General features: G+C 59.7%; 49 protein-coding genes (1 of these 49 running past the window's edge). 28 read left to right on the top strand and 21 right to left on the bottom strand.

Translation table 11 applies throughout. The annotated features are described in order from the left end of the window. Window positions 1–693, top strand: a 693-nt coding sequence (locus tag HDF15_RS10445) for a cupin-like domain-containing protein (RefSeq protein WP_184255259.1), incomplete at its 5' end; no start/stop codon positions are given. 1851 nt (window positions 694–2544) lie between these two features. On the opposite strand, the gene HDF15_RS10440 is transcribed toward HDF15_RS10445, so the two are convergent. Continuing rightward, complete coding sequence (locus HDF15_RS10440) at window positions 2545–2682, bottom strand: VOC family protein (protein ID WP_184255257.1); 138 nt, start codon at window positions 2680–2682, stop codon at window positions 2545–2547. A gap of 88 nt (window positions 2683–2770) precedes the next feature. Between HDF15_RS10440 and HDF15_RS25880 the strand changes: the two genes are divergently transcribed. The 3 genes from HDF15_RS25880 to HDF15_RS10425 all read left to right on the top strand — a co-directional run bounded on the left by HDF15_RS25880 (window position 2771) and on the right by HDF15_RS10425 (window position 4712). After that, complete coding sequence (locus tag HDF15_RS25880) at window positions 2771–3070, top strand: L-rhamnose mutarotase (RefSeq protein WP_311733077.1); 300 nt, start codon at window positions 2771–2773, stop codon at window positions 3068–3070. After that, window positions 2952–3719, top strand: a complete 768-nt coding sequence (locus HDF15_RS10430) for a biopolymer transporter Tol (RefSeq protein WP_184255255.1) — start codon at window positions 2952–2954, stop codon at window positions 3717–3719. The genes HDF15_RS25880 and HDF15_RS10430 overlap by 119 nt, the downstream gene beginning before the upstream one ends. A 111-nt stretch (window positions 3720–3830) precedes the next feature. Continuing rightward, window positions 3831–4712: a hypothetical protein gene (locus HDF15_RS10425; RefSeq protein ID WP_260330990.1), complete on the top strand. Its 882-nt coding sequence runs from the start codon at window positions 3831–3833 to the stop codon at window positions 4710–4712. A gap of 126 nt (window positions 4713–4838) precedes the next feature. Here HDF15_RS10425 and HDF15_RS10420 read toward each other — a convergent pair whose 3' ends face one another. Beyond that, on the bottom strand, window positions 4839–6731 hold the full coding sequence (locus HDF15_RS10420) for a winged helix-turn-helix domain-containing protein (protein ID WP_184255251.1): 1893 nt from the start codon (window positions 6729–6731) through the stop codon (window positions 4839–4841). A gap of 188 nt (window positions 6732–6919) precedes the next feature. Between HDF15_RS10420 and HDF15_RS10415 the strand changes: the two genes are divergently transcribed. Next, complete coding sequence (locus HDF15_RS10415) at window positions 6920–7519, top strand: hypothetical protein (protein WP_184255249.1); 600 nt, start codon at window positions 6920–6922, stop codon at window positions 7517–7519. A 64-nt stretch (window positions 7520–7583) separates the two neighbouring features. On the opposite strand, the gene HDF15_RS10410 is transcribed toward HDF15_RS10415, so the two are convergent. The 3 genes from HDF15_RS10410 to HDF15_RS26235 form a co-directional block, all read right to left on the bottom strand. Continuing rightward, on the bottom strand, window positions 7584–7949 hold the full coding sequence (locus HDF15_RS10410) for a VOC family protein (protein WP_014264325.1): 366 nt from the start codon (window positions 7947–7949) through the stop codon (window positions 7584–7586). 87 nt (window positions 7950–8036) lie between these two features. Then, window positions 8037–8588, bottom strand: a complete 552-nt coding sequence (locus HDF15_RS10405) for a DUF4199 domain-containing protein (RefSeq protein ID WP_184255247.1) — start codon at window positions 8586–8588, stop codon at window positions 8037–8039. 120 nt (window positions 8589–8708) lie between these two features. Continuing rightward, window positions 8709–9179, bottom strand: coding sequence for a LuxR C-terminal-related transcriptional regulator (locus HDF15_RS26235; RefSeq protein WP_184255245.1), 471 nt, complete (start codon window positions 9177–9179; stop codon window positions 8709–8711). A gap of 653 nt (window positions 9180–9832) precedes the next feature. Between HDF15_RS26235 and HDF15_RS10395 the strand changes: the two genes are divergently transcribed. From HDF15_RS10395 to HDF15_RS10375, 5 genes are all read left to right on the top strand, one after another. After that, window positions 9833–10525: a DUF305 domain-containing protein gene (locus tag HDF15_RS10395; RefSeq protein ID WP_184255243.1), complete on the top strand. Its 693-nt coding sequence runs from the start codon at window positions 9833–9835 to the stop codon at window positions 10523–10525. Next, complete coding sequence (locus tag HDF15_RS10390) at window positions 10522–12543, top strand: LVIVD repeat-containing protein (RefSeq protein ID WP_184255241.1); 2022 nt, start codon at window positions 10522–10524, stop codon at window positions 12541–12543. Before HDF15_RS10395 ends, HDF15_RS10390 begins: the two co-directional genes overlap by 4 nt. Window positions 12544–13179: 636 nt before the next feature. Further along, window positions 13180–13506: a helix-turn-helix transcriptional regulator gene (locus HDF15_RS10385; RefSeq protein WP_184255239.1), complete on the top strand. Its 327-nt coding sequence runs from the start codon at window positions 13180–13182 to the stop codon at window positions 13504–13506. Beyond that, entirely contained in the window at window positions 13503–13931 is a 429-nt protein-coding gene (locus HDF15_RS10380) for an SRPBCC domain-containing protein (protein ID WP_184255237.1), read from the top strand. The genes HDF15_RS10385 and HDF15_RS10380 overlap by 4 nt, the downstream gene beginning before the upstream one ends. Then, window positions 13928–14314: a DoxX family protein gene (locus HDF15_RS10375; RefSeq protein ID WP_184255235.1), complete on the top strand. Its 387-nt coding sequence runs from the start codon at window positions 13928–13930 to the stop codon at window positions 14312–14314. Before HDF15_RS10380 ends, HDF15_RS10375 begins: the two co-directional genes overlap by 4 nt. Window positions 14315–14408: 94 nt before the next feature. On the opposite strand, the gene HDF15_RS25515 is transcribed toward HDF15_RS10375, so the two are convergent. From HDF15_RS25515 to HDF15_RS10350, 5 genes are all read right to left on the bottom strand, one after another. Further along, window positions 14409–14597: a TMEM175 family protein gene (locus HDF15_RS25515; protein ID WP_311733075.1), complete on the bottom strand. Its 189-nt coding sequence runs from the start codon at window positions 14595–14597 to the stop codon at window positions 14409–14411. Window positions 14598–14655: 58 nt separating this feature from the next. Beyond that, complete coding sequence (locus tag HDF15_RS10365) at window positions 14656–15354, bottom strand: alpha/beta hydrolase (protein WP_184255233.1); 699 nt, start codon at window positions 15352–15354, stop codon at window positions 14656–14658. A 59-nt stretch (window positions 15355–15413) separates the two neighbouring features. Then, window positions 15414–16319 carry a haloalkane dehalogenase gene (locus HDF15_RS10360; RefSeq protein ID WP_184255231.1) on the bottom strand — a complete coding sequence of 302 codons (906 nt, stop codon included), beginning with the start codon at window positions 16317–16319 and terminating at the stop codon, window positions 15414–15416. 102 nt (window positions 16320–16421) lie between these two features. Beyond that, window positions 16422–17270, bottom strand: coding sequence for an AraC family transcriptional regulator (locus HDF15_RS26230; protein ID WP_184255229.1), 849 nt, complete (start codon window positions 17268–17270; stop codon window positions 16422–16424). A gap of 323 nt (window positions 17271–17593) precedes the next feature. Then, the gene (locus tag HDF15_RS10350) at window positions 17594–22471 is read right to left on the bottom strand and encodes a DEAD/DEAH box helicase (RefSeq protein ID WP_184255227.1); all 4878 of its coding nucleotides are present in this window, start codon (window positions 22469–22471) and stop codon (window positions 17594–17596) included. A gap of 77 nt (window positions 22472–22548) precedes the next feature. Here HDF15_RS10350 and HDF15_RS10345 point away from each other — a divergent pair, with 77 nt between their 5' ends. The 3 genes from HDF15_RS10345 to HDF15_RS10335 all read left to right on the top strand — a co-directional run bounded on the left by HDF15_RS10345 (window position 22549) and on the right by HDF15_RS10335 (window position 25701). After that, window positions 22549–23694: a type IV pilus twitching motility protein PilT gene (locus HDF15_RS10345; protein WP_184255225.1), complete on the top strand. Its 1146-nt coding sequence runs from the start codon at window positions 22549–22551 to the stop codon at window positions 23692–23694. A gap of 48 nt (window positions 23695–23742) precedes the next feature. After that, window positions 23743–24204 carry a cytidine deaminase gene (locus HDF15_RS10340; protein ID WP_184255223.1) on the top strand — a complete coding sequence of 154 codons (462 nt, stop codon included), beginning with the start codon at window positions 23743–23745 and terminating at the stop codon, window positions 24202–24204. A gap of 84 nt (window positions 24205–24288) precedes the next feature. After that, on the top strand, window positions 24289–25701 hold the full coding sequence (locus HDF15_RS10335; RefSeq protein ID WP_184255221.1) for a thymidine phosphorylase: 1413 nt from the start codon (window positions 24289–24291) through the stop codon (window positions 25699–25701). A gap of 331 nt (window positions 25702–26032) precedes the next feature. Here HDF15_RS10335 and HDF15_RS10330 read toward each other — a convergent pair whose 3' ends face one another. Continuing rightward, window positions 26033–26452: a hypothetical protein gene (locus HDF15_RS10330; protein WP_014264311.1), complete on the bottom strand. Its 420-nt coding sequence runs from the start codon at window positions 26450–26452 to the stop codon at window positions 26033–26035. Between the two features lie 143 nt (window positions 26453–26595). After that, window positions 26596–26796 carry a cold-shock protein gene (locus tag HDF15_RS10325; protein ID WP_014264310.1) on the bottom strand — a complete coding sequence of 67 codons (201 nt, stop codon included), beginning with the start codon at window positions 26794–26796 and terminating at the stop codon, window positions 26596–26598. A 260-nt stretch (window positions 26797–27056) separates the two neighbouring features. Here HDF15_RS10325 and HDF15_RS10320 point away from each other — a divergent pair, with 260 nt between their 5' ends. The 5 genes from HDF15_RS10320 (at window position 27057) to udk (ending at window position 30763) form a co-directional block, all read left to right on the top strand. Beyond that, window positions 27057–28313: a NupC/NupG family nucleoside CNT transporter gene (locus tag HDF15_RS10320; protein ID WP_184255219.1), complete on the top strand. Its 1257-nt coding sequence runs from the start codon at window positions 27057–27059 to the stop codon at window positions 28311–28313. A gap of 35 nt (window positions 28314–28348) precedes the next feature. Continuing rightward, window positions 28349–28591 (top strand): hypothetical protein, encoded by a 243-nt coding sequence (locus HDF15_RS10315; RefSeq protein ID WP_184255218.1) that lies wholly within the window; start codon window positions 28349–28351, stop codon window positions 28589–28591. Then, window positions 28591–28905: a type II toxin-antitoxin system RelE/ParE family toxin gene (locus tag HDF15_RS10310; protein ID WP_184255217.1), complete on the top strand. Its 315-nt coding sequence runs from the start codon at window positions 28591–28593 to the stop codon at window positions 28903–28905. Before HDF15_RS10315 ends, HDF15_RS10310 begins: the two co-directional genes overlap by 1 nt. Continuing rightward, on the top strand, window positions 28902–29756 hold the full coding sequence (locus tag HDF15_RS10305) for a purine-nucleoside phosphorylase (RefSeq protein WP_184255216.1): 855 nt from the start codon (window positions 28902–28904) through the stop codon (window positions 29754–29756). Before HDF15_RS10310 ends, HDF15_RS10305 begins: the two co-directional genes overlap by 4 nt. 287 nt (window positions 29757–30043) lie before the next feature. Beyond that, window positions 30044–30763, top strand: coding sequence for a uridine kinase (gene udk / locus HDF15_RS10300; RefSeq protein ID WP_184255215.1), 720 nt, complete (start codon window positions 30044–30046; stop codon window positions 30761–30763). Window positions 30764–31011: 248 nt separating this feature from the next. On the opposite strand, the gene HDF15_RS10295 is transcribed toward udk, so the two are convergent. The 6 genes from HDF15_RS10295 to HDF15_RS10270 all read right to left on the bottom strand — a co-directional run bounded on the left by HDF15_RS10295 (window position 31012) and on the right by HDF15_RS10270 (window position 36133). After that, on the bottom strand, window positions 31012–32019 hold the full coding sequence (locus HDF15_RS10295; protein WP_184255214.1) for a hypothetical protein: 1008 nt from the start codon (window positions 32017–32019) through the stop codon (window positions 31012–31014). Between the two features lie 619 nt (window positions 32020–32638). Then, complete coding sequence (locus HDF15_RS10290) at window positions 32639–33703, bottom strand: 1,9-bis(guanidino)-5-aza-nonane synthase (RefSeq protein ID WP_184255213.1); 1065 nt, start codon at window positions 33701–33703, stop codon at window positions 32639–32641. 637 nt (window positions 33704–34340) lie between these two features. After that, window positions 34341–35243 (bottom strand): alpha/beta fold hydrolase, encoded by a 903-nt coding sequence (locus tag HDF15_RS10285; RefSeq protein WP_184255212.1) that lies wholly within the window; start codon window positions 35241–35243, stop codon window positions 34341–34343. A gap of 34 nt (window positions 35244–35277) precedes the next feature. Continuing rightward, window positions 35278–35463 (bottom strand): hypothetical protein, encoded by a 186-nt coding sequence (locus HDF15_RS10280; RefSeq protein ID WP_184255211.1) that lies wholly within the window; start codon window positions 35461–35463, stop codon window positions 35278–35280. A gap of 75 nt (window positions 35464–35538) precedes the next feature. Beyond that, entirely contained in the window at window positions 35539–35733 is a 195-nt protein-coding gene (locus HDF15_RS10275) for a helix-turn-helix transcriptional regulator (protein WP_184255210.1), read from the bottom strand. Beyond that, window positions 35726–36133 (bottom strand): hypothetical protein, encoded by a 408-nt coding sequence (locus tag HDF15_RS10270; protein WP_184255208.1) that lies wholly within the window; start codon window positions 36131–36133, stop codon window positions 35726–35728. The genes HDF15_RS10275 and HDF15_RS10270 overlap by 8 nt, the downstream gene beginning before the upstream one ends. A 129-nt stretch (window positions 36134–36262) precedes the next feature. Here HDF15_RS10270 and pncB point away from each other — a divergent pair, with 129 nt between their 5' ends. The 3 genes from pncB to pgm all read left to right on the top strand — a co-directional run bounded on the left by pncB (window position 36263) and on the right by pgm (window position 40940). Then, the gene (gene pncB / locus HDF15_RS10265) at window positions 36263–37597 is read left to right on the top strand and encodes a nicotinate phosphoribosyltransferase (RefSeq protein ID WP_184255206.1); all 1335 of its coding nucleotides are present in this window, start codon (window positions 36263–36265) and stop codon (window positions 37595–37597) included. 313 nt (window positions 37598–37910) lie between these two features. Further along, complete coding sequence (locus tag HDF15_RS10260; RefSeq protein WP_184255204.1) at window positions 37911–38888, top strand: S1/P1 nuclease; 978 nt, start codon at window positions 37911–37913, stop codon at window positions 38886–38888. A gap of 402 nt (window positions 38889–39290) precedes the next feature. Continuing rightward, complete coding sequence (gene pgm, locus HDF15_RS10255) at window positions 39291–40940, top strand: phosphoglucomutase (alpha-D-glucose-1,6-bisphosphate-dependent) (RefSeq protein WP_184255202.1); 1650 nt, start codon at window positions 39291–39293, stop codon at window positions 40938–40940. A 306-nt stretch (window positions 40941–41246) separates the two neighbouring features. Here pgm and HDF15_RS10250 read toward each other — a convergent pair whose 3' ends face one another. Then, entirely contained in the window at window positions 41247–42773 is a 1527-nt protein-coding gene (locus HDF15_RS10250) for a GDSL-type esterase/lipase family protein (RefSeq protein ID WP_184255200.1), read from the bottom strand. 399 nt (window positions 42774–43172) lie between these two features. Here HDF15_RS10250 and HDF15_RS10245 point away from each other — a divergent pair, with 399 nt between their 5' ends. From HDF15_RS10245 to HDF15_RS10230, 4 genes are all read left to right on the top strand, one after another. Next, complete coding sequence (locus HDF15_RS10245) at window positions 43173–43310, top strand: hypothetical protein (protein ID WP_014264291.1); 138 nt, start codon at window positions 43173–43175, stop codon at window positions 43308–43310. Window positions 43311–43316: 6 nt separating this feature from the next. Continuing rightward, window positions 43317–44411 carry a YeiH family protein gene (locus HDF15_RS10240; protein ID WP_184255198.1) on the top strand — a complete coding sequence of 365 codons (1095 nt, stop codon included), beginning with the start codon at window positions 43317–43319 and terminating at the stop codon, window positions 44409–44411. Next, on the top strand, window positions 44408–44584 hold the full coding sequence (locus HDF15_RS10235; RefSeq protein WP_184255196.1) for a hypothetical protein: 177 nt from the start codon (window positions 44408–44410) through the stop codon (window positions 44582–44584). Before HDF15_RS10240 ends, HDF15_RS10235 begins: the two co-directional genes overlap by 4 nt. A gap of 97 nt (window positions 44585–44681) precedes the next feature. Continuing rightward, window positions 44682–47918 (top strand): carboxypeptidase-like regulatory domain-containing protein, encoded by a 3237-nt coding sequence (locus HDF15_RS10230; RefSeq protein ID WP_184255194.1) that lies wholly within the window; start codon window positions 44682–44684, stop codon window positions 47916–47918. Window positions 47919–48068: 150 nt separating this feature from the next. On the opposite strand, the gene HDF15_RS10225 is transcribed toward HDF15_RS10230, so the two are convergent. After that, window positions 48069–49709, bottom strand: a complete 1641-nt coding sequence (locus tag HDF15_RS10225) for an RNB domain-containing ribonuclease (RefSeq protein ID WP_184255192.1) — start codon at window positions 49707–49709, stop codon at window positions 48069–48071. A 980-nt stretch (window positions 49710–50689) separates the two neighbouring features. Here HDF15_RS10225 and HDF15_RS10220 point away from each other — a divergent pair. Together HDF15_RS10220 and HDF15_RS10215 are read left to right on the top strand one after the other, a co-directional pair. Then, window positions 50690–53209, top strand: a complete 2520-nt coding sequence (locus tag HDF15_RS10220; RefSeq protein ID WP_184255190.1) for a 2-oxoglutarate dehydrogenase E1 component — start codon at window positions 50690–50692, stop codon at window positions 53207–53209. A 263-nt stretch (window positions 53210–53472) separates the two neighbouring features. Then, window positions 53473–53757, top strand: a complete 285-nt coding sequence (locus HDF15_RS10215; protein WP_184255188.1) for a HigA family addiction module antitoxin — start codon at window positions 53473–53475, stop codon at window positions 53755–53757. A 29-nt stretch (window positions 53758–53786) separates the two neighbouring features. Here the strand turns inward: HDF15_RS10215 and HDF15_RS10210 are convergent, their stop codons facing one another. Further along, window positions 53787–55475, bottom strand: a complete 1689-nt coding sequence (locus HDF15_RS10210) for an MFS transporter (protein ID WP_184255186.1) — start codon at window positions 55473–55475, stop codon at window positions 53787–53789. Between the two features lie 76 nt (window positions 55476–55551). Between HDF15_RS10210 and HDF15_RS10205 the strand changes: the two genes are divergently transcribed. Beyond that, window positions 55552–56139: the 5' portion of a hypothetical protein gene (locus tag HDF15_RS10205; RefSeq protein WP_184255184.1), read on the top strand. 414 nt of this gene lie beyond the right edge of the window; 588 of the gene's 1002 nt are visible here — the first part of the coding sequence; the start codon lies at window positions 55552–55554; the stop codon falls past the right edge of the window.

The raw sequence follows: 56139 nt of genomic DNA, 5'->3' as shown, positions 1-56139 counted from the left end.
GCAGCGCGCTCCATGCCTTTTCTATTGCGGCTGGGTCCGTTAAAGTTCTCTGAAGCAGAGATCTTAGGTCTGCTGCAAGGGGCCTACGGCGATCAGAGCGTGAACGTTCGTTTCGGCAATATGGCAGATCCGGGTAGTTACCTGAATCGCCGCGAAGAAGAGATGCCCCTAAGAAATTTCATTGGGGAACACTTCATGCAGGTAAACGATGCCGGGACGGCCTATGCCGCCGGCACCGTGATACCCGTCGAGATGGCGCGCGATCTCGGGGTCCCTTTTCCGATGTTCTACCCTGAGTATTTTTTCAATGAGCCACGGATGTGGATGGGGAAGAAGGGAACGGTGACTGCCCTGCACAAGGACATCCCGGACAACTTCTCGTTCGCATACTTCGGTGCCAAAGAATGGCTCCTCTATCCGCCAGCCGATTTTCCTTATCTATACATGATTCATCCGAACCCGAATGCACTTCCAGACTTCGGGGTCAGCATGGTTAACGCAAAGTCTCCGGATGCGACGCGCTTCCCGGAGTTCTCGAAGGCTACACCGATCTCCATCACGCAGCGTGCGGGCGATCTGCTCTATGTGCCTGCGGGGTGGAGTCATTTCGTGGAGAACCACGAAGACTCTCTGATGATCAATTTCTGGCTAAGACGCGGAAGATCCCCTGCGGTGTTAGGCAGGGACCGATGACAGGGGTTCACTCCAGTATCCTGTCCCTGTTTCTTCGCATGTGCCAGGGTTAAATCTTATTTCTCGAGAAATCCACTTTCTTCATTTGGCGGTCGCTGGCGATAAGCCGACTTCCCGTTACCTATCCAACCTCGATGAGTGCATCGGCGATTTTGCGTCAACTGACGGTCCCGGGAGATTCATTGACAAGAGGTGTCTTGCTTTGGACTTGCTGTCCCGGGCTGTGGAACGCTTGTTCCCGTCGCAGGTCGTACAGCGTAGCGATGCCGAGCCGCTAAAGGTCTATAGGCGAAGAGTGTGCACTTGCCCCCTGACGGCGGCATAGGCGATTTCGAACACTTCGTCCGATTGGAGTCTCAAACCGCGCTCAGTTGGGATACTATGGCTGCACACCAGACATACGGGCCACTGTTCTTCAGAAACGAGGAGCAAAAATGCTGAATTGTGGCAACAAACGTTCCCGCCTTAATGCACTTTTATACCTACGTGCGGTGATCCTCATTGGGATGGCGGTAGTCGCCCTTTTTGGCGCGAGCGTTCGCGCTCAGGAAGACCCCAGCGCGATCATCAAAGAGCTCACAGACTTACAGCAACAGATGGCAGCGGCAGATGCCCCGTGTCCTTACCTGCCGAAGCTCAGAGCAATCGTCAATCGGATGGCTAACACGAGCCCCGAGGTCTATCAGGCCATGAAGCCGTCATTGGACGAAATGAACAAGACCGACGATGGATGCTCACCAAACAATAACTCGGCGCAAACAACTGTGCCGACGTCTTCCCCTACCCCTAATGCCGCCACACCGCCCCAGAGAGAGGGAGCCCCACCGCCTGGCGCAGAGATTTGCCCCAGCAGCGGACATATTGATGCAGGAGAGCAAGGAGAATTTCGGTGCAGGCCTGGCCAGCAAGTCACGGCCCTGCCCGCAATGCCCAGTACGCAGCCACAAAAGGCAAAACGCACGACGGGTAAAACTGCCAACGGCGAAGCCCAGACTAGGCAAGAGATCGCGAACAATAACAATGGAGCGGGGTGCGCGACCGATAATTCCGGTGCCAGCATGCCAATCGTTCCAGGGACTACGGCCCCCACATGCAATCTCTCTGTGTGCCGTGATGCGGGATTGGTTATCCACCTAGAAGCACAATGGAAGGACAAGGACCAGACTGAGGTAGTCGGATATTTTACAAACGACTCGATCTCAGACGTAACGTGCACATCGGCATTTCACAAGAATGGCGCGTGGACGGAATATGGGACGGGTGTAATCAAAGCGGGAGCAAGACACCAAGGTGGTGAGTTCGGCGGAATGTTCAGCATGGGAGTCGACAGCTCCGACATTCGTTATGTTTGCTATATGGGAAACTGGCCCGTAAACGAACATGGTCGCTATTGCAACATGGGAATAAAGTTCACGGGACCAACTATCGCCGGAAGTGACCACCAAAATAGGGCAGCCTCGGGCGCGGTGTCAGTGGAATAATCGGGCCCGTGAACTCTCAAGCCGCCTTCGTCTGATGCGATCCTGCAAGGATGCCAACCTTTCACGATTGTCAATCTGTCTCAGCAGTGCCGAGACGGTCCGCCCAGAATGCGTACATTTCGCACCCATTTCCAGCACCCAAAGTTAGAGGAAATGGGCAGATTTGAGGCAATACTTCTGCCTGGTCGCATTGTCTTTACCGACTTTTGGGCCTGGAAATCTCAGATAGCGATAACAACAGGCCAAGGCACTTACCGATGTCGGTTTACGCTCCCACACCTGGATAGGTAACGAGAAACGCGCTTGCCGTCAGCGACCGATCACTGACGACAAGCACGAGTTATGAGGACCACCCTGGATCGGCTCGGCGTCATTCAGCTGTGACAGGCTGCCAAAGCTCGACACGATTTCCTTCCGGGTCAGTGATCCAGCCGAACTTTCCGAAGTCATAGCTTTCGCGTTTGGGATCGACCGTGACGCCTTCCTCTATCAAACGGTCCGACACCATCCAGATCATCCACCTGCAGATTGATCATCGCTTTCTATGGCGGCGGAAAGTAGGCATTGTCCTGTTGAAAAAGGGCTAAGCCGAATACATTCGCTACCATACGGACGTCTGGCCCGGAGTACTTGAAAGAATTGCCGACTGCGGCATCCGCAACTACAGCATCTTTCTGCGCAGCGGCGTGCTGTTCGCCTACTTCGAGTACCACGGCACCGATTACGAAGCCGACATTCGTGGCAACTTCTCACCACCATCTGCTAGAGTGCTCTTCGATGAGAAAAAATGCTTTTCGTGCTGCATCTGCATTACTCCTTGGACCACTCAGCCTACTGTCCATCGCACAGCAGCCGCAGGTGCCGGACTGGGCGCTGCCCGGCTCGGCAACGCATAAGCAGATGCCTCCGCCTGCCGATTTTCATCGCCCCAGCCGGATTGACAATACGCCCCTGGGCCTCTTCGATGGGCAGGCAGACGTGGGCGGCGCGCTTGTGGCAGGCAACGGCCAATTTGATAAATCCAGCGGGCAATATACGGTGACCTCGGCCGGATACAACATCTGGTACCAGCGGGACGAGTTCCATTTTCTCTTCAAAAAGCTGTCCGGCGATGTGTCTCTTGCGGCGAGTACCAGTTTTCCGAAGACAGATGGTTACGGCGATCGCAAGGTCGTGCTGATGATCCGGCAGACACTTGAGGACGACTCGAAGGAAGCCATGCTGGGCATGCACGGCACCGGCATGATTCACCTGGCCGGCCGTCCGGAAAAAGGCGCGCAGATGAGCGACATGCAATATCGCTTCGGCGGTACGCTCAACGAAGTGATCGCGCAGCGGATCGGGATCGAGAAGAAGGGCGATGAGGTCACGATTTACGCGTCGATCAAGGGGGAGCCGATGCACCCGCTCGGTCCTCCGCTGACCATTCACTTTGACGCACCGTTTTATGTGGGCCTTGGCTTCTGCTCGCATCTCCCCACCACGCCTGACACGGGAGTCTTCTCTCAAGTGGTGCTCGTCAACAAAGCAGGCAAGGTCGAATAACTGGAATTCAACGAAAAGGATCTGATGATGATGAAGTTTGTCTCAAGGCTGGCGGCTACTGCCACATTTTCACTTGCTTTCGCTTCGATGGCTCATGGGGCGGAAGCACCTATGCGCAGCCGCATCTATGTCTACGACCTGCGCACGCACTCGTCGAAGCTCATCTTTACCGCCGACACGATCTGGGAGGCTCCCAACTGGTCTCCTGATGGCAGGTATCTGATCTCGAACTCGGGTGGCATGATTCATAAGCTGAACTTCAGGAATGACGGCATGGTAGAAGAGTCGGAGAAGTTGAAGATTCCCGAGGACTATCACTGCAACAATGACAAGGCTCTTTCGCCTGATGGCAAGTGGCTGGCCTTTTCGGCGTCGCAGGGCGAGGAGCATGGGTCGGAGGTATATCTCGCCCATGCCGATGGCAGTGAAGTGAAGCAGATGACGAAGGTGTCGCCGAGCTACTTCCATGGCTGGTCGCCTGACAGCAAGACCATCGCGTATGTGGCGCAACGGCCGGTGGGCGGCAAGCAGTACGATATCTACGGGCAGCCTGCGACGGGCGGTGACGAGACTCGGCTGACCTCAAGCCCCGGACAGGACGATGGCCCGGACTATTCTCCTGACGGCAAGTGGATTTACATCAACTCCAACAGGTCCGGCAAAGAAGAGGTCTGGCGCTTCCCGGCGACCGGAGCAGGAGAGAACGACGCGAAGGCCGAGAGGATCGTGAGCGACTCGATGCAGGACTGGTTCCCGCACATCTCGCCCGATGGCAAAAGGCTGGTTTACATTGCTTATCCGGCCGACGTGACGACTCACGACCCGCGCAATGTGCATATCGTCTTCAAGCTGGTGGACATCCACAACAATAAGGTCTCGAAGTCACAGAAGGTGCTGGTAGAAGCGTCGGGAGGACAGGGCAGCATGAATGTGAACTCATGGGCTCCCGACTCGATGCGCTTTGCGTATGTAACGTATGAGCCTTTGCAGTAGTACGTATTGCGAAGAGGATCTGAAGATCGCTTATCTTGAACAATTTCGGCGTAGCAATCGATAACCGTGTGCCAGATTGCGGGACTGGGGCCCGTTTACCGGCAGCAATCTCAAGGCGCGGTTCGTCTACTGATGCATGCGTGTCAGGAGAGCGGCATAGCGGGAATCGTGGCGGACGGAGTCGAATAGTGGGTCCACGCGGATGAGTGCCATGTAGAAGCAGTGGCTGTCGAGCGCATGTTGGAACGATTCGAAGGCATGGTCGAGTTGGTTGATGCGAAGATCATCGATGCCGATCTCGTAAGCGGTGCAAGAGTGGGCTGAGGTGGTGAGAAGACCGCGGGTGCGCGCGCGCCAATAGGACTGCCATCCGTACTGCTGATACACACCAAGAAGAGCGGCGATGTCGAGCTGTGGCTGTTCCTCGTGCAGCGCTGTCAGATCATGCTGCACGGCCTGGTCGTGATCGCCCTTCTGCTCGTAGATGAGACTTATGTAGTTGTCGATGGAGCCGGGCCGTTGTTCCATCTCGGCGGCGCGCTGTATTTGAGCGAGTGCGGCATCGTACTGGCGGGCAAGGTAGAGAGTTGCGCCCAACCGGCGGTTGACGAGGAAAGATAGCGGATCGAGCTGAAGAGCACGGCGCATGTGAGTGACGGCATCCTGCGGACGGCCTACGGCGTCGAGGTAAACAGCGTACTTGAACTCGGCAATCGAGTCGTTGGGATTGAGGGAGATGCCGCGGGTGAGGTTCTGTTCGGCTGCATTCCAGTCCCACTGGTAGATGGTTTGGACGCTACCGAGCGCCGTGTAGGCCTCGCCGTTCTGCGGGTCGAGCTGGATGGCGCGCTGGGCGGCGGCGATGGCTTTGGGCATGACCTGTTCGGGTGTACCGATGCCGAAGGTAGTGGCGGCATCGAGCGCTGAGGCGTAGCTGGCGTAGGCGGAGGCGTAGGTGGGGTCCAGGGCAATGGCCTGCTGAAACGACTCGAGGCTGTGAGAGAGGTCCTGTTTATTAAGGAAGTAGCGACCGCGGAGATAGGCGTCGTACGCGGCCGGGTTGACGGGCGTGCGCGGCGCGGGAGCGGCGAGGACAAAGCGGGCCTGGGTGGCGATCTGCTGGGCAACGCTGTCCTGGAGGGAAAGAACGTCGGAGGCAGGGCCTTCGAAGGACTGCGCCCAGAGGTGGCGGTCGGTGCGAGCGTCTATGAGCTGGGCGGTGATGCGGATGCGGTCCCCGGAGCGGACGATGGAGCCTTCGACAATGGCGTCGACGTCGAGTTGGCGGACGATGTCGGCAAGCGAGCGGTGGGAGTCCTTGCTGGCCATCACGGAGGTGCGGGAGACAACGCGAAGGTTGGGAATGCGGGCAAGCTCAGTGATGAGCTCGTCTGTCATGCCGTCGGCAAAGTACTCCTGGGAGGGGTCGCCGGAGAGGTTTTGGAGAGGCAGCACGGCAAGCGAGCCGATGGTGGAGCGACCTGGTCGATGGAGGAAGCGGGCAGCGAATGGATGAGGGCCGACGGTGAGTATCGCAATTGCGATGAGAACGAAGGCACACAAGACGGCGACCAGCCAGAATCTTTGCCGGGGTCGAACAGTCGACGGGATGGAGGGCGCAGCGAAGATCTCCGGCGGAGCAGGAGGCTCGATCGGAACATCAGGAGATTGGGTCGGCTCGGTGACCTCTGGCTCAACCGCCGTAACGGTTGCGATGAACCGGTAACCAGATCCGGAGATTGTCTGCACAAACTGCGGCAGGTCGGGGCCATCCCCAAGGGTCTGGCGAATTTTACGGATTGCCGTGTTGATTCCGTGTTCGATGTCGACGAAGACTTCCTGCTCCCACAGGCACTTGGCGATCTCATCACGGGTAACGATCTGGCCATGCTTGGTGACCAGGAGGACGAGGAGTTCGAGAGGTTTCCGCTCGAGTTTGAGCCTGCGACCTGCCTGGCTAAGCTCAAATCTGCCGCAATCAAGGCGGAATTCGCCGAACTGATAGACGGCAAAGGACACCTGCTTCCTCCAATGAGGCATGAAGTATAGCATTCATGCAAATCATCGGGAACAGTACCCATTTAGATTGAATTACTTAGGTCTTCACCTTTCTTCACCTCTGAATTCATCTTCCTCCATTGTTCCCGAAGTCGGACTCGCGTCTTATCTGACTCGAGCCGGCAGATTCCCCGGCAGAGGAGGAAGTGATGAAAGCAATAACTATGAAAATCGTGCCGGTGCTGAGCGCGCTGGCGTTTGCAACTGTGCTTGTTCCCTACGCACATGCCGGGTGCGGCCAGTATCGTCCCGCGTCATTCAATGCAAGTTCGCAGCATCAGTTCAGTTCGCCGTACCTCTTGCGGGCGTCGTTTCCCGATGAGGATGAAGCCACCACAATAGTCGGGACCTGGAAAGAGCATTGGATCTCCGAGGGCAGTAGTGGGATCCCGGACGGCACCGAGATTGACGCTGGCTACGCTCAGTGGCACAGTGACGGCACCGAGATCAACGTCTCTGGTCTGCGCTCGCCCCTGACCGGCGACGTTTGCCTCGGCGAATGGAAAAAAACTGGCGCGCGGTCTTATCAGTTGAACCACTTTGGCGTCTCCTACGACTCCACAGGAGTCAACCTGGTCGGTCCCGCCCGCATTCAGCAATGGCTAACTCTTGATGAGAAAGGGAATGCCACCTCGGGAAAATTCACCATCGATCAGTGGGACGAGTCGGGCACCCTCCTCGCTCACATCCAGGGCACAGTCACCGGAACCAGAGTGACTATGGAAACCGGATTCGAGAAAGTTGAGTAAGTCGAATCCTGACTGGCAATCGCGGGTCTCGCTCAGCGGTGACTAGGTCGAGGCGAGATCCGCATCATTCAGTTGGGCTCGGCTGCCAAAGCTCGACACGATTTCCTTCCGGGTCGGTGATCCAGCCGAACTTTCCAAAGTCATAGCTTTCGCGTTTTGGATCGACCGTGACGCCTTCCTCGATCAAACGGTCCAGCACACCATCCAGGTCATCCACCTGCAGATTGATCATCGCCTTCTGTGGCGGAGGGAAGTAGGCATTGTCCTGTTTGAAAAAAGAGAAGACGACTTGAGGGTGTTGCGTCGGGGCGGGAAACCCGAAGGCTCCCTCGGACTTCACCAGGCCGAGATGCCGCTCGTACCATTGATACAGAGCCTTTGGATCGTCCGCTCGCAAAAAGATACCGCCAAAGCCAGTGATTGAAGCCATGCTGCCTCCAATGAGAACGATGTGTTTGGGGTGAAAGACGGAAGGTCGAGGCTTACACCCCGGCCTTTTGATTTCCCGTCATTTGATTTATGGGGTCATGACTGCGGAAGTGGCCGTGGGTTCGACAGGGGCTCTGCGGCGAAGGATCGCAGCGGAGAGGAGAGTGATGATAAGGCCGACGGGCAGGGGCTCCATCGCGGTGTAGGCCATGTTGACGAAGGGGTTCTGGTAGAGCTGCTGAGAGTGCTGGATGGCAGCGACCCGCGCAGCGGTGGTGGCGGGGTCAAGTCCGGAGGACTGGACCTTGTGAATCTGCGCGGCGAAGTAGCTGTCCATGAAGTGGGGCATGAAGTTGAAGTAGAGGACCTCCCACGTGGCGACGTAGCAGACGGTGGTGATCAGGGTGATCAGGATGCCGCAGGCGAAGGCGCGGCCGAACGAGATTTGGCCGGCGAGCGTGTTGTCGCGATAGCTGCGGATGCCGAAGTAGACCAGCAGGAACGACGCCACCATGTTGGCGTAGCCGAGAAGCAGGCTGTGGCCGGAGCCGATCTTGTCGGCAAGGAGAACCGAGCCGTCCATAAGGACGGAGATGATGACGCCGGAGATGAGGCCGAAGGTGAGGACTGTTTTCTTCATGTGAGGCTCCTGGTGCGAATGAGGATGCAGTCACGATGCGGTAGAACAGGGCCGAATGTCGTCACCCTTTCGGATGATTTTTCAGGAATGGAACGAAAATCGTGCTTTCGGGTGAGGCGGTCACGGCAGGAGGCCCAGTTCTTTGCCGCGCTGGACGGCCTGGGTGCGGCGGGCGGCTCCAAGCTTGTCGAAGGCGCGGGCACAGTGTGTCTTGACGGTGTTTTCGGAGACGAAGAGCTGCGTAGCGATCTCCCGATTGCTGAAGCCGCGGGCGATCAGGGTGAGGGTTTCGAGCTCGCGGGCCGTAATGCCGAGGGTCTGCTGCTGGGCCGTATTGGGAGCGAAGGGTTCGGGAGCCGGGGCTTCCGCAGGGACAAGCACCTCCCTCACCACGACCGTTTCGCGGATGGTTTCGCGATTGCGCGTGATGCGGAGGCCAAGCCAGATGCCGAAGGCCGCAAAGAGGATGGCGACGAGCGCGCTATAGAGCTCGACGGAGTGCTCGATGACGACGAAGCGGTATTCGGTGTATTGGAGGGTGGCGATGAGGACGCCGCCGACGAGACCGAAGATGAGGACGTGGCGCTTCATGATGGGGATTGTGTCCATAGCTTACACCGGGAGAATCCCAGTGCGAGCGTCAACCACAACGCCATCGATTCATCCTGCGAAACAGGCTACAGAAAAAGCCACAAAGCACAAGAGACTCTTGATCTTTAGGGCCAACGGCCCGTTTCATACCAGCCTGGGGCAAAGCGAACCCGAGCCACCACGCAAAGCGTGGTGGCTCGGGGAGCGACGCCCCAGGTTAGGCGCAGGAATAGAAGTTGAGGGCTGTAAGCCCGACTCATCGTGCAGGCACTATGAATCGGGCTTACAGCCCTCTGCTTTCCGTATGGCCCTGCACCTGCAACGCGAACTAAAAATCCGCACGAAGGCCTTTGCTTGAAGTTCCGCATTGGCTGTTCAGTTTGCGCATCAGCAACTTAAAAAACAATTGACCACGCCGAATCGGGTTCATCATCGTATTCAATTGCGCTGCGATCCCCGAACCGTTTATATTCAGCCAAACACTTTTTCCCGCGTACGTCATGAAGCCTGCGCGGCCCTCTCCACAGTGACACTTAGGAATCGCTGAAAGCCGGCAGACCGTTCGCCCCTCGCAAGAGGAAGTCTCCCGCTGACCGCCCAGTTCAGGGTGTTACTGCAAATAGTCTCTCTTTTGCATCATGGTTGGAGGAGCGTTGTCTTACCCGACTTTCCTTACACTTCGATCAGTCGCCTTCTGTCTCTGTGCCACCGCTGCCTGGTCGCAGCAGACTACCCCGGCACCTCTATCCGCACCCGCGATCATCCAGCCCGGCGCTCCCGGCACTAGCAACAAGACCCTCTCCAAAGCCGCCGCAACCGCCGGCGAAGCCCCCAAGACGCCCTCCAAAGCCGACGTCGATTTCATGCAGGGCATGATCATGCACCACAATCAAGCCGTCGAGATGACAGAGCTCCTCAAGACCCGCACCAAAGACCCCGAGGTGATGGAGCTCGGCAAGAAGATCGACGTCTCCCAGAGCGACGAGATGCGCTGGATGAAGCAGTGGCTCACCGACCGCGGCTTTCCAATCTCTGCCGATCCCATGGCCGGCATGGACATGAAAGGTGACATGAAGGGTATGGACATGAGCATGCCCATGATGCCCGGCATGTTGACCTCCGCCCAGATGGACGCCCTGCGCAAGGCCAGCGGCCCCGAGTTCGATCACCTCTTTCTTACCGGAATGATCCAGCACCACACCGGTGCTCTGCAGATGGTCAAAGATCTCTTTGCCAACCCCGGAGCCGGCCAGGACCCGCAACTCTTCGACTTCGCCAGCGACGTCGACAACACACAACAGGCTGAAATCGACATCATGCGTCACATGCTGAAGGAGAGACAATGATCCGCAGTACTTCCTCGCACTTCCTCCGCAACACCCTGGCGCTGGCTCTTTCCCTGTCGGCCACCGGCCTCTGCGCTGCCCAGACCACCGCCTCTGCGACGCCTCCCACGGCAAAGATGCCGCCCAAGCCACCCAGCGTCTTCGTCAACCCCCGCTCCGGCCCGGACGATCCTCGCGTCGGCCTCAAAGGCGGCCTCTATGACGCCAGCACCGCCATCCTCGGCATGAAGCTGGTCATGACCACCCCCAAGCCCGCTGGCTTTGGCCCCGACCTCGACTCCATCAAGGCCGTCGACGCCACACCTCCGCCGCCCCCTGTTGACCCCGACGCTCCCCGCCAACCCGGTGCCGCGCGTCCCAGCGGACCGCGCGCCAACTACGGCGGAACGAACTCGGACCTCGCCTTTAACGCCAGGTACCTGTTCAACGGCAACTACAACGGCGTCAACATCTATGACATCTCCGACCCCACGCACATGACGCTGCTGACCTCGATGGTGTGCCCCGGCGGTCAGGGCGATGTCTCGGTCTACAAAAACCTCCTCTTCATGTCGGTCGAAGCGGCTAACGGCCGCATGGACTGCGGCACTCAGGGCTTCACCACCGCAAGCCCCGAACCTCAACCACCGGCTCCGACCGGCGACGCCGCAGCCGATGCCGCTGCGATGCGGGCCTTCAGGTCGCGCCAGCCGCCCCCCAGCCCGGACCGTGTAAAGGGTGTCCGCATCTTCGACATCTCCGACATCCGCAACCCGAAGCAGGTGGCTGACGTCCAGACCTGCCGCGGCTCCCACACCCACACTCTCGTCATCGACCCCAAGGACAAGGACAACGTCTACATCTACGTCTCCGGCTCTGCAGGCGTCCGTCCCTCCGCCGAGCTTGGCGGCTGCTCCGGCGGCGATCCCGACAAGGACCCCGACACCGCTCTCTTTACCATCGTCATCATCAAGGTGCCGGTCGCGCATCCTGAGCTGGCCAAGGTGATCGCCAGCCCCCGCATCTTCTCCGACCCCCAGACCGGCGACATGAACGGCCTGTGGAAGGGCGGCAACCACGGTGACGGCACGCAGACCACCTCGTCCACCCGTGGCTGCCACGACATCACCGCCTACTCCTGGCTTGGCCTGGCCGGCGGCGCATGCTCCGGCAACGGCATCCTGCTGGACATCAAGGACCCCGCACATCCCAAGCGCCTCGACGCCGTCACCGATCCCAACTACGCCTTCTGGCACTCCGCCAACTTCTCCAACGACGGCAAGACCGTCCTCTTCACGGATGAGTGGGGCGGCGGCGGCCAGCCGCGCTGCCGCGTCTCCGACCCCATGGCCTGGGGCGCGGACGCCATCTTCTCCATCACCCCGGACAAGAAGTTGAAGCTCGACGCCTACTACAAGATGCCCGCGCCCCAGACCGATAAGGAGAACTGCGTCGCGCATAACGGCTCGATGATTCCCGTCCCCGGACGCAACATCGAAGTCCAGTCCTGGTATCAGGGAGGCGTCTCGGTCATGGATTACACCGACCCCTCGCACCCCTTCGAGATCGGTTACTTCGACCGCGGCCCCGTCGACGATAGCCGTCCCGCGATGGGCGGCCAATGGTCCACCTACTACTACAACGGCTACATCTACGGCTCAGAGATCGCCCGCGGTACGGACGTCCTCAAGCTCGTTCCCACCAAGGACCTTACCCAGAACGAAATCGATGCGGCGGCCCAGGTCTACCTGCCTGAGTTGAACGTCCAGAACCAGCCCCACATCGACTACCCGATGACGTTCCTCACCGCGAAGGCTTACCTCGACCAGCTCGCACGCGGAACCAGTCTGGACGCAGACAAGATCGCCGCGATCAACGCCGACATCGACGCGAAGAACACCAAGAAGCTTCATGCCGATGCGAAGACCGCCGAAAAAGCTGCCGCCACAGCCAAAACACCGGGAGACGCCGACCGCCTCCACGCACTATCGAAGATCCTCGTGAGCGGTGGCGAAAGCACTGCCAAGGCTGGTGAGTAGCCGAGGAGAATCATAGCTCGTACTCCTAATTGAGGATTGCCGGTACCGTGTCTGTCCATGGTGCTGGCAATCCTCCCAATGCAAAACTTACTCCAGGTCTCCATGCACCGGATAAGTATTGCTGCTGCCGACTTCCAAGCACGCTGCACTGCGGACACGCTACGACTTCAAATTCGATCTGACTTCCATCGAAAACAAGACGTACGCATGCCAATGCGAGATAGCATTCGGCGAATCGGAGACGCTGGCTTTAACAAGATCGATTTCCCCAGGTGCGTTGTTCGCATCCCCACAAAAACGTCATCCTGAGCGAAGCGTTCCTGCATTTGGGGACGCGAAGTCGAAGGACCCCGAAAATTTCAATCTTGCCCGTGCCCTCTGCACCTTTCCTATCTCGAGTCCTCGAGCCTGGATCATCGTGCTCGAAAAGGTCTCAACAGTATCGGTGAGATAAAGCTCCTTGAGGGCCTTCGGCCCTGAGCGTAGCCGAACGGGTGTACCTCGCAAAAAAGCACAATCCGTACCCCCCTATCTCTGAAGTGTTCTCACGCAAGTCTCAGGTTAAAAGCCATGCCTGCTGTCGGTCGCAGCCAATCATTCATTGACAAACCATAACCAAATGGTTATGGTTTGTCTGTGCAGCCAGCTACCGCCAATCTCGTATTCCGCGCGCTCTCCGATCCAACCCGAAGGGCCATCTTCGAGGAACTGACGCGTCAGGGCGAACAGACCGTCCATGCCCTGACCCGCTTCGCGGGAGTCTCTCAGCCTGCCGTCTCCAAGCACCTGACGGTGCTCAAGCGGGCAAAGCTGGTGCGGCATCGTCGCGATGGGCGCGAGACGCACTATCGCGCCCAGTCCGAAGCGTTGGAACCCATGGTGGATTGGCTGCGACTCTATAGTGCCTTCTGGCACGAGCGATTCGATCGTCTTGAAGCAGTTTTGGAAAGGATGGAACCATGAACAATCCCGCAAAGAATACTCGTACTGTCGTTGTAGAAAAAGTGTTCGCCTATCCGCCTGAAAAGCTGTGGCGAGCTCTTACTGAGCCAACGCTCCTCGCGCAATGGCTCCTGAACAATGACTTCAAACCCTCGGTTGGACAAGCGTTCCAGTTCCGCGCCGATCCGATGCCGAACTGGAGTGGAATCATCGACTGCGAAGTGCTGATCGTCGAACCGCCGGCACGGCTCTCGTATACCTGGAACTCCATGGGGCTTGAGAGCGTGGTGCTCTTCACCCTGACGCCAGGCGAGGGCGGCACACACCTTCGCATAGAGCAGTCCGGTTTCCGTCCCGATCAAGACGCAGCCTACAAAGGTGCCAGCTATGGATGGAAAAACTTCGTCGGCAAGTTGGAGCAGGTACTTGAGGGAGGCGTCGCATGAGGGAATCGAAGGGAGCTCTTGTTGGCTTTTGGATCGCCACCTCGCTCTTCGCGCTCCATATGGCGTTCACCGCCTATGCGCAGTTGAAGCTTCCCCAGGTTGCGGCGGCGTTTGTTCATCTTGGCTTTCCCTCTTACTTTCGTATCGAGCTCTCCTGGGCCAAGCTGGCAGGCGTCATCGCGTTGTTAGTCCCTGCCATCCCCGCACGAATAAAGGAGTGGGCCTACGCAGGTTTTGCCATCACACTCGTTTCAGCGTTCATCGCGCACCTTGCAGTCGGCGACGGTCCGCAGGCATGGGGCTGGGCATTAGGGGCAGGTGTGCTCTGGGCACTTTCTTATCTCTTCCGGCTACGCTTAGAGTCGGTGAAAGCTGCAACCTAACACCAACCTCGCACTTACAAACACAACCCCAAACCCTGTCATTTCCACCGACCAACGGGAGTGGAGAAACCCCCTGTATTTCACGCTGTTTGTACTACCGACAAACCAGCGGGCTCTTTGCCAGGAGCCGGAGGAAGCCGCGCCCGGAGCAAAAGCTTACGTTCACTTCAACGGTCCAACGGGGCGGCTTCAGCTCAAGCACCATAATTGTGCTGATAACCGCGAAAACACCATCTGAGAATGCCGCTACTCTTTCCAGCGAAGTTCGCTTGAGCTTCGACACGCTCTACCTTCTGCAAGGAGGCCCCACCAAACGTGAAGGAGCCTCCGATTGCATTTGCTTACTCAGCCAGAGTTGATGTGGCCGCCTCCACGACAAGGTCAATCACGGGCTTAGGCATGGTCAGAGAGGGGATGTGATCAGCAGGAATTGTTTTGATCGTTGCCCGCATCCGCTCTGCCATGAACCGTTGCGTTTCCTCAAGGATCATGCGGTCCTCTTTTGCGATAAGAAACCAGACAGGTTTCGTCTTCCATGATGGAGGCGCGACTTTTTCCAGGATGCAGGCGACGTTGATTGGGCGTTGGGTCGCTTCAAGACGCACCTTCTCTTCATCCGAGGCATTCTGAGCGAATGCCTTACCTATTGCAATGTGGGGCATCCAGATGAAGCCGTTTTCGTCAGGTGCCATCTGCGGTGCATCTGGGTGGGGAGCAGTTCGAGTGAACACCTCCACGGTTGTTTCTCCCTCGTCTGGAGCCAATGCCGTGATATAAACCAGCCCCTTGACCTTGGGATCGTCCACCCCGGCGATGACCGCACCGGCGTAAGCATGAGCTACTAACAGCACCGGGCCTTCAATCCTTGCAACGACTCTGCGCACAGCTGCGATGTCGTCGTTCAGAGTCGTAAGCGGCAGGGGTGCGCAAATGACACCCAGGCCCTGCTCTGCGACTCCATTGATTACCGTGCCCCAGCTAGAGCCATCTGCCCAAGCCCCATGAACAAGAACGACAGTTGCATTCTTTGCAAATTTCATTTTTTACTCCTTTGAGTGAAGATGCGCGGGGGAGATTCCCCCGCCTACCGAGCCGTGTTTCAGCTCAACGTGGTTAGCCACGCAGCGATTGCGCGCCCGATTTCATGCGGAGAATCTTCCTGAACGAAGTGAATTCCCTTTACTGTCACTTCGGTCAGAGCTGGCCAGGAGCGTGCAGTCGCGAGATTTGCCCCCGCCCCGAGCAGAGCGCCGGGCTCGGCTTTCACGAAGAGCTTAGGTACGTTGCTGGTTGCCAACCACGTGCCATAGGCAGACACGATCTCCGCGACATCTTCAGGTTTTCCTTCGATGGGAATTTCTCGCGGGAACGTCAATGTCGGTCGACGCCCCTCCCCAGGCTGAGCAAACGGCCGTCTGTACTCTGCCATCTCCTCGGGGGCGAGCGTGCGCATGATAGCTCCAGGAACAATCTTCTCAATGAAGAAGTTGTCTTCCAGGACCATCGCCTCACCGGCGTCCGAGCGTAGCGCCTCCAGGAACGGGCGCATCTTCATGATGTCCCAGTGATCCCACCCTTGCGGACCAACGATCGCTTCCATATACGCGATACCTTTGACAGCTTCGCGGTGGCGATTAGCCCAATCGAAGCCAAGACCAGAACCCCAATCGTGGACGACGAGAGTAACTCGTTCGCGTACCTCAAGGGCCTCCAGCAAAGCATCAAGGTAACGGCGTTGTTCCACAAAGCGGTACGAGCCGGGGCCGCTGTTCGGAAGCTTGTCTGAATCGCCCATCCCCATAAGGTCCGGGGCGATGCAGCGGCCCAAAGGTTCCAAGTGGGGTATGACATTGCGCCAGAGATAGGAGGACATCGGATTGCCATGTAAGAACACGATTGGGTCGCCATGCCCTGCTTCGACATATGCCATCTCTCGGTCGAAGACTTTCCGTCTTTGTTTTGGATAGCCGACCGTGCTGAGGGTGTTATTGATATCTGCTGCCATTGTGGTCCTCCTCTGTCGCGGAGAAGATCTCCCGCTGGCAACATTAGAGCGAATCTGGCTCGCGTTAAGTATTCTGAAAACGCTCTCGCTATCTCGAAAACGCTAATCTGCTCCGTTGTGGCTGCGTTGCGCGACATTGTGAAGCCACGCTCTTGGCGTCGTTCCGGTGCTCGCTCGGAAGACCTTTGTGAAATGGCTCTGGTTCGAGAAACCTGCCATCTCAGCAGCAATCACAATCGGTTTGCCGGACTCTCTCATGAGCCGCTGAGCCAGTTGAACTCTATGCTGCAGGATCCATCGATGCGGCGTCAGCCCTGTAGACCTTTTGAAAGCTCGCCCAAAATGCGACGGCGACAGGCCAGCTACCGAAGCGAGTTCCTTTAAACGAACATCGCGAAGCAGACTCGCCCTCATGTACTCAACCGTGCGCTTCAACTGAATTCTCGTAAGCCCTGATTGAGACGTCTTCTTCTGGGCATCACTCGATTGGAAGAGGCACGAAAGCAGCGCCGTGGTGAGGCTCTCACCATAGAGCAGAGGCCGTTCCCCTTCCGAGTGGCATTCCTCCCAGATTAATTTCGCAATCTCACGGATGCGATTGTCGTAGAGCAGAAGGACCGGTTCACTCCATCTCACCCGATCACATTCGTCTTGCAGAAGGCCATCGACGACCGAAAGATTGAAGAGCATTCGCACACCGCGAACGATGCTCGTCGAATCCCCGAAGGCCCAAATGTCAGTATTCGCCGGAATGTACATCGTGTGACCAGCGTCATAGCGCACTCTCGGCGTGGGCGCGTTGAGTCGCTTGCGCGGTTCCGCGATGCCGCCTTCCTGGTCAAGTATGACCGCCACAGTCGACTGATCTGACTCTAGACTTTGCCAGCTCTTGCCTGGAGCAGAGTAGGTCGTGACGCCATACACCGTAATATCGTTCCAGATTCGTCCCACGACGGAACGACCAGCTACACCATGTCCAGCTCGAATTGTCGGTTCTGAAGGCTCTTTTCGCATATTGCCAGTCGCGTACCCGTATCTCAACCTGCTACTCATCGAACAGTGAAAACAAGTATCAACACAAAGATGAGAAATTGATCCTATCGGCGATAGAAACTGCCTTCGTTCTCGAGAATCGCATCAGAGATTATAGTTCTTTCTGGTGTTGGCTTGATCGCCGCTGCCCTTTTGGCCATCTAGCGTGAACAGCGGCCTTTATTCATACCGACCAACGCGCTTACATTCACTGAAGTGAGCGATAGCTTTTATTTTCCCCACTATTCGGAGCCCGCCACTATCGCCTTCCGCCGCACATTGAACCCCGACGGTGCAGGCTGAAATCCTGCCTCCAATAAAAACCTCGCCAACGGATGTCTCGCCACAGGCACCCCATTGACTGTGGCGATCAACATTCCCCTGCGCTCCCGGGCCTCTTCGCCACTCTCTTCCCGTTGTGTGTTCGCGACAAAAAACGCAGCAAGAGCCGTTGCAGCATGCGAACACGCCGGTTCATCCTCCGGCAACAGCACCTGCACATTCGTATTGCCGCGGCGCAGGTATGCCGTCAGAGCGCCATCGACCAGCACCACACGCGCGCCGACGCTGCGCGTCAGTGACGAACCTTCCTCCGGAGCAGCAGGCCAGCGCAGCAACGCACCGTAAGGGTTTGCCGGGTCGGTGGCGGACAGCATCAACACCTCGCTCGGCTGTTCCTGCACACTCACGCGCAGGCTGCGCAGCAGGTCCACTGCGGCAGGCATCGCAAACTGGGTCGCGCCGAGATCGGCGGCAAAGTATCCGCGCCGCACCCGGCCACTCTCCTCGAACGCCTTCAGCACGTCATACACCGCGGAGAATCCTCCCGGCAGATTCTCCGCATGAGCGGTCTCACGAAACACCACGCCATAGCGCGTGAGTAACTGCTGCGCCATCGCATAACTCCACTCGGTAACGCGTACAGGCATTGTGCGCTCTACATCGAACGCCACCGCATTCAGGCTCCAGCGTCCCTGCGCCGCCGGAGGTGTCGTGCGACGGCTGCGAAACCCCGTCTGATTCTGATGATGCACCCGACGCGACGGCTTCGCTCCACGTCCACTGCCCGCAGGTTTCTCGCAATACGCCCGCAAGGCATGCAGCGCATCGTTGGTCAGCAACCCCTGCCACACCAGTGACCACAGCGCCTCGATCGTCTCCCCGGGATACCCACCACCGATGGCATCATGCAACGGCTGAAAGAACGACGCCCCATTCGCCTGCAAATAAGCCACAATCTGCCGCTCACGCTCGTTCAGCTCCCTAATCCCTAATCCCTGATCCCTAATCCCTGCCTTTGGAGGCCACAGCAACGGCAGCTTCTCCGCAAGATACAAACCCACCCGCCCGTCGCGCTCGCCAATCGGCTCAAACCCAGCCCACACCACTTCGCCCGCCGCCACCAGCGTGTCGAGATCCGCGGGCTTATACCCTGCGGTACGCGCGGGCAGAATCTCCGTCTCCAGCAGGCTCGCGGGCAGCGGTGCGCCTTGCAGATTTTCAATCGTGTCCAGCAGCGCATCGAGTCCACGCCGCGGCTGCACTACCCCCTGCCATCGCGTGAACAGTCGCGCCAGCGTGCGCTGCTCCACCGGCTCGACCTCTTTCCGTAAGCGCGCCAGCGACTTGCGTCTTACAGCCCGCAGCACCTCCACATCGATCCACTCACGATGCACTCCGCCGGGCCGGAACCCGCCCTCCGCGACGCGTCCCGTTCCGACTAACTGCTGCAGCGCCGATTCCACTCTCTCGTTCGGTAGCTTGTACCGCGACGCAACATCGACCGTTGTGAACGGCCCATGCGTACGCGCATAGCGGCGCACGATCTCCAGCAGCGCCTCGGGCACAAGGACAAGCAGTGCCTGTGGCAGCCCCGCAGGCAGGGCCACACCCAGCGCATCGCGAAAGCGCGCGGCATCTTCAACCGCAATCACGCGCTTCTCTCCTGCGATGGTCAACTCCAGCGCGCGACGCTCTTTGATCAAGCGGCCAACACTGCCCGCAACCTCAGCGTTCCCACAGCGCGCGGCAATCTCCGCGCGCGTTCTATCGCCAAGCCGCAGCAGCAGGTCGTGCACACCATCCATCGACCGCGCCTTGTACGGATCGACGACACACTGCAACTGCTCTTCGGTCTCCTCGATGGCGTTTGCGTCGAGCAACTCGCGCAGATCCGCATCACCCAGCAGCTCGCGCAACTGGTCCTGGTCGATGCTCAACGCCTGCACCCGGCGCTCTGCCAGCGGCGCGTCGCCATCGTAGATGTACGTGATGATGTAGCTGAACAACAGCGACTTCGCAAACGGCGAAGGCGTCTGCGAGTCCACCACGTGCACGCGGATGGCGCGGCTTTCGACAGCCCGCAGCGTCTCCATCAGCGCGGGCATGTCGAAGACATCGCGCAGGCACTCGCGATACGCCTCCAGCAGAATCGGAAAACTCGCATAGCGCGAAGCGACAGCCAGCAGGTCATACGCGCGCTTGCGCTGCTGCCACAACGGTGTTCGACCCTCCGCACGACGGCGCGGCAACAGCAGCGCACGCGAAGCCGCCTCGCGAAACTTCGCGGCAAACAACGCTGTCGATCCAAGCTGCTGCATCACAAGCTGCGCCGCCTCCTCCGGCCCCAGCAACAGGGCTTCCACCTCCGGTGGCTCGTCGGTCTCGGGAAAGCGCAGCACAAAGCCGTCCTCACTCCACATCGCCTCTGTATCGAGGCCCGTGGCCTTGAGCTTCGCCGTCACCGCCATCGCCCAGGGCGCGTGAACCCTGCTACCCAGTGGTGACAGGCAACATACTCGCCATACCCCGGCCTCATCGCGCACACGTTCGATCACCATCGTGCGATCGTCGGGGACCTCCTTCGTCGCGAGCTCCTGATCGGCCAGATAGCGCAGTACATTCTCCGCCGCCTGCGGATCGAGATCGTGCTCGCGCGTCAGCTTCGTCACCGCCGCGCCGCGCGGAAGCTCACGCAACTCACGCACCAACGCGCCGATGCGGCGGCCAAACTCAATCGGCCTGCCTGCCTTGTCTCCATGCCAGAACGGCATCTTGCCCGGCTCGCCCGGCGCAGGACTCACCAGCACACGGTCATGCGTAATCTCGTCGATGCGCCACGTCGACGCGCCCAGCATAAACGTCTCCCCCGTGCGCGCCTCGTACACCATCTCCTCATCCAGCTCCCCCACACGCAGAGGCTTCGCATGATCGCCGCTCAGGAACACACCGTACAGGCCACGATCCGGGATGGTGCCGCCGTTCAGAATCGCGATGCGCTTCACGCCCTGCCGCGGCGTCAGCCAGTTGCGCGTACGGTCCCACGTAATGCGCGGCCGCAGCTCCGCAAACTCATCCGACGGATAGAAGCCCGCCAGCATATCGAGCACGCCTTCAAAGACCACAACGCTCAACGCCGCGAACGGCGCGGCACTGCGAACCAGCGCAAGCAGAGCATCATAAGAAATCCCTGGGGCCTCCTCCTCTTCAACCTTGTGCAACCTCCGCCGTTCTACCTCTTCCACCGGCAGCGGCGGGTGCGCGACGATCGCCACCACCTGCTGCGCCAGCACATCGAGCGGATTGCGCAGCAGCCGTGTCGACTCCACATGTCCTTCATGCATCGCCTGCGTCACCGCGGCACAGGCCACCAGGTCCGCACGATACTTCGGAAAGATAATCCCCACAGACGGCGCGCCCACCTGGTGCCCCGCACGCCCGATCCGCTGCATCCCGCTCGCCACACTCGGCGGTGACTCGATCTGCACGACCAAATCGACCGCTCCCATATCGATGCCGAGTTCCAGGGATGACGTGCAGACCAGCGCCTTGATCTGCCCGGCCTTCAGCAGCTCTTCAATCTCCCGGCGCTGCGCCGCCGCAAGCGATCCATGATGCGCCCGCGCTATCGGCTCTCCCGCAAGCTCATTCAACGCACCCGCCATGCGCTCGGCGATGCGCCGAGCATTTACAAAGATCAGCGTCGAAGTTCGCGCACGCACGATCTCCAGAAGACGCGGCTGGATCGACTGCCATATGCTCGTGCGCTTCGTCCCCTTCACCGCCGAGCCGTCGGCCAGACCATTAACCAGATCGTCAGCCTCGCCGAGCTTCGCCATATCCTCGACCGGCACTTCAACCGTCAGCTCCAGCCTCTTTCGCGCCCCCGCATTCACGATCGTGACAGCGCGATACCGCACTCCCAACAGCTCACGCTCTTCCTGCCCCGCTAACTCCCCATCTTGCTGACTCGCTGACTCGCTAACTTGCTGACTCGCTGCTCCTTCCGCTCCACCAAGAAAGCGCGCCACCTCCTCCAGCGGCCTCTGCGTCGCGCTCAGGCCGATGCGTTGAATGGGCCTCCCACAGAGCGCCTCCAGCCGCTCCAGCGACAGCATCATATGCGCTCCGCGCTTTGTCGGAACCAGCGCATGAATCTCGTCGATAATCACCGTCTCAATGGAACGCAACGCTTCCCCCGCGTCCGAGGTGAGCAGCAGATACAACGACTCCGGCGTGGTGATCAGAATCTCTCCGGGATGCCGTTTGAAACGCGCCCGCTCCTTCGGCGACGTATCGCCCGTGCGCACGCTGATCTCCGGCAGATGCACGTCGACCCCCTGCTGCTGGGCGGTCTTCGCAATGCCCGCCATCGGCACGCGCAGGTTGCGCTCGACATCGACAGCTAAAGCCTTCAGCGGCGAAAGATACAGCACCCTGCATCCGGGCTGGGTCGCAGGCTCACGCAGCATCAGCTTGTCGAGGCACCACAGAAACGCCGTCAGCGTCTTGCCGGTGCCCGTCGGCGCAAGGATCAGCGTGGACTCTCCACGCGCAATCGCGGGCCATCCCTCGCGCTGCGGTGCGGTCACACCCTCGAACGCCTCACGAAACCACGCAGCCGTCACAGGATGGAACAGCTCGAGTCCGTCTGTATCCGCAGGGGCGCTCTCCGCTCGCGGCGAACGCTTTGCTTTGATCGACTTCGCCGCTTCACCGCGCTTGCGTTCCGCCACGTGCGTCCGCTCCATTCGCTTCAGCAACCATCGCACTCGGCTGCTAAAGGTGGGATGCAATTCTTCCAAGCATTGTCCTAAAGAACAAACCTCGGAAGAATCCATCCTCCATTCCTGCCCGTCTAAGCATAAACAACGTGCAGGAGCCGCCCGATCTTTGGCCCTCACACTTTGGAGGGCCCATGTCCGTGTATGAGAGTGATCTGTCGCAGCTTGTCTATGAGTTGAATCGCACCGTGCCGGGAGCCAAGACCGCCACGACAACGGCTTCGCTCGATTCGCTGCTCGCGTTGGCCGCCGGACAAGGCGCCTCCGACGTCCTCCTCGTGGCTGGGTCAGCCATCACGCTGCGCATCAATGGATCACTGGCTCCGGCTACCGGCAAAGTCCAGACACCAGAAGACCTTCGCGGCCTGCTGCTGCCGCTTCTGACGAATGAGCAATCGAAAGAGCTTGAAGCTCAAAGGGCCCTCGACTTTTGCTTCGTTCGAGGAGCAACAGGCAGATTCCGGGCCAACGTTCACTATCAGCGCGGCACGCTCGCTGCGAGCATCCGGCTGCTGCCCGCCCAGATCCCGACCGTCGAATCTTTACATCTGCCCCCCGTACTCGCCCGGTTGACGGAGCGCCGTCAAGGCTTGATCCTCCTCACTGGACCCACCGGCTCCGGCAAAACCTCCACCATGGCTGCGCTCATCGACCAGGTCAACGCACGCCGGCGCGACCACATCATCACGATTGAAGACCCCGTCGAGTACCAGCACACCAACCGAAACTCCATCGTGGAGCAGATCGAGGTTGGCCACGACACACCGAGCTTTGCGGACGCCGTCCGCGCCGTCCTGCGCCAGAATCCCGACGTAATCCTGATCGGCGAGATGCGCGATAGCGAGACCATGGCTGCCGCTCTCACAGCAGCCGAGACCGGGCACCTCGTCCTCTCCTCGCTGCATACCAACGACGCCGCCCAAACGATGTCGCGCATCCTGGACAGCTTCCCCGCCAGCAACCAGGCCCAGATTCGCCAGCAACTCTCGCTGGCGCTGCTCGCCGTCATCGCCCAACAACTCGTCCCCGGAATCGGCCCCGTGGGCCGCTACCCCGCCGTCGAGGTCATGGTCGCTACCACGGCCATCCGCAACATGATTCGCACCGGCCAGGACCACCAGATTCGCTCGCACATCTCGACCAGTCGCGGCGAAGGCATGATGACCATGGACCAGTCGCTGGCCGAGCTGGCTCGAACGCGACGCATCACCCAGGAGACAGCCCTGGCACACTGCTACCACCCCGAAGAGCTGCGCTCCCATCTGCTGCATCCAGCCTAGACCGAGCTTGCCATCCCGCAGCCAAGCGACTACCTTAAATCACTCACCATGTCACAGGCTGCACTCCAATCCGCCGATCTCACGATCACCGAACGCGAGAATCTTCGCGTCCTCGCAACGACCGCCGCCGAACGCTCCTACTCGCCGTACAGCCACTTCCGCGTCGGCGCGGCGTTATTGCTTACCGACGGCTCCATCGTCACCGGCTGCAACGTCGAAAACTGCTCCTACCGCCTCACCAGTTGCGCCGAACAAGGGGCCATCGCCCGTGCCGTCGCAGAGCACGGCCCGAAGATCCGCCTGCGCGCCGTCGCCGTCGCCAACCTCAACAACGCAGCCTCCATGCCCTGCGGAGCCTGCCGCCAGACCCTCACCGAGTTCGGCGACGATGCGACAATCATCCTCTACCCCGGCGAAAACGGCGCGCCAAAAGAAACCACTCTGGGAGAGCTACTACCCCACGCCTTCCGCCCCGAACATCTCGAGCCCCATCACTCTCGCACCTCGTAGCTCGCAACCTCGCAGCTCATAGCTGAATAGAACCCGCACCGGACCATCGCCACACCGAGCATCCCGCACCAAGAGACCTTCCCTATGTCCGACCACGCAATCTATCCCCTCGACATCGTCATTAAAAAGCGCGACGGAGCCGAACTCACCAAAGCCGAGATCGAACACTTCATCCGCGCTGTCGTTCTCAACGGCGAGCAGAAACTCGCCGAAGCACGCGGCGAAAAGCCCGCCACACTCTCTGCCACCGATAAAGTCACCGATGCGCAGATCGCCGCGTTCCTCATGGCCGTCTTCCAGCGCGGCCTCTCGCCGGAGGAGCTCGCTAACCTGACGACAGCGATGCGCTTCTCCGGCGAGACCTTCGACGCCGCTCCTCTGCACACATTCACCGTCGATAAGCACTCCACCGGTGGCGTAGGAGACAAGAGCTCGCTGCTCATCGCGCCGGTCGTCGCCGCAGCCGGACTGGAGCTGTCGCCCAGCATCTCGGTGCCCATGATCTCCGGACGATCTCTAGGTCACACGGGAGGCACCCTCGATAAGCTCGAGACGATTCCCGGCTTCGACACTCAAATCTCCATGGCCCGTTTCGCGGAAATCCTGCGCGAGTGCCACGCCTCACTCGTCGGCCAGACGCCGCGCCTGGTACCCGCCGACCGCATCCTCTACGCCATGCGCGACCACACCGGCACGGTCGAATCGCCGTTCCTGATTACGGCCAGCATCATGAGCAAGAAGCTCGCCGAAAGCCTGAACGCTCTCGTGCTCGACGTCAAAGTAGGCTCCGGCGCCTTCATGCCCACCTACGAGAAGTCGAAGTTCCTCGCCGAACTGATGGTCTCTACCGGCGAACGCGCCGGCACACGCACAGCCGCCCTGCTCACCACCATGGACGAGCCGCTCGGCCGCTTCTCCGGCAACTGGGTCGAGGTCTGGGAGTGCGTCGACATCCTGAAGGGCCATCGCCATGCGATGTCCGCCGACCTCATCGAACTTTCGAACATCCTCTCCGGCTGGATGCTCTACTTCGGCGGCAAGACCTCCACACCTGAGGCCGGCGCAAAGCTCTCCGATGACATCCTGCGTTCCGGCGCGGCCTACAAGTCATGGCTGCAGATCGTCGCCGCGCACCAGGGCGACACCAGCATCTTCAGCGATCCAGCAGCCTTCCATCGGCCAAAGGCAACGCGCGTGCTCAAGGCCTCGCGTGCAGGCTATCTCGCGGGCATGGACTGCAAAGAAGTCGGCTGGGCCGTGCAACGCCTCGGCGCAGGCCGCGCCAAACCCGGCGACCCCGTCAGCGCCCACGCGGGCATCGAGTCACACGCAAAACTTGGCGACAGACTGGCAGAAGGCCAGCCCATCTTCACGCTCTTCAGTGAGGATGCAGCGTTGCTCGACGAACCTTATCGCATGTTGGAAGCGACAGTCGAAATCACCAACGAGCCGCGACAGAAGCAGCCGCTCATCCGCGAGATCATCACGAAAAAGTAGGGAAAATCACAGAATCCGGGAAACGATACAGAAGCTAGCCCCAAAGGGGCGGTATATCCCAGCCCAGGGAGGAGGCGGCTGGCGAGCGCTTTTGGCTCGCCGTGTCGCCGGAACCCTGGGTTACGATCCCAGAAAAAGTAGAGCCCTGAAGGGGCGACCTATACCAGTCCCGGACACATCCCCTGGATTACGAGCATCAACGAAACAGAGGGCTGAAGGCCCAACCTATCGCGAATTCCAGATAGGTTGGGCCTTCAGCCCTCTTCAATTTATTCGCACGATACCTGTGACGCCGCAACAAACAGAACGGCTTTCCAGGAAAACCCTGCTTTTACGCCTTGGCTTTTTTCTGCATGTAATGCTGCACGCTCGACTGCCAATCCAGCGACGTTCCGGCATAGGGAGAACCCTGACGCCGCACGCTGCGGTTCGATCCCGCGGGAACGAAAGGCTCTGCAGTCTTGGGAGCGGCTTCCGCCACTTCGGTGGTCTCGACAGCCACAGGCGCGTCCTTCGGACGGAAAGAGCGTGGCAGGTCGTTCTGATTGAACTCGATTCCCTCACCGGCAAGACGCTTGGCGGTCAGAACCAGGGCGTCGCGCTTCAGGGTCAGCTTGCGGGTTGCGGCAGCACGGTCGGCTTCGTTGTCGAAGCTCTCGAAGTTCAAAAGATGCGCCAGCTTGCGATCGAAGAGATCGATCTCTTCATGGACGGTCTTCAGGTAATACTTGTTTTCGACGATGTTCGCCATGTGCCCTCCACAGACTTCTGGTTGGAGTAATAAGAGGCAGCCCCGCGGAATCGTCAGGGGGAATCAGATTTTTGTAAGTCTCTGCTGCAATAGCAAAGGGCGGTTCCTAAAGAACCGCCCTGAGCCTCTATCCGTTGAAACTCTTACACAACCTGAACGTTCTCTGCCTGCCAGCCCTTGGGGCCCTTGACTACATTGAACTGAACGCTCTGGCCTTCCTGAAGCGAACGGAAGCCGTTGCTCTGGATGGCGGTGTGATGTACGAAAACGTCGTCGCCGTTAGCGCGGCTCAGAAAGCCGAAACCCTTAGCGTCGTTGAACCATTTAACTGTTCCCTGTTCCATTTGGTTTGTTCCTTTAATACGATGTACCGCTGAACGCAATTTGGAGTTGTTTGCTGTAAAGCAGTACGGCCAGAACAAGCAAGTAGACCAGATCGGATTCTACGATCTTTTTCAGTGTATCATCCTCATTCAAAAAGAGCGACATACCCCATTTTTTCTGCAAAACCTGCCGGCCAAGGAAAGAGCCAATAGCTCTCGCGCCGTCTGACCCGTTACACTGCCACCAACCAGCTGATTCTGTTTGACCATCGGAGCACGCCTTGGGCCGTTTTACCGGACTTCTCGGACTTATCGTTTTTCTCGGACTTGCCTATGCCTTCTCCACCAATCGCAGCGCCATTCGCTGGCGCACTGTGGGCTGGGGTCTCGGGCTGCAGATCATCTTCGCCTTCCTGGTCATCAAGTGGAGCTATGGGCAGCAAATCCTCAGCTCTGTCTCCGGCGTGATCACAGGCCTTCTGGGGCACTCCGCCGACGGCTCCTCACTCGTCTTCGGCGCTCTCGGCAATCCGAAGAGCCCACTCAGCATCTTCGCCTTCGCCGTGCTGCCCACCATCATCTTCGTCAGCGCCTTTTTCGCCATCCTTTACCACATTGGCCTGATGCAGCAGATCATCAAGGCTGTCGCCTGGATCATGCAGTTCACCATGGGAACCTCCGGCGCCGAGTCCACCAACGTCGCGGCCAGCATCTTCATGGGCCAGACCGAGGCTCCGCTCACCATTCGCCCCTTCCTCGCCGGGGCCACGCGCTCCGAGCTGATGACCATCATGACCTCCGGCATGGCACACGTGTCCGGCGGGATCATGGCAGCCTACATCCTCTTTGGAATCAACGCCAAAGACCTTCTCTCCGCCGTCATCATGACCGCTCCGGGCACTATCCTCGTAGCCAAGATGCTCGTCCCGGAGACCGAAGTCCCCGCCACCCAGGGCACCGTCAACATGCCGCCCAGCGAGGAGCACAAGGACGAGAATTTCATCGGAGCCATCGCCCGCGGCACCATCGACGGCGGCCAGCTGGCCTTCAACGTCGCCATCATGCTGATCAGCTTCGTCGCCCTCGTCGGCCTCTTCAACGCCATCATGCTCGGCATCTCGAACGCTGCATGGACAGTGCATCTGCCGGGTACGAACCACGGCATCCCCTTCCCTCACTCGCTGAACAACGTTCTCGGCGTCGTAGGAGCACCCGTAGCCTGGCTCATCGGCATCCCCTGGCACGAAGCCCGTACCATCGGCAACCTCCTCGGCACCCGCACCATCATCAACGAGTTCCTTGCCTTCAATGAACTGGGCAAGATCAAGGCGGTACTCTCCCCCCGCACCTTCTCCATCGCCACCTTCGCCCTGTGCGGCTTTGCCAACGTGGGCTCCATCGGCATGCAGATCGGTGGTATCGGAGCCCTGGTCCCCAACCGCCGCAACGATCTCGCCAAGCTCGGCCTGCGCGCCATGCTCGCCGGAACCATGGCCAACCTGATGTCCGCCAGCATCGTTTCCATGCTGATCAAGTAGTTCGCTTGGTATCCTGTTCGTGCGAGGTGAAGGCCATGACAGTTGAACTAAGCCCCGATGATCAGAAGAAAGCGGAAGCTCTTGTTGCTGCTGGCCGCTTCGAATCCATATCGGACGCACTCCATGCCGGGCTCAAAGCCATTGAGGAAGATGATGAGTGGCAGGATTATGCTCGCGATCGTATCGCCGCAGGTCTGGAAGACATTGAAGCCGGACGTACGAAATCGGCTGAAGAGGTTTTGGCAATGATGCGCACATTCAATCAGAAGAAGGCCTGATGCAAGTCCGTTTCGCCGAAACAGCAGAACGAGATCTTATCGAAACGCTCGCCTATTATCAGGCTCCCAGTGCAATGGGCGATGGGTTCAACGCAGTCATTGCCCTTGCCATCAAGCATCTCACCGAATGGCCATACACAGGACATCGTCGAAGGGATCTAACCAAAGCGAACGTTTGTTTCTGGTTCGAAGATCCCTATCTCCTCGTCTTCCAGGTGAGCGGCGAAACTCTATCCATTGTGGCGGTTCTGCACTCCCGTAATGTCGCCCGCATTCTCCGTCAACGCCTGAGAAAATCTCGACCGACCTCATGACCGACCAATACACCCTTTGCTCCGCCGCTGCCGGGCACATTCGCTCGCTCCATGCCGCCAAGCCGACCCTCGGCATCATCCTCGGCTCGGGCCTCGGCAACTTCGCCTCGCAGGTAGAAGACGCAACGACCATTGCCTACGCCGACATCCCAGGCTGGCCGCTCTCCACCGTGGCAGGCCACTCCGGCAAGCTCGTGCTCGGAACCATCGGCGGCATCAACGTCGCGATAATGCAGGGCCGCGTTCATGCCTACGAGGGCTACTCGATGGCCGAGGTCACCTTCCCCACACGCGTTCTCGGACTGCTTGGCTGCACCGGACTCATCGTCACCAACGCGGCAGGCGGCATCAACAAGAGCTACGGTCAGGGAGGCCTCGTCTGCATCTCCGACCACATCAACCTCACCGGCACCAACGCGGCGCTCGGACCGAACGACCCCCGCTTCGCCTGCTCCCCTGCCAATGGTCAACGCTTCTTCGACATGAGCACCGCCTACTCCGCGAGCCTGCGCCAGATCGCACACGCCGAGGCCGCAAAGCAAAACATCCCCTTGCCGGAAGGCGTCTATCTCGCCGTGCTGGGCCCCAGCTACGAGACCCCCGCCGAGATCCGCGCCTTCCGCACGCTCGGCGCGGACCTCGTCGGCATGAGCACCGTGCATGAGGTCATCATCGCCCGCCACATGGGGATCGAAGTCCTCGGTCTCTCCCTGGTGACCAACATGGCAGCAGGCGTGCTCGATCAAGCCATCAACCACGAAGAGGTCATGGAGACCGGCAAACGCGTCGAAAAGCAGTTCACGGCGCTGGTAAAAGCACTCATCCCGCAGGTCGCCGCGCAAATCGCATGATTCAACCCATTTCAATTAGATAACCTGCTCTGCCTCTCCCTCTGCTTTTGCTTTTCTAGTTTGTCATTCCCGCAGGCAATCTGCTTTTGCTTTTGCTTTTGCTCTTGCTCTTGCTCTTGCTCTTGCTCTTGCTCTTGCTCTTGCTCTTCTGGTTGTCATTCCGAGCGCAGCGAGCGAACCTGCTTCCTCCCGTTTTTCGCTCATGCTCCCAGAAAGCCTGCGCGTAATCCAAAAATCCAAAAGAAGGTAGCCTCTTCTTTTCGATTTACCTCAAGGCCTTGAAATCAATGGCCACAAACCTTCACGCAGCGTCTCTGCTGCAAAAGCCGGCTACTCACGGATACACTCGTGTGAAGACCATGCAGGAATCCGACCGGCAACTCAGCCTTCCCCAACGACCCATCATCCTCGGCATCGCCGGCTGCTCCGGCTCCGGCAAGACAACGCTCGCACGCGAGCTTGCCTCCCAGCTCGAGGCCACCATCTTCCCGCTCGACCTGTACTACCGCGACCTCTCGCAGATTCCCCTTGAATTACGCGATAAGGAAAACTTCGACGACCCCGACTCGCTGGAGAGCGAGCTCTTCGTCGAACACCTTCGCAGACTGGCCGCGGGCCAAACGATCCAGCGACCGGTCTATGACTTCACCCATCACACCCGCGTCCCAGGAGCCTTCGACTCTGTCTCCCCAGCACGCTTCCTTATCGTCGAAGGCATTCTCGCCCTGCACTATCCGGAGCTTCTGCCGCTCTACGACTTCAGCGTCTACGTGAACGCGCCGAACGAGATCTGCCTCAACCGTCGCATCTACCGTGACATGCGCGAACGTGGCCGCACGGAAGAGAGCGTCCGTGCGCAGTTCGAAGCCACCGCCCAGCCCATGGCCGAACGCTACGTCCTGCCCTCGCAGGCCCACGCGAATCTCATTGTGGAAGGCACCGAAGACCTCGACTGGTCCATCGAACAGGTCCTCCGCGAACTCCACAAAAGGGGGTTGTTGCAGTAGCGAAGAGGTAACAGTCCGGGCACCCTATCTTCAATGTGCGCCTGATAAGCACCGACATCAACATCCGATAGAGCACAGAGGCTCAAACGACCACGGGTACAAGCCCAAAGGGGCGGCATATCCCAACCCAGGGTGGTGACGCAAAGCGCGCCACAAACATTCGCATCGTGCTCTGCGTCAAGGGTGGAGGCTTTATTCACGTGGTTCCAGATCGCCCATCCAAAGCGAATGTGCGTTTCAGTCACCCATCAGTTGGGAGGACTTAGGTTACGTGATTTGCTGCAAGCACCGCCGCTGTAGCCACTCTTCCGCAAAATTAATTCGGGATCGTCCCCGTCGATCACATCACGCATCGCCTGATGCTTATCTGTGGCAGCTTCGTAATAGCATTGCCAGATGCGCATGCCCTCCCAGTAGCCGACTTCGAAAGGCCAACCTGGTGGCGCTGAATTGTAGTTCTTGATCCACCTGTGAAGAGCCTCCGTCGCGGTTTTGGGCGAGGCTTTGCTTACCTGCGGCTGAGTTGCCAGCATGTCTTCCTGAAACTGGGCCCACAAGTCCGCCTCACGTTGAGCAGCCCAGGTCGCTCGTTGCGGCCCTGGTATTTCGCCCGTTACGACAGAGGCGACGAAGTCAGCCCCACCTTCCGTTAGAACACTCGCCAGCAAAGGAGATGCTTCGGAGCCCGTCGGATCTTTTTGAAGGGTATGAACTGTTTCATGAGCGAAGAACCGCCGAAGAGTAGTTCTCAGACCGTCAGGCGTATCGCTACTCATCTTGCAAACGACTTCCAGCCCCAGAACCTGTGCATTGGGTCCAGCCGTACCGCCGGAATTACCAGCGCCAAATACAACGTAGATTTGCGGAAGAGATTTATCGGGGTACAGTCCGTGCATCGCGAGATAAACTGCTCTGAGGTCGGCGTTGTATTGCTTCAAGCGAGGCAGGCAATCCTGAATTGCGTGCTCGTACGAAGATTTATCGCTCGCAATTGCCTCCGCCAAATGTGCTGCGTTTTGTATGCGGTAGGGCGTAAAGACAGCAACACCATACGAAGCTTTATCTAGATAATCTTTCTGAAGTTGCTCGGCGGACGGGTTTCCGTTGGTGGCGGTGAACAGCCTCGCGAAGCGCTCTGCGTCTTCAGTATGGATCGTAGCCGTCAGCGGATCGGCAGGAGGCGGCGGTGTAGGATCTTCGGCGAACGCAGAAGTGCGAACACAGAAAGTAAAGACAAAAGCCAGAATATAGGTCAAGCGTCGCGTCGAGGGTTGCACGATCTACCTTTCGTGGAACAAACGTTGAGTAAACATCTAGGCAAAAGGACTGCGCGGGTAACCTGACGGTGAACTTCGGAAATGCTGTATTCCCGCAGTCTACAGTTTGGGGACAGGCTCATAGGCGTCATTTGAGACTTTGAGGGCGGGCTAAACACGGCATTCGCAATGGGCAGTCGTTTTCGCGTCCATGAACCGTTATGAGCAAGCTGCAGTGGTGGCCCGACGAGTTTCGTAACACCCTCGATAGGTCGCCCCTTCAGGCTCTATCTTTTCTGGGGGCCATAACCCAGGGTTCCAACGACACGGCGAGCAAAGTACGCTCACCAGCCGCCTCCACCCTTGACGCGAGCGCGATGCGAATGTTTGTGGCGCGCTTTGCGTCACCACCCTGGGCTGGGATATACCGCCCCTTCGGGACTCTAATCTGTGGCCGTGTGAGCTTCTGCGCTCCATTTTGTGTTGATGCATCCGTCAAGAGATGCACGCCAAAGATGAAACACTGGCTTTACAGCCACCACCGTAAAAAGCAAAACGGCAGAGCCCAAAGGCCCTGCCGTCTTCTAAACCCTGAGCCCTAAACCCTGGGCCCTTTGCCTTACGCCGTTACCGGCTCCACCAGCACCTGAGCAAACAGCTTGCCCGTGCGCTCTGCAAATCCATTCTTATGGTAGGCATACGCAGCGATCAGCGGGAACGCGATCGTCGCCTCGGCGAACACCATCTGCTCATAGGTCAGGTCGACCTTGCCCCACGAGCTGGCTTCCTTCAGCGTCGAACCGGAGAGAGCACCGTCGCGCGCATCGGCTACCGTGATCTGGATAGCGTACTTGTGCATCGAAGCCTCAACACCGAGAATGTCCGCCGCAACCACAATATCCTGCGCAAAGTTCTTCGGTACGCCGCCGCCGAGCATCAACAGGCCGGTCGTCGGATTCGCAATCTTCAACTGCGTCAGCTCGTAGAAGTCCTTGGCCGAGTCGATCGAAACCACCGGCTTGCCGCGGCGCGCATGCTGATGCGCCACCAGACCAAAGCCCGCGGAGCAGTCCGAGAACGCCGGGCAGAAGATGGGCACGTCTTTTTCGTAGCACGCCAACACGATCGAGTCGTTGTTGCCGTTCTCCGGCGTGCGGCCGTTCTTCTTCAGGTAAGCGCCCATCTCGGCGATGAACTCGCGCGAGGAGTAGGGCCGCGTCTCCAGGGAGTTCGTAATCTTCTCGGTCGCGGCGTCGCAGATGCGCAGCTCGTCCTCGTCGATGAACGTGTCATAGATGCGATCGATGGCCAGGTCGCGAAGCTCGGCATCGCCCGCACCGTACTTGTACTCTTCGCCTGCGATGTAGTGCCGGTAGCCGAGCGCCTCAAAGAAGTCCTGATCGACGATGTTGGCGCCGGTCGAGACGATCGCGTCGACCATGTTGTTGCGCACCAGGTCGACGATGACCTTCTGCAGGCCGGCCGAGACCATCGAACCGGCGAGGCAAAGGATGACACCGCATTCGGTATCGCGCAGCATCATGTCGTAGATGCTCGCTGCACGCGCGAGATCGCGCGAGCTGTAAGCCATGGATGCCATGGCATCGACCAGCGCGACAACGTTGTGCTGCTTGATGTCGATGTGTTGGATCTGAGCTTGGAGGAGTTCTTTTTTCGTAGGCATGTTGACTATCAGAATATCGTGTTTGAGCCAATATCGATAAGGATTTCTGTGAATTTCACGGAAACAGCCAGCAGCGCCTATCTTCCCTATACAAGGTTCAAATACCAGCCCCTGTTTTCAGAACACAACTGCCTGAAATCGAAGAACTTCGCGCAAAATAAAGGGGATACCCCATCCTGAAATCTGAATGAAGCATCGAAGACCTCGTCTTAGACCACAACCGAGCTCGATGCACGCATAGCTTCTGTTTCATCTCCCCACAGAATCGTCATCCTGAGCGAAGCGTCCCAGCTTTTGGGGACGCGTCCGTTCGGCTACGCTCAGGACCGAAGGACCCCGAGGTTCACCATCCTGCCCATGCCCTTCACCCCTTTTCTACCTCGAACGCTCGAGCCCGGGCTTTCGTGCTGGAAAAGGTCCCGACAGCTCGGGTGGGGTCAAGCCCCTCGGGGTCCTTCGACTCCACCCCTCGCAAAAGGCGCGAGGCGCTCCGCTCAGGATGACGCCTCTGGGGGTAGACAAAATAGGTAATCTGCCAGGCATCTCCCCAACCCCAAAGGGGCGATCTATCTCAACTGCACGATAGGTCGTCCTCGGCCGTCTTCTAAACCCTGAGCCCTAAACCTGGGCCCTTTGCCTACTTCAAAAAGCTCTCCACCGCTGCGTCAAACTTCTCCGGCTGGTCGTACATGATGAAGTGCCGCGAGTCGTCGATCCGCACTAGCTTCACATTCGGCATCGACTTATAAGAGTCTTTCACCAGCGCTTCATACTTCACCGGATCAGGCTGTTGCAGGCTGGCGTCAATCGCATACAGCATGAGTGCAGGCGTTTTGATCGTCACCACATCGCCGCGCAGATCGGTCTGCAGGTCTTCCACCATCGCGTTCACCATCACGGCGCGGTCGGTCGTGCCTGAGCTTGCCGCCACCAGCTTCTGCGCTTCGGGATTTTTCACCATCTGCGCAGCCATGAGCGGGGCCATCATGTTGAATTGGGCTGCAGGCATCGCCAGTATCTGCTTTCCCATCGCATCCGCCTGTGGCTTGATATTCGCCACGGTTGCCGTTGGATCGACCAGCACTGCGTAATACGGCAGCGCGTCCACGATGACGATCTTCGCTACATCGCCCGGATACTTGTCCGCCAGCATCAACGTCAGCAACCCGCCCAGCGAGTGCCCTATCACCACCGGGTGTATCTTGCCCGCGACGATATAGCTATGCAGCTCTTCGACGATAGGACCCAGCATCGGCCCGCTCATATTCGGTCCCGAAGGCGCACCGGCGAAGCCGTCCACCTGTACCAGGTGCAGCCGGTAGTTCGGGGCCAGCAGCTTGGCCTCCGCGTCCCAAACCGCACGCGAACTTGAGAGCCCCGGAATCAAAATCACATCGGGCTTGCTCGCGGTTCCCTGATCCACAACCGTAAAACGCGTTGGCGTAAAAGATTTCGGCCCCTGGGCATGCGATGGCGCACAAAGCAGGGCGATACCACCGAGAACAAAGGCCAGCATAACGAGAACACGAAAGATTTTCATGATTTGATTCCCTTCATTAGGATGGAAAAATTCGTTATAAATTGCGGCGCTGCTTGTGTAGAGCTAAGAACATCGACGCAATATAAGTGAGCAGGCCCGCGATGCGAAAGATATGGTCCCACGGCCTTTCATTCACCACATACTGGGCCATGATGAAGAACAAAATAGCGATATAAGCCAGGCGCAACTCAGTAGACCACTTGCGGTTGATGCTTATCATTTCCATTCTCCTTAGCCTGATAGGTTCATAATTCGGTCGTTAGTGGAGCGTGTCAGCAAAGCGACCTGACATTTGTCACGCGTCGTCTTCGAAGATCTCTTCAATCCGCTGGCTAAACAGCCGCGCAATCCGAAACGCCAGCGGCAGCGACGGATCGTACTTCCCCGTCTCGATGGCGTTCACCGATTGCCGCGAGACCTCCAGCCTGTCCGCCAGATCGGCCTGCGACCACCCTTTCTCCGCCCGCAAGACTCGCAGCCGGTTATTCATCGGCAGGCACCCGGTTCGACATGCGGTACGAGATCTTCGCGGCCAGCATGAATCCCCCGAACACAAAAAGCTCACAAAACGGAAATAACTGCCCCTTCCAACCGAAGAGGCGCAGGTAGCCCGAAAACAGATGCACGATCATCATTCCTGCGGTTCCCCATAGAAGACAGCGAACGGCGAGATCACGCTTATACCCATCCTTTTCGTCCCGCAGATATTGGCCCATCAGCGACATAACACCAAGGACCGGGAGCACCGGCAGGACCGCCAGCATCCATAGCACGACACCTGTAGGGTGGATCCGATCGGCAACATAACTGGCTGCCGGAAACAAGACCAGGTATCCGGCCAGAACCATAAAACTGGTCTTCCTGTACTTCCGTGCTGCGGGACTTAGCATGTCTTGTCTCCTTGTCCTAATGACAAGCTCACTTTACGTAAGGTTTCCTTGTCATGTCAAGCCACCTTGTCTAAAAATTTCCAAACTCATTTGGTTTCCCGCTCGCACATGATTAGGCTTGGAACTGATATGAACGTGAACTTCGCCGAACGCGCGCACAATCACAACTGGAAACTCGACCCGATCGTGCGTTCGCTGCTCGACACGGACTTCTACAAGCTGCTGATGCTGCAGTTCATCTGGAAGAACTTTCCCCAGGTTTCGGTAACCAGCGAGATCCACAACCGCACCTTGAAGGTGAAGCTCGCCGAGCGCATCTCCGCCGACGCCCTGCGCGAGCAACTGGAGCACGTACGCGGCCTGCGCCTGCGCCGGTCCGAACTCGTCTGGCTGGCCGGCAACACGTTCTACGGCGTGCGCCAGATCTTCCAGCCCGCCTTCCTCGACTGGCTCGAGCACGACTTCCGCCTCAGCGACTACGAGATCCACGAGCACGACGGCCAGCTCGTTATCCGTTTCTCGGGCCTGTGGACCGAGGTCACCCTGTGGGAGGTCTATTCGCTCGCCATCGTCAGCGAGATGAAGACCCGCGCCGCCCTGGCCGAGCTCTCCGAGATCGAACTCGACGTCCTCTATGCGCGCGCCAAGACGCGGCTCTGGAACAAGATCGAAAAGCTGCGCGCCGTCGAGGGCCTTCGCCTCTCCGACTTCGGCACCCGCCGCCGCCACAGCTTCCTCTGGCAGGAGTACTGCGTGCAGGCAGCCGCCCAGGCGCTCAACACCCGCAATGCCATTCACACGACGGATCGCTTCAGCGGAACCTCCAACACCGCGCTCGCCTACAAGCACGATCTCGAAGCCATCGGCACCAACGCGCATGAGTTGCCCATGGCGATGGCCGCCATGGCCTCGCGCGGCTCGGATGAAGAGCTGCGCGCCTCGCAATATCAGGTGCTCGAACTCTGGGCAAAGAGCTACGGCAACGAGCTGCTCATCATGCTGCCCGACACCTTCGGCACCACGCAATTTCTGCAAGGCGCGCCCGACTGGGTAGCAGGCTGGACCGGCGAACGCATCGATTCGAAAGATCCCTTCGTCGCCGGCGACGAGTACATCGCCTGGCTGGTGCAGCGCGGCCAGAACCCGCGCACCAAGCGTCTCATCGCGAGCGACGGCCTCGACGTCGACACTATCATCAGCCTGCACGAGTACTTCAACGGCCGCATCCGCTTCAGCGCCGGCTGGGGCACCCTGCTGACCAACGACTTTCGCGACTGCCACCCACGCGGCGAAGATACCTTCGAGCCGATCAGCCTGGTGTGCAAGGTCACCAGCGCGGACGGCCGGCCCACGGTCAAGCTCTCGGACAACGCCAGCAAGGCTACCGGGCCCGTCGAAGAGATCGAGCGCTATCGCAGAGTCTTCGGCAGTCCTGTGCCGGCAGAAGAACCAGTGCTGGTGTAGCGGTCACCATCACTGTTGCTGTTGCCCTTGCTTTTCTGGCTTGTCATTCCCGCAGGGAATCTGCCTTTGCTTTTGCTTTTGCTTTTGTCGTTGCTCTTGCCTTTCTGGTTGTCATTCCGAGCGCAGCGAGCGAACCTGCTGTCTCCCGTTCTTTGTTCGTACCACCTAGAAATCGCACATAGGAACTAAGTGGCATAGCTTGTACCGGCATGGGTTAAAAGCGGGAGAAAGCAGATTCACTCGCTTCGCTCGGAATGACAAACCAGAAAAGCAACAGCAACTCCATTAACACCTCATCCGTATACTGCCCATTATGCAAAAGCTCTCCGCCTTCACCCGCGTCGCCGTCGCGACTTCCCTCCTCAGCGTCCTCGCCGCACAGCCCGCCTGGGCCTGGGGACGCGACGGTCACATGATGATTAACCGTCTCGCCGCACAGTATCTGCCGTCTGACGTCCCCGCGTTCCTGCGCAACGGTAACGCACTCGACACCATGGAGTACCTCGGCCCCGAGCCCGACCGCTGGAAGGGCCGCAACGAAAAAGAACTCAGCGACACCCAATCGCCCGACCACTTCTTCGACTACGAAGAGGCCATCTACGCGGCAACTCCCTGCGCAGAAGGCACACCCAACTGCATCGCCGGTTATAGCTTCCCCAAAGAGCGTTACGACTTTCTCCGTGCGCTTGCCGCCGCGCAGCCGAAGCACCCAGACGTCGTACTCAAAGAGAACGTCGGACTGCAGCCCTGGCAGGTAGAGGAGGTCTGGCAACGCCTGAAGACCGACCTCCGCGAGTACCGTAAGCTCGTCGCCGCCAACAAGGACACCGCACCCGTTAAAACAATCATCCTCTTCGAAGCGGGCTGGCTCGGCCACTATGTAGGTGACGGCTCGCAGCCCTTGCATACGACCATCCAGTACAACGGCTGGACCGGCCCCAATCCCAACGGCTACACCACCGACCACAAGATCCACTCCCTCTTCGAGAGCATCTACGTCTCAGCGAACGTCAAGCCTGCCGACGTTGCTCCACTGGTCGCCGCAACCCAGCCCAAACCCATCGATGATGAGTGGACCAGCTATCTCAACTATCTGCGCCACACCAACAGCTTCGTCGAAAAGACCTACCAGATCGAGAAGACCGGCGGCTTTACCGAAGCGGGCACACCGGAAGCCAAAACCTTCGCCGAGGAGCGCCTGGCCGCCGGAGCCATCGAACTCCGCGACCTCATCTACTCCGCCTGGATCCACAGCGCCGATCCGGTGGAGGAGTATCACGGACCTCAGTAGGGCAGAGTGTAGAGAGTAGAGGATAGAGTGTAGACGACAACCTACCATATCGAACCAGCAGCGACCCAGCCCCAAAGGGGCGGTATATCCCAGCCTGGGGCGCAAGCCCCAGGTAACGGATCGGATGATGGATGAGGGCTGAAAGCCCGATATATCTCGCCAGTGCAGACGAGATATGCCGGGCCTTCTGCCCTCGATTTGTTGTGTGACTTTGTCCCTGGAGCTTGCGCCCCAGGCTGGGATATGTCGCCCCTTCGGGGCTGAGTTCCGTGCCACTTCATAGAGTAGAGAGAACGGCGTTTAGGGTGCTCTCTCTACACTCTATCCTCTACTCTCTACACTCTATCCTCTACTCTCTACACTCTCTGATCTACTCTCTACCCTCTGATTTATCCTTCCCTCATGTCCATCGACGCACCGCTCAACACCCCCGGCCACCTCTCATCCCCCGATAAACTCGTCAATCTGCCGCGTCTCGTGGCAGCGTTTTACGCCGGCCATCCCAATCCGGAGGACCCGGCGCAGCGTGTCAGCTTCGGCACCAGCGGACATCGCGGATCGTCGCTGACCACCAGCTTCAATTACGCGCACATCATTGCCATCACGCAGGCGATCTGCGAGTTTCGTGCGGAGCAGAAGACCGACGGGCCGCTCTTCCTCGCCAAGGACACGCACGCTCTCTCCGAGCCCGCATTCATCGCCGCGCTCGAGGTGCTGAGCGGCAACGGCGTAACGGTCATGATCGACAAGGATCTCGGCTATACACCGACCCCCGTGCTCTCGCACGCGATCCTGGAGTACAACGGCAGCGGTGCCAAAGAGCGTGCCGACGGCATCGTCATCACACCCTCGCACAACCCACCCGAGGACGGCGGCTTCAAGTACAACCCACCCAACGGGGGCCCCGCGGACACCAGCGCGACCAAGTGGATCGAGAACCGCGCCAACGAACTGATCGCGGCCAGGCTGCAGGGCGTCCATCGCCTCTCCTTTGCGAAGGCCCTCGCTGCGGAGACCACGCACCGCCACGACTTCATCACTGCGTACGTCAACGACCTCGCAAACGTCATCGACTTCGAAGCCCTGAACGGCACGGGCCTCAAGCTAGCGGTCGATCCACTCGGAGGCGCGGGCGTCGACTACTGGCCGCGCATCGCCGAGCAGTACAAGCTGCCGCTCGAAATCCTGAACCCTTACGTCGATCCCACCTTCCGCTTCATGACCCTCGACTGGGACGGGCGCATCCGCATGGACTGCTCCTCGCCCAACGCGATGGCCAGCATGATCGCGAACAAGGACAAGTTCGATGTGGCCTGGGCCTGCGACACCGACCATGACCGCCACGGCATCGTCACGCGCTCCTCAGGCCTGCTCAATCCCAACCACTACCTTGCAGTCTGCATTCAATACCTCTGCACGCACCGGCCCCAGTGGTCGGCACAGGTCGGCATCGGCAAAACCCTGGTCTCGTCGAGCATCATCGACCGCGTAGCCAAAGGCCTTAATCGCCCAATGCTTGAGGTACCGGTAGGCTTCAAGTGGTTTGTCGACGGACTGCTCGAAGGCAAGCTGGGCTTCGTCGGCGAAGAGTCCGCGGGCGCAACCTTCCTGCGCCGCGACGGCACCGTCTGGACGACCGACAAGGACGGCCTCATCCTCGGACTGCTCGCTGCCGAGATGACCGCCCGCACCGGCAAAGATCCCGGCCAACACTACAACGAACTCACCGCCAAGTACGGCTCCCCCGTCTACCAGCGCATCGACGCCGCAGCCACCAAGGAAGAAAAAGCCAAGCTGTCCAAGCTTTCTCCGGAACAGGTCACAGCAACCACGCTGGCCGGCGAACCCATCACCGCAATCCTCACCGAAGCGCCCGGCAACAAGGCCAGCATCGGCGGCCTGAAGGTCACCACCGAAAACGGCTGGTTCGCCGCACGCCCCTCCGGGACGGAAGACGTCTACAAGATCTACGCCGAAAGCTTCAACGGCGCAGACCACTTGAAAGAGATTCAGGCTGAGGCTAAAGCACTGGTCAGCTCTGCTATCGCCTAGAGCGTGTCATCAAACTACTTCTCAGGATACTGAGTGGATGCCAGCCCCAAAGGGGCGACATATCCCAGCCCAGGGTGGAGGCGGCTGGCGAGCGCTTTTGCTCGCCGTGTCGCCGGAACCCTGGGTTGCGGCTCCAATGAAGTTAAAGCCCTGAAGGGGCGACCTATCGCGGTTGCACGATAGGTCGCGCTTACAGCGCTCAATCTCATTTACCACTTGCCCCAGGGTTCCAGCATTGCAGCGAGCAAAAAACGCGTAGCAAATCTATCTTCAAAATAGACTTACCCCGGCGTCCATCCGGAAAACTTACTTCCCATCCGTAGGCGCAGCCTGCGTCGGCACCGTGGCAGCGGCCTTTGCCGGAACTCCGATCACATCCGGCCCCAGCTCCACCCTCGTGCGCACAAGGTTATCGGCGACGATCCGCCCGAACACCGCCTTGCCCTTATCGTCCAGATGAGTCCGGTCGAGCCCTGACTTGCCCTGCTCGGCCCGCGCGTCCTCATGCCCCACCGCATTGAAGGTGTCCGCATCCGCCTGCGTGCCCTTCGCCAGCACGGCTGTCGAAAGCGAAAGCAGGTCGATGAACGTCACGTCCTCTTCCTCCGCCACACGCCGTGCGGCGTTGGCATAGAGCCGCAGGTCGTCGTTCGAGGGCTTGCCATCCTTGAACGTCCTCCGCGCCAGAGGTGAGAGCACCACCGGCACCGCGCCAATCGCCCGAGCCTCCGCGATGTACTGCCGAATCTGCGCCGCATAGGTCGTCTCCGGATCGGTATGACGCTTCTCATCAGGCTTCTCGTCATTGTGCCCGAACTGGATCAGGTAGTAGTCGCCCTTGTGGTCCAGAGCCTTCTTCCATGCACCCTCATCGCGAAAGCTCTTCGTGCTGCGCCCATTCAGCGCGTCGTCGATGCACGTAATGTTCTTCGTTATCACTGCACAGAAGCCCGGCCCCCAGCCGCCTTCGGTCGCTACCGTGGAGTCGCCCACCAGCACAATCGTTGCAGGCCCACCGTTGATGATGCGCATCGCCTTCTCCCCCTCGGGAGGAAGCGCCGCAGCCTCAGGACGCACAAACTTCTTCAGCGAAGGCACGGCCTTCCCCAGATCGACGGCCACCATGCGCCCGAAGACATAACTCCCCGCCCAGTCCAAATGCGTCTTGTCGAAGATCGTCTTGCCGTCCGTGTCCTTCTTGGTGATCGCAAGCTTGTCTCCCTCGGCCTCGCCCACCTTGTCCAGGTAAGCGATACTCTCGTTCTGCAGTTCGATCAACGGAACCTTCATCTCGCGCGCCACGCCGCGCATCGCTTCGCTGTACTCCTGCAGATCGGAGTGGACCTTGCCGTCCGCGCCAAAATATCGCCGCGTCAGCGGAGTCACCAGCACCGGCGTAATCTTCGCCGCCCGAGCCTCAGTCACATACCGCTTCAGATTCTCGATGTACTGAGGCAGCGGCACCTGCCGGGGCAGATGCTCGGCTGTCACGAAGTCGTTATGCCCAAATTGGATCACCATGTAATCCGGCTTGGTGGCGAGTGCGCGATCCCACAGACCCAGTTCGCGAAACGTCCCCGTACTGGCTCCGCCGCGCGCCATGTTCACGCAGTCCACCTTTGCCGTAAAGTTAGCGCAGAACCCACGGCCATAGCCCGCGTTGTTGGTCTGTGTCGAGTCTCCAATCAGCTCGATCCGCACCGTCGTTCCCGGCTTCCGTACCGCGGCAGTCGCTGCATCGAACGCCCGCGCCGGATCCCCCTGCGCCCACACCGCACTTCCCCCAGCCAGCATCGTCCCAACAGCTAAAGCCGCTATCCACCGCACACTCATCTCGTGACCTCGCCGATGAGTGTACAACCTGTCATACAGCTTTGGCTTTCCTGCCTCCCCGCTGACTCGCTGACTTGCTGACTTGCTGACTTGCTGACTCGCTGACTCGCTGACTCGCTGACTTGCTGACTTGCTAATCCCAATCTTGACACCGCCCCTCCACCCAGTTAGGCTCTAAACCTGATGAAGCAGATCCACACCGCCGCCCTCTGTTGCATGTGTTGTCGCATGCCGCGCTGTTGCGCCGGTGTCTGTTTGCTCTAAAGCGAAGCGGCTAAAAGCCTTCGCCCCAGGCTCAAACCACCCACGCACAGCTCTCCCGAGCAGCGTGGGTTTTCTGTTTCTGAGCCCACGATCTCCTTCCCTCACACGCTGAAATGCATCCTGCAGGAGTTATCCATGGCCCCCCGCTTCCAGACCTCCAAAGCCGTCGCCAACATCAAGCTCGCCTTCAATGCCGATGTCGTCGCCATCGCGATTGCCCTGGCGTTCGCCGCGCTGATTCGACTGAACATCATTCACCACATCGGCTGGTAACCCTTTTTGTCCGCTCAAACCATCTCGTTGCCCCCCAGTACCGAACGACCCTCGCGCCCCCAGCAGATACTCGCGTTGCTGCCGGGAACGCTGCTTCTCTTCGGTATCGGTGTCGCAGGCAAGGGATTGGAGAGCCTCGGCGCCTGGCTCCAATCGGCGCACCACATCCCCTTCCCCCGCATCGAGTATGTCCTCTGGGCCATCATCCTCGGCCTCCTGATCTCCAATACCATCGAGCTGCCGCACATCTTTCGCGTCGGCGTCGCCACCTATGAGTTGTGGCTGAAGCTGGGCATCGTCCTCGTCGGCGCAAAATTCCTCATCGGCGATGTCATGCACCTCGGCGGCATGTCCCTGGTGCTCGTCTTCATCGAGCTGATCTTCTCGCTGACCGTGATGACGCTGCTCGGCAAGATCTTCAAGCTGCCGCCCAAGCTCACCTCGCTGCTCGCCATCGGCAGCTCCATCTGCGGTGTCACGGCCATCATGGCCGCACAGGGCGCAATCGAGCCCGACGAAGAAGATACCTCCACCGCCATCGCCGCAATCCTCACCCTGGGCGCGCTCGCCCTCTTCACCTTCCCCGCCATCGGCCATGCGCTGCATCTCGGCCAGCAGAGCTACGGCATCTGGACCGGCCTCGCCGTCGACAATACCGCCGAAGCCACCGTTACCGGCGCACTCTACGGAGACGAAGCTGGACGCTTCGCCATCCTCTCCAAGACCGCGCGCTCCGCCTTCATCGGCTTCGTCGTTCTGGGCTATGCCGTCTACTGGGCGTCGCAGGGCCAGGCTACCCGCGTCGAGCGCAAGGCACTTTTCCTCTGGCAGAAGTTCCCCAAGTTCATCCTGGGCTTCGTCGCCATCTCGCTGCTGGCAACCAGCGGCTTCTTCACCTCCTCGCAGCTCACCTCGCTTGGCAACCTCTCCAAGTGGGCCTTCCTTCCGGCCTTCGCAGGAGTCGGCCTGCGCACCAAGCTAAGCGACCTCATCAACCAGGGCTGGCGTCCGATCCTCGTCGGCGTACTCGGTGAGATCTTCATCGCCCTGGTCACACTGGGAATGGTCTTCGCGGTCTACCACCACGGAGGCATGAAATGACAGCTCACACCGTCCTCATTGCCTCTACCTCAATCGCGTTCGTCTCTGCTGTTGCCGTTGTCTTTCTGGCTGTGATTCCAAGCGCGGCAAGAAACCTGCTCTCCGCCGGCACGACCGATACCACCGAGTCGAAAGCCACCAAGGAAACGTGTAGCTGTTGTTGTCGCCGCTAGTCCGCGCGAGAACCAGAACACCTCTCGATTCACCATCCCTATAAAAGCGACCCTGCACCCCCAGCAGGCGCGTCCCTCACACCTCTTCAGGAGCCCCATGCAAGTCCTTCGCCTCATCCCTTTCCGCACCCGCACTTTGATTGCGGCGCTGTCCTTCGTTCTTTTCGCCATCGCCTCACAAGCTCAGGTCGTCGGCGGCACGATCTCAGGTGTCGTCACCGATCCCTCCGGAGCCGTGATCCCCAACGCCCACGTCCTCATCCACAACGACGACACCGGCACCCAGCGCGCCCTTACCACCAATGGCTCAGGCTCCTACTCAGCGCCTTCTATCCCCGTCGGCAGCTACACCCTCTCGGTCGACGTCTCCGGCTTCGCCTCCTACAAGCGCACCGGAGTCCAGCTCACCGTCGGTCAGTCGCTCGACCTCACGCTCAAGCTCGCCATCTCCGGCAGCGATACCGTCAACGTTGAAGACACGCCCTCCGCCGTCAACCTCTCCACCGAATCGACCTCCGGCCTGGTCGACTCGCGCCAGGTCAAAGAGCTTCCGCTCAACGGCCGCAGCTACGATCAGCTCATCACGCTGAACCCCGGCACCGTGAACTACACCAACCAGCGCTCCGGCGGCGTCGGCACCTCGAACTCTTCGGTCGGCAGCATGTTCGCGGTCTCCGGTCGCCGCCCGCAGGACAATCTCTTCCTCCTCAACGGCATTGAGTACACCGGGGCCTCGCTGATCAACGTCACCCCCGGCGGCACCTCCGGCCAGCTTCTCGGCATCGACGGCATCCGCGAGTTCAACGTCGTCTCCGACAGCTACTCCGCCGCCTACGGCAAGCGCGACGGCGCACAGATCTCCATCGTCACCACCTCCGGCACCAACAAGCTCCACGGCGACGTCTACGAGTTCCTCCGCAACAGCTTCTTCGACGCCCGCAACTACTTCGACGGCCCCCGCATCCCCGAGTTCCAGCGCAACAACTACGGCGCAGCCCTCGGAGGCCCGATCAAGAAGGACAAGCTCTTCCTCTTCGGCAACTACGAGAGCTACCGCCAGAACCTCGGCCTCTCCCTCGTCACGCTGGTACCCGACAACCAGGCCCGCCTCGGCTTCGTTCCCAATGCCAAGGGCGTCGAAACAGCAACCAAGGTCAGCCCCATCTCCGCGCAACTGCTGAACCTCTGGCCCGTGCAGAACGGCCCTGAAGTCCTCACCAATGGCCTGCTCACCGGCATCGGACAGTTCATCGGCACCGCGCCGCAGCACATTCGCGAAGACTTCGGCACAACCCGCTTCGACGCCAACCTCACCCCCAACGACCTGCTCTTCGCCGTCTACACCGTCGACGACTCCGCCGATCACACCCCGACAGCCGATCCCTACTCCATCGTCGACGAGGCCCTGCGCGAGCAGGTATTGAGCGTTCAGGAACAGCACGTCTTCTCACCGCGCCTGCTCAACACCGCACGCGTCGGCTACTCCCGCGCCAGCTTCCTCTTCCTCGGCTCCCTACCCTCCGATATCCAGGCCGTGACGCCAACCTTCATCCCCGGCAAACCCACCGGAGCTGTCGTCATCTCCGGTTCCACCGCCTCGAACGGAGCCTCCTCCATCACCGGTGCAGGAGCCAACGTCGGCGCGAACAACGCCATCACACGCAACCTCTTCACCTTCGACGACCATATCTTCTACTCCATCGGCAAACACCAGATCGAAGCCGGCGTCTGGATACAGCGTCTTGAGTCCAACGACAACCTCGCGCAGGACCAGTTCGGCCAGGCCTCCTTCGCCTCGCTCACCAGCTTCCTGAACGGCACCATCAAGACCTTCACCTACGCTCCCAATCCGACCGAGCTCGGCTGGCGCGCTCTCTTCGCCGACGCCTACCTCGAAGACACCTTCCACGTCACACCACGCGTCGAGATTCGCGCCGGCTTCCGCAGCGAGTCCTCCACCGGCTGGAGCGAGTCGCAGGGCCGCGCAGGCGTCTACAACTTCACCAACGGCATCATCAACACCAACCCCAGCGTGCAGTCCAACGCCATCAATAACAACCAGGCCCTCTTCCTTCCCGAACCTCGCCTCGGCGTCGCCTGGAACGTCTTCGGCGACGGCAAGACCAGCCTCCGCGCCTCGGTGGGCCTGCACCACTCACTGCTCGACGCCCTCGACTACCGCCTCGACCAGGCCGCTCCGTTCAACACGGTCTACTCCTACTCGAACAGCACCGTCGCCGCTCCCACGGGCGTAGCGCCACAGGTATCGCCCTCCACGGTAGACTCCGGCATCGCCACCCCGGCGCTGCTCTCCTACTCGCTGAAGATCGAGCAGCAGCTAGCTCCCGGCACCTCGCTCACCGTCGGCTATAACGGCTCGCACAGCTACCACCAGATCCTCTCCGGCGACCTCAACGAGCCCGCCTTCACCGTGCAGCCCGATGGCACGATCTTCTATCCCACCACCACCAAGGCCAATCCCGCGCTGGCCAACACCACCTCCTGGTGGGCGGGCGGTTCGGGCAACTACAACGCGCTCGTAGTCGACTTCCGCCGCGACTTCGCACATGGCCTGCAGTTCCGCGCCAACTACACCTGGTCCAAGAACCTCGACGACGGCTCGGCCTGGAACACCTCGGTCTCCGCCAATACACCGGCCTTCGTCGAAGTACCTTCCCTCCCCCACCTCGACTACGGCCCTGCCGCAACGGACATCCGCCACCTGGCGGCCTTCAACGGCACCTACGAGCTGCCACTGCTCGAACTCGTCTCTCGCAACTCGCATCTCGTACCTGGACGCACCCTCAAGGCCACCCTCGGCGGCTGGTCGCTCTCCACCATCGCCAACCTGCAGACCGGCTTCCCCTTCTCGCCGCAGCTCGGCTACAACCCCACCGGCTCAGGCGACTCACGCAACCCCGTCCGCCCGAACGTCAACCCTGCGTTCCGGGGTTCGCTCTACACCCACGGCACCACGTCCCAGCGAGTGGCCCAGTTCTTCAACCCCAACGCCTACTCCGCTCCCGCCTTCGGCACGGTCGGCAACGCCGGCCGCGACAGCCTCACGGGCCCCGGCTACGCCGACTGGGATCTCTCGCTGCTGAAATCAACGCAGCTAACCGCCTCGACACGCCTGCAGTTCCGCGCCGAGTTCTTCAACGTCCTGAACCACACGAACCTGCAACTGCCGAACGAGGTCGTCTACTCCGCCGGCCCCACGCAGGGCACAACCGCCAACCAGACAACAGCTCCCGCTCTAGGCTCTCCCGGAGTCATCTCGGCAACCGCGAATACCAGCCGCCAGATACAACTCGGATTGAAGTTGCTGTTCTAACCAACGCACAGCAAAAACAAGAGGCTCGCCAACCAGCGAGCCTCTTGCTTTTGCCTTTGCCTGTTTGTTTCTGCCGTTGTTTGTTTTTCGTCGTCATCCTGAGCCGTAGGCGAAGGACCCCCGCATTCTGCACGATGCCTATCGGAGCGCCTACCGCCCCGACACCTTCGCAAAATCAATAAACGCCCGCGCAGGATCGGTATGAATCAACTTCACATTCACCTTGTCGCCGACATCCAGCCCATCTTCTCCCTGCACCACACGCCCCTCGAACGGCGGACGAATCACCCGCACATACACGCCCTTGTCCGACGCGCCCGTAACCACACCCGGGAACACCTCTCCGATACGCGACGACATCGCAACCGCCGCCACACGCTTCTGCATATCGCGCTCGATCTTCCGCAGCGCCTTGTCCGCCTCGTTGCAATGCTGGGCAATCGCAATGAGCTCGGCATCGCTATAAGGCGCAGGCTCGTTCGCAGCCATCGCATGCAGCACACGCTGCGTCACCAGATCAGGAAAGCGCCGGTTCGGTGCAGTCGAGTGCGTATAGTCACGCGCCGCCAGGCCAAAGTGCCCCGTAGGATCGTCGTCCGGACGCATCAGCAGGTACTCGCCCGGCCCCATCAGCTTGATCACCGCAACGGCCAGGTCGGGATAGTGAATCGAATCCGTCCGCCGCTGCTCTTCGAGAAAGTTGTTGAGCTGAACGGAGTCCGGCACGGTGGGCAGGGAGCCTCCGTGCTGCGCGGCAAGCGCCACGATGCGGTCCCACCGCTTCGGAACGATCACGACGCGCTGCAGGCCGGAGCGTCCGCCCTTGCGCAACGCCCGAGCCATCACGCCATTCGCCGCGACCATCAGGTCTTCGATCAGGTTCATCGCGCGGTTCTGCGTCGCCTCATGCACGTCGATCACGCGGCCATCCACCACGACCGGATCGGCCTCCGCCTTATGAAATTCGAGCGCACCGTTCTTGACGCGCGCCTCATGCAACGCCTGCGCAGCCTCATCCTGCAGCTTCAACTGCTCAACCAGCCAGTCCTGCGGAAGCGAACCCGAGTCCAACTGCGCCTCATCATGCTCCCGCGCACTGTCCGACCGCAGCGACATCACATCGTTGTCCACCTTGCCCGCCGCTGTATTTTCCAGCCACGGTCCCACGCGTGAGTACGCCAACTGCGCGCGGTTCCTCACCAGAGCGCGCGACACGGACTCGTCGAGCATCTGCCCCTCGGGTCCCACGGTAAAGCTCATCATCACAGCCTGGCGGTCGCCGTTTTCGTTCAGCGATGTGAGACCGGTTGAAAGCTCCAGCGGCAGCATCGGAAAGTTCTTTACCGCGGTATAGATGGTCTGCGTCTGGTCCTGGGCATGCTTGTCGATCGGCGAGCCCTTCTCGATCGCGGCAGCCACATCGCCAATCGCGACGCGCAGCTTGATCCCTCCAGCCACGCGCTCGGCAACTTCAATCTGATCGAGGTCCTTCGACGTATCGTTGTCGATCGACGACCACCCCAGCGCGCGAAGATCTTCGACTCCTGCCACGGGCTTCAGAGTCGCCAGCTTTGCCTCCGTCGCCGCAAGCTCCTCAGCTACGCCTGCACCAAACTCCGGCTTGAAGCCGGCGGCGTGCATCTCATCCAGCGCCGCAGACGCCAGATCGAACCCATGGCCGCCGTGCTGCTGATGATTTCCATTGTGCTGATCGTTGTGCTGCGGAGGGTGGCTCTCGGAATGGCCATGCTGCTGTTGATTGCTTTGCCTGTGGCGATCATGTTCGGACATGCCCCGCAGACTATCACGCAGAGATGAGGATGGGTTTAATGGAACGAACAGATCGAGACTTGCGCGATTTGCCGTTGTCGTTGTCGTTGCTTTTGCCTTTCTGGCTTGTCATTCCCGCAGGGAATCTGCTTCTGCTTTTGTCGTTGCTCTTGCCTTTCTGGTTGTCATTCCCGCAGGGAATCTGCTTCCGCTTTTGTCGTTGCTCTTGCCTTTCTGGCTTGTCATTCCGAGCGCAGCGAGCGAATCTGCTTCCTCCCGTTTTTTGCTGGTGTCGTCACGAATGCCAGGGTCTGTCATCAAATTGCTTTTGGAGTGAAGTCGGACAGGGCAAACAGTTGCTGAGGCGCAGACCGGAAGGGCAGGGTTTCAACCCTGCCACAAATGATTTCGTTCAAAGGCCATACCTTTCTGCCGAAGGCGGGAGTGGAGCCCGCAGGGCGCAATGACTGAATTGCCTTCTTTAGTCGTGGCGAAACCGCTCACCCCGGCCACGGATACATCCCTGGCGAGCCCTGCACAGTCTTGGCGGTACCGAAAAAGCAATTCAGTCGCTGCGGCTACGCCTTCGCTCCGGCCTTCGGCAGAATGGAAAAAGATAGCGCCCAGTTCTTGCGGCCTGGCTGAAGCCAGGCCCTTCGGGTTCGTGCTTCAGCAAACCGTTTGCCCCGTTCGACTTCACCCCAGAAGCAATTTGAGGACAGACCCTATGCAACGCTGAAGCATCATTTTGATATTTGTCTGGATTTTCTGGGTAGTTCAAACGAAGAACGGGAGGAAGCAGATTCGTTCGGCTTCGCCTCGGAATGACAAATCCAGAAAAGCAAGGAAACGTAGAACCTAAAGCCCTCATTCCGCGAGGCAAAAGGATCTCAGCCCCACAACTCACACGTCGCTCTTCAGGTTCGAAATCCCGCATTAATGCCCGAATATCGAACACCCATTCCAAACGCTATAGCGAAAGGTCTAGCATAGATAGTGTCATGCCGACGAAGACGCCCACCCCATCGAAGCCTTCCACCTCAGTCAAGACCACTCCCGCAAGCAACAATGGCACCGCAGCGACCACGCGCGAAACCACCTTCGACATCTTCCGCCGCTGGGGTTATCTGCAGGCCTCGCTCGATCCACTCGGCCAGTATCTTCCGCCCGAACCCTTCCCGACTCCTGCGCCCGATGGCGCGGACTCCGAAGAAGCGCGCCGCTATTACTGCGGCTCCATCGGCGCGGAGTTCATGCACATCCCTTCGCCCGAGAAGCGCGCCTGGATCCAGGAGCAGCTTGAGCGCGACCTGCCGGCGGCAGACACAGCGCGCATTCTCACCGGCCTCATCCGCGCGGACATCTTCGAACAGGTCATCCAGCAGCGCTATCTCGGCACCAAGCGTTTCTCGCTCGAAGGCCTGACGGTCCTCATCCCCTTCCTCGACCAGGTCTTCACCACCTCTGCCGACAACGGCGTCACTCGCTCGGTCTTCGCGATGAGCCATCGCGGACGCCTGAACGTCATGGTGAACACGATTGGCCGCGCCTCGGAAGAGGTCTTCACCAAGTTCGAAGACGTTGACCCGCGCAGCACCATGGGCGGCGGCGATGTGAAGTATCACACCGGCGCTACCGGCGACTTCATCACCCCCAACGGCAAGAGCATCCACCTGCACCTCGCATCGAACCCAAGCCACCTGGAAGCCGCCGACCCGGTCATCATGGGTCGCGCACGCGCCTATCAGGAGCGCATCGGCCAAGCCGGACGAGATCAGGTGCTGCCGCTCATCATCCACGGTGACGCGGCCTTCGCGGGCCAGGGCATCTGGGCCGAGACGCTCAACCTCGCCTCGCTGCATGGCTATAACGTCGGCGGAACGATCCAGGTCATCGTCAACAACCTGCTGGGCTTCACGGCACTCCCCGAGGAGTCCAACTCCTCCCGCTTCTCCAGCGATCTCGCCAAGCGTCTGCCGATCCCCATCTTCCACGTCAACGCCGAAGATCCCGAAGCAGTCGCACGCATCGCCGTGCTGGCCGCCAACTATCGCCACACCTTCGGCTCCGATGTCGTCGTCGATCTCATCGGCTATCGCCGCCACGGCCACAGCGAAGTCGACGACCCAACCGTCACGCAGCCACGTCGCTACGCCCTCATCAAGGACCATCCTCCGCTCTATAAGCTCTATGCCGAGAAGCTGGGCGTAGATACCACCGCTGAGATCACTGCGGTACAGCAGGAGTTCCTCGAAGACCAGAAGAGCGCGACCCACGCCGAGCACAAGCCGACGATGCACACGCTGCCCGAGTATTGGGCCCCATACTACGGCGGACGGCTGCGCGTGGATGACAATCCCAACACAGGCCTTGACGCCGCCGAGATCACCGCTCTGACCAAAGCCATCACGACTGCGCCCGAGGGTTTCCACCTGCACCCCAAGGTGAAGAAGACCGTCCTCGACCAGCGCATCGAGATGGGCGAAGGCAAGAAACCCTTCGACTACGGCACCGCCGAACTGCTGGCCTATGCCTCCCTGCTCAAGGCCGGCACCCCCGTCCGGCTTACCGGGCAGGACTCGCAGCGCGGCACGTTCAACCAGCGGCACTCCGTGCTGATCGATATCGAGACCGAGGTCCGCTACTCGCCGCTCAGCAACATCGCTCCGAACCAGGGCCACTGGGAGGTCTACAACTCCATGCTCTCCGAGGCGGCCTGCCTAGGCTACGAGTACGGCTTCTCACGCGACTTCCCCGAAGCGCTCACGCTGTGGGAGGCTCAGTTCGGCGACTTCGCCAACGGCGCACAGATCATCATCGACCAGTTCATCGCTGCCAGCGAAGCGAAGTGGGGGCTGCTCTCCGGCCTCGTCATGCTGCTGCCGCATGGCTACGAAGGCCAGGGACCGGAGCACTCCAGCGCACGCATGGAGCGCTACCTGCAGCTCGCCGCACAGGACAACATCCAGATCGCTCAGCCCTCAACCGCAGCCCAGTACTTCCATCTGCTGCGCCGCCAGGCCCTGCGCAAGTGGCGCAAGCCGCTGATCGTCTTCACGCCGAAGTCGATGTTGCGCCACCCGGACGCAATGTCGAGCATCGCCGACCTGAGCAAAGCCTCCTTCCAGAATGTGCTGCCGGACAACGAAGTGCAGAACCCTCGCCGCCTGCTGGTGTGCTCCGGCAAGATCGGCCACAACCTGCGCGTCGAGCGCGCCAAGCGCAATGACATGAGTGTTGGCATCGTCTTCGTCGAACAGCTCTATCCCTGGCCCGAAACAGAGTTGAAGGCCGCCCTCGACCAGCATCCGGACGCGACCGAGATCGTCTGGGTCCAGGAAGAGCCGGCCAACATGGGTGCTCTCTCCTTCGTGCAGCCAAGACTGAAGCGCGTGGCGGGAGATCGCCCCGTCCTGACCGTGAAGCGCACCGCCAGCGCCAGCCCCGCAACGGGTTCCGCAAAGGCCCACGAGATGGAAGAGAAGACGTTGATCGACCTGGCACTGGGACATGGGCTGTAGCCGGAAGCTGGCAAAGAACATTCGCCCGTCTACACTTTCGAACAGACTCAGCCTCGCGCCATCACTCCGTACCCATAGAAGTGAATGGAGCGAGGCTGTAGCGAAGTGGCATAACACTGAGCCCCAAAGGGGCGACGCCATACCAGCCCAGGGCGAAGCCCTGGGTTACGGAACCAACGAATTCCGAGGCCTGAAAGGCCGACCTATAAAGGTTGTGATTGCGATAGATCATGCCACTCAGCAACCCACTGAAGGAGCGTGAGATGCCCCAGCCATTCGCAATCCATCCTGGAGACATCCTGCTGACCGAGTTCATGGAACCTCTCGGTCTCACAGCATACCGTCTCGCAAAGGACTTGCATGTCTCTGTTCCTCGCATGAATGACGTAGTACGAGGCAAGCGTTCCATTTCAGCCGATACAGCACTTCGACTCGGCATCTACTTCGGGCTACCGGCACAGTTCTGGCTGAATCTCCAAAATGACTACGATCTCCGTCTTGCTAAGAGTACCGCGTTAGCAAAAGTACAACCGCGGCTTGCGGCCTAGATCCCCCCAAATTCCCCACATTGCGGCTCTTACGACGCCGAACCCTCAGCATGCTCCGCCACTTCCCTCGCCCAGATCTGGTGCGAGACCGTAGGCGTTCCATCGCCGCGATGCAGTGCATACACCTGTTCGCGAATCAGGTGGTCCGCCGCCGTCATTCGCTCACGCGAGCGCAGATAGTCCAGCCAGCTTTCCATCACAAAGGTCTCATTCAGATGCTCAGGATCTGCGGCATCGCGGTAGATTCCCCAACGCACCGCACCACCACGCAGGCGCACCGCTTCAAGCGAGTGAATGACCCGCGAGAACACCGCATAGTTCTCCAGCGGAATGCGGTAGTCAATCGAGATGCGTACCGGGCCGTCATCGGGATCGGGCATCGTCGCCAGAGTCGGTAAGGGACGCTTCCACTTGTACGGCGTAAGGTCCGGCAGCTCGCCCTTCAGGATGTGAATGCGGGACGTGAGCGGAATCGACAGAGCCATGCCAACCGCAGAACAGATCAACGCCGCCTTCGTCGAGCTGCGCTGCGCAATCACACCCCAAACCACGCTGCCCAAGGCCATTCCACCTTGGAACGTCATCAGGTACGTGCCCAGCGCACGCGCATAGACCCATCCCGGCACTGAGAGCTGCACCGACACATTCAGCGTGGACATCGTCGTCGTCCACGCGAAACCCGCGCCAAGCAGCGTAAGGATGGCCACGGCGGGAATATGAACAAAGGCCAGAAGCAGCAGCGTCACGACATAGTAGACCGAAGTAATCGCGAGCAGTTTATCTGCGTCGATATGGCGACGAATCCGCGCCAGCGACGTAGCGCCCATGACCGCCCCTACTCCAAGAGAGCCGTTCAGAATGCCGTAGCCCATCGCCCCGTGATGCAAATCCCGCTTGGCCACCAGCGCCAGCAGCGACCATACTGCGCTGACAAAGAAGGTGAACGTAAACGCACGAATCAGAGGTCCTTGCAGGCTCGGCGCATAACGCAGATAGCGCAGTCCTGAGCGCACCGAACCGGCGATGCGTTCCGCAGGCAGCGCGCTCTTGAAGAGCGGCGTACGCTTCCATCGCCACAGAATCCAGATCACCCCGGCAAACGATGCGGAGTTCAGCGCAAAGACCCAGCCCGCGCCTTTGTGCGGGCTCATGAACGCCGCGATCATCAGGCCGCCGAGTGCAGGCCCCACCGCACGCGCAATGTTGTTGCTCGCGGCATTCAGCGTAACGGCGCTGGGGATATCTTCACGCGGCACCAGTTCCGGCACAATCGCCTGCCACGCGGGATTGTTCATCGCCGAGCCGATGTTGAGCATGAAGGTGAGCAACAGCAGCATGACGGGCGAGACCACACCGAAGAAGGTCAGCACCGCAAGAATCGCGACGCTGCCCAGCATCCAGCACTGCCAGAAGATCAGCAGCCGGCGCCGCTCATAGATGTCGGCCGTCGCGCCCGCAAGCAGGCCGAGAAACAGCACCGGCAAACTCGCCGCCGTCTGCATCAATGCAATCAGCAGCGGCGAGGTCGTCAGCACCGTCATCAGCCACGTACCGGCAGTGTCCTGCATCCACGTGCCAACGCTCGATACGGTAGACGCGATCCAACGATCGCGAAAAAGAGGGATTTGCAGCGGAGCGAAAGCGCCAGCGCTCTTGCGCAACGGATTCGGCTCCGGCGGCGCGATATCGGTTGAATCTACCTGTCCAGTTTGACCCACGATTCTTTGATGCTACCCCGCCTGGGGCAGCCTTCGCGAATGAACCTGCTTCCGGGGACAAACGTATATTGAAAATATGACTCGGAACCTCGTGCTCTCCGCGACGATGCTGCTCACCGGATGCTTCGCCACCGCGCAACAACCTGCAGCCACGCCCGAGTCCGTCCCGGCTCAAACCCAGGTGACACCAGACGCACAGGAAAAGCCTCTGCCGGATGTTCGAGAACTGCTGCTCGCCGTCGAAAAGAACCAGAAGACCATCGAGGCCCAGCAGAAGGACTACACCTACCACGTTCATCAGGAAGAGCAGGATCTCGACGGCAAAGGCAACGTAAAGAAGATGTCCGTGACCGATGCGGAAAGCCTGACGATTAGCGGCGTTCGAGTCAACCGCATCGTGGCTCGGAACGGAAAGCCTCTCACCGACGACGAAAAGAAGAAGGAAGACGAGCACCTCAACAAAGAGGTCGCCAAGGCTCACGCGCGACAAGAAAAGGCACAGGACAAGGGCAAAGACACCGACTCACGCGGCGATGAGACCATCTCCGCCTCGCGCATTCTGGAACTCGGCTCCTTCACCCATCCACGCCGGGAGATGCTCGATGGACGGCCGACGATCATCGTAGATTACGCCGGAGACCCCAAGGCCAAGACACATAACGCA

Origin of the sequence: Granulicella mallensis (genome assembly GCF_014203225.1) — a bacterium.
GTDB lineage: Bacteria > Acidobacteriota > Terriglobia > Terriglobales > Acidobacteriaceae > Granulicella > Granulicella mallensis_A.
Note: the sequence above shows the minus strand (reverse complement) of the source record. Positions and strands in the feature narration are given on the sequence as shown.

Bases quoted from the DNA above. Each gene is read 5' to 3' on its own strand.
- HDF15_RS10330 (WP_014264311.1), bottom strand. From the start codon at position 26,452: ATGGCGAACATCGTCGAAAACAAGTATTACCTGAAGACCGTCCATGAA.
- HDF15_RS10305 (WP_184255216.1), top strand. From the start codon at position 28,902: ATGACCGACCAATACACCCTTTGCTCCGCCGCTGCCGGGCACATTCGC.
- HDF15_RS10335 (WP_184255221.1), top strand. From the start codon at position 24,289: ATGTCCGACCACGCAATCTATCCCCTCGACATCGTCATTAAAAAGCGC.
- HDF15_RS10310 (WP_184255217.1), top strand. From the start codon at position 28,591: ATGCAAGTCCGTTTCGCCGAAACAGCAGAACGAGATCTTATCGAAACG.
- HDF15_RS10280 (WP_184255211.1), bottom strand. From the start codon at position 35,463: ATGATAAGCATCAACCGCAAGTGGTCTACTGAGTTGCGCCTGGCTTAT.
- HDF15_RS10315 (WP_184255218.1), top strand. From the start codon at position 28,349: ATGACAGTTGAACTAAGCCCCGATGATCAGAAGAAAGCGGAAGCTCTT.
- HDF15_RS10440 (WP_184255257.1), bottom strand. From the start codon at position 2,682: ATGGTGTCGGACCGTTTGATAGAGGAAGGCGTCACGGTCGATCCCAAA.
- udk (WP_184255215.1), top strand. From the start codon at position 30,044: ATGGCCACAAACCTTCACGCAGCGTCTCTGCTGCAAAAGCCGGCTACT.
- HDF15_RS10345 (WP_184255225.1), top strand. From the start codon at position 22,549: ATGTCCGTGTATGAGAGTGATCTGTCGCAGCTTGTCTATGAGTTGAAT.
- HDF15_RS10215 (WP_184255188.1), top strand. From the start codon at position 53,473: ATGCCCCAGCCATTCGCAATCCATCCTGGAGACATCCTGCTGACCGAG.
- HDF15_RS10290 (WP_184255213.1), bottom strand. From the start codon at position 33,703: ATGCCTACGAAAAAAGAACTCCTCCAAGCTCAGATCCAACACATCGAC.
- HDF15_RS10380 (WP_184255237.1), top strand. From the start codon at position 13,503: ATGAACAATCCCGCAAAGAATACTCGTACTGTCGTTGTAGAAAAAGTG.
- HDF15_RS10285 (WP_184255212.1), bottom strand. From the start codon at position 35,243: ATGAAAATCTTTCGTGTTCTCGTTATGCTGGCCTTTGTTCTCGGTGGT.
- HDF15_RS10410 (WP_014264325.1), bottom strand. From the start codon at position 7,949: ATGGCTTCAATCACTGGCTTTGGCGGTATCTTTTTGCGAGCGGACGAT.
- HDF15_RS10430 (WP_184255255.1), top strand. From the start codon at position 2,952: ATGAGAAAAAATGCTTTTCGTGCTGCATCTGCATTACTCCTTGGACCA.
- HDF15_RS26235 (WP_184255245.1), bottom strand. From the start codon at position 9,179: ATGAAGCGCCACGTCCTCATCTTCGGTCTCGTCGGCGGCGTCCTCATC.
- HDF15_RS10365 (WP_184255233.1), bottom strand. From the start codon at position 15,354: ATGAAATTTGCAAAGAATGCAACTGTCGTTCTTGTTCATGGGGCTTGG.
- HDF15_RS10230 (WP_184255194.1), top strand. From the start codon at position 44,682: ATGCAAGTCCTTCGCCTCATCCCTTTCCGCACCCGCACTTTGATTGCG.
- HDF15_RS10225 (WP_184255192.1), bottom strand. From the start codon at position 49,709: ATGTCCGAACATGATCGCCACAGGCAAAGCAATCAACAGCAGCATGGC.
- HDF15_RS10325 (WP_014264310.1), bottom strand. From the start codon at position 26,796: ATGGAACAGGGAACAGTTAAATGGTTCAACGACGCTAAGGGTTTCGGC.
- HDF15_RS10275 (WP_184255210.1), bottom strand. From the start codon at position 35,733: ATGAATAACCGGCTGCGAGTCTTGCGGGCGGAGAAAGGGTGGTCGCAG.
- HDF15_RS10425 (WP_260330990.1), top strand. From the start codon at position 3,831: ATGCGCAGCCGCATCTATGTCTACGACCTGCGCACGCACTCGTCGAAG.
- HDF15_RS10340 (WP_184255223.1), top strand. From the start codon at position 23,743: ATGTCACAGGCTGCACTCCAATCCGCCGATCTCACGATCACCGAACGC.
- HDF15_RS10360 (WP_184255231.1), bottom strand. From the start codon at position 16,319: ATGGCAGCAGATATCAATAACACCCTCAGCACGGTCGGCTATCCAAAA.
- HDF15_RS10250 (WP_184255200.1), bottom strand. From the start codon at position 42,773: ATGAGTGTGCGGTGGATAGCGGCTTTAGCTGTTGGGACGATGCTGGCT.
- HDF15_RS10245 (WP_014264291.1), top strand. From the start codon at position 43,173: ATGGCCCCCCGCTTCCAGACCTCCAAAGCCGTCGCCAACATCAAGCTC.
- HDF15_RS10260 (WP_184255204.1), top strand. From the start codon at position 37,911: ATGCAAAAGCTCTCCGCCTTCACCCGCGTCGCCGTCGCGACTTCCCTC.
- HDF15_RS10220 (WP_184255190.1), top strand. From the start codon at position 50,690: ATGCCGACGAAGACGCCCACCCCATCGAAGCCTTCCACCTCAGTCAAG.
- HDF15_RS10350 (WP_184255227.1), bottom strand. From the start codon at position 22,471: ATGGATTCTTCCGAGGTTTGTTCTTTAGGACAATGCTTGGAAGAATTG.
- HDF15_RS10375 (WP_184255235.1), top strand. From the start codon at position 13,928: ATGAGGGAATCGAAGGGAGCTCTTGTTGGCTTTTGGATCGCCACCTCG.
- HDF15_RS10235 (WP_184255196.1), top strand. From the start codon at position 44,408: ATGACAGCTCACACCGTCCTCATTGCCTCTACCTCAATCGCGTTCGTC.
- pgm (WP_184255202.1), top strand. From the start codon at position 39,291: ATGTCCATCGACGCACCGCTCAACACCCCCGGCCACCTCTCATCCCCC.
- pncB (WP_184255206.1), top strand. From the start codon at position 36,263: ATGAACGTGAACTTCGCCGAACGCGCGCACAATCACAACTGGAAACTC.
- HDF15_RS10415 (WP_184255249.1), top strand. From the start codon at position 6,920: ATGAAAGCAATAACTATGAAAATCGTGCCGGTGCTGAGCGCGCTGGCG.
- HDF15_RS10270 (WP_184255208.1), bottom strand. From the start codon at position 36,133: ATGCTAAGTCCCGCAGCACGGAAGTACAGGAAGACCAGTTTTATGGTT.
- HDF15_RS10405 (WP_184255247.1), bottom strand. From the start codon at position 8,588: ATGAAGAAAACAGTCCTCACCTTCGGCCTCATCTCCGGCGTCATCATC.
- HDF15_RS10390 (WP_184255241.1), top strand. From the start codon at position 10,522: ATGATCCGCAGTACTTCCTCGCACTTCCTCCGCAACACCCTGGCGCTG.